The 56,987-nt window shown below is 69.5% G+C and carries 48 protein-coding genes (2 of these 48 running past the window's edge); 19 read left to right on the top strand and 29 right to left on the bottom strand.

The genetic code is table 11. From position 1 onward, the window contains the following. The 3 genes from FZN60_RS06215 to FZN60_RS06205 form a co-directional block, all read right to left on the bottom strand. Positions 1-352: the start of an ABC transporter substrate-binding protein gene (locus FZN60_RS06215; protein WP_158872215.1), read on the bottom strand. It extends 803 nt beyond the left edge of the window; only the first 352 of its 1,155 coding nucleotides appear in the window; it begins with the start codon at positions 350-352; its stop codon lies beyond the left edge, outside the window. Between the two features lie 123 nt (positions 353-475). Then, the gene (locus FZN60_RS06210) at positions 476-1,387 is read right to left on the bottom strand and encodes a LysR substrate-binding domain-containing protein (RefSeq protein ID WP_158872213.1); all 912 of its coding nucleotides are present in this window, start codon (positions 1,385-1,387) and stop codon (positions 476-478) included. 122 nt (positions 1,388-1,509) lie between these two features. After that, on the bottom strand, positions 1,510-2,445 hold the full coding sequence (locus FZN60_RS06205) for a LysR family transcriptional regulator (RefSeq protein WP_158872211.1): 936 nt from the start codon (positions 2,443-2,445) through the stop codon (positions 1,510-1,512). Positions 2,446-2,531: 86 nt separating this feature from the next. Between FZN60_RS06205 and FZN60_RS06200 the strand changes: the two genes are divergently transcribed. The 3 genes from FZN60_RS06200 (at position 2,532) to FZN60_RS06190 (ending at position 5,599) form a co-directional block, all read left to right on the top strand. Continuing rightward, positions 2,532-3,407, top strand: a complete 876-nt coding sequence (locus FZN60_RS06200; protein ID WP_158872209.1) for an oxidoreductase — start codon at positions 2,532-2,534, stop codon at positions 3,405-3,407. 154 nt (positions 3,408-3,561) lie between these two features. Further along, on the top strand, positions 3,562-4,035 hold the full coding sequence (locus tag FZN60_RS06195; protein ID WP_158872207.1) for a DUF2231 domain-containing protein: 474 nt from the start codon (positions 3,562-3,564) through the stop codon (positions 4,033-4,035). Then, the gene (locus tag FZN60_RS06190) at positions 4,028-5,599 is read left to right on the top strand and encodes a PQQ-dependent sugar dehydrogenase (protein ID WP_158872205.1); all 1,572 of its coding nucleotides are present in this window, start codon (positions 4,028-4,030) and stop codon (positions 5,597-5,599) included. The genes FZN60_RS06195 and FZN60_RS06190 overlap by 8 nt, the downstream gene beginning before the upstream one ends. Here the strand turns inward: FZN60_RS06190 and FZN60_RS06185 are convergent. The 11 genes from FZN60_RS06185 to FZN60_RS06135 form a co-directional block, all read right to left on the bottom strand. Next, complete coding sequence (locus FZN60_RS06185) at positions 5,573-7,396, bottom strand: glycosyltransferase family 2 protein (protein WP_158872203.1); 1,824 nt, start codon at positions 7,394-7,396, stop codon at positions 5,573-5,575. The genes FZN60_RS06190 and FZN60_RS06185 overlap by 27 nt on opposite strands. Before the next feature lie 19 nt (positions 7,397-7,415). Beyond that, positions 7,416-9,017, bottom strand: coding sequence for a hypothetical protein (locus tag FZN60_RS06180; protein ID WP_158872201.1), 1,602 nt, complete (start codon positions 9,015-9,017; stop codon positions 7,416-7,418). After that, positions 9,014-10,228: an NAD-dependent epimerase/dehydratase family protein gene (locus FZN60_RS06175; protein WP_158872199.1), complete on the bottom strand. Its 1,215-nt coding sequence runs from the start codon at positions 10,226-10,228 to the stop codon at positions 9,014-9,016. Before FZN60_RS06175 ends, FZN60_RS06180 begins: the two co-directional genes overlap by 4 nt. Before the next feature lie 87 nt (positions 10,229-10,315). Further along, positions 10,316-10,519 carry a hypothetical protein gene (locus tag FZN60_RS06170; protein ID WP_158872197.1) on the bottom strand — a complete coding sequence of 68 codons (204 nt, stop codon included), beginning with the start codon at positions 10,517-10,519 and terminating at the stop codon, positions 10,316-10,318. Positions 10,520-10,585: 66 nt separating this feature from the next. Then, complete coding sequence (locus tag FZN60_RS06165) at positions 10,586-11,491, bottom strand: peptidylprolyl isomerase (RefSeq protein WP_158872195.1); 906 nt, start codon at positions 11,489-11,491, stop codon at positions 10,586-10,588. After that, positions 11,488-12,261, bottom strand: a complete 774-nt coding sequence (gene narI, locus FZN60_RS06160; RefSeq protein ID WP_158872193.1) for a respiratory nitrate reductase subunit gamma — start codon at positions 12,259-12,261, stop codon at positions 11,488-11,490. Before narI ends, FZN60_RS06165 begins: the two co-directional genes overlap by 4 nt. 1 nt (position 12,262) lies before the next feature. Beyond that, positions 12,263-12,961, bottom strand: coding sequence for a nitrate reductase molybdenum cofactor assembly chaperone (gene narJ / locus FZN60_RS06155; protein WP_158872191.1), 699 nt, complete (start codon positions 12,959-12,961; stop codon positions 12,263-12,265). Continuing rightward, on the bottom strand, positions 12,958-14,484 hold the full coding sequence (narH, locus tag FZN60_RS06150) for a nitrate reductase subunit beta (RefSeq protein WP_158872189.1): 1,527 nt from the start codon (positions 14,482-14,484) through the stop codon (positions 12,958-12,960). Before narH ends, narJ begins: the two co-directional genes overlap by 4 nt. Continuing rightward, positions 14,481-18,248, bottom strand: a complete 3,768-nt coding sequence (locus FZN60_RS06145; RefSeq protein ID WP_158872187.1) for a nitrate reductase subunit alpha — start codon at positions 18,246-18,248, stop codon at positions 14,481-14,483. The genes narH and FZN60_RS06145 overlap by 4 nt, the downstream gene beginning before the upstream one ends. Then, positions 18,245-20,977, bottom strand: a complete 2,733-nt coding sequence (locus tag FZN60_RS06140; RefSeq protein ID WP_158872185.1) for a nitrate/nitrite transporter — start codon at positions 20,975-20,977, stop codon at positions 18,245-18,247. The genes FZN60_RS06145 and FZN60_RS06140 overlap by 4 nt, the downstream gene beginning before the upstream one ends. A 494-nt stretch (positions 20,978-21,471) precedes the next feature. Then, positions 21,472-22,365, bottom strand: a complete 894-nt coding sequence (locus FZN60_RS06135; RefSeq protein WP_158872183.1) for a hypothetical protein — start codon at positions 22,363-22,365, stop codon at positions 21,472-21,474. A 500-nt stretch (positions 22,366-22,865) separates the two neighbouring features. On the opposite strand from FZN60_RS06135, the gene FZN60_RS06130 reads away from it, so the two are divergent. From FZN60_RS06130 to FZN60_RS06100, 7 genes are all read left to right on the top strand, one after another. Then, a complete protein-coding gene (locus tag FZN60_RS06130; protein WP_158872181.1) occupies positions 22,866-23,309 on the top strand; it encodes a hypothetical protein in 444 nt (147 codons plus the stop codon). A 251-nt stretch (positions 23,310-23,560) separates the two neighbouring features. After that, positions 23,561-23,791, top strand: coding sequence for a K(+)-transporting ATPase subunit F (gene kdpF, locus FZN60_RS29260; RefSeq protein ID WP_199266496.1), 231 nt, complete (start codon positions 23,561-23,563; stop codon positions 23,789-23,791). 30 nt (positions 23,792-23,821) lie between these two features. Continuing rightward, the gene (gene kdpA / locus FZN60_RS06120) at positions 23,822-25,531 is read left to right on the top strand and encodes a potassium-transporting ATPase subunit KdpA (RefSeq protein ID WP_158872179.1); all 1,710 of its coding nucleotides are present in this window, start codon (positions 23,822-23,824) and stop codon (positions 25,529-25,531) included. A 55-nt stretch (positions 25,532-25,586) separates the two neighbouring features. Beyond that, entirely contained in the window at positions 25,587-27,644 is a 2,058-nt protein-coding gene (gene kdpB / locus FZN60_RS06115) for a potassium-transporting ATPase subunit KdpB (RefSeq protein WP_158872177.1), read from the top strand. Positions 27,645-27,667: 23 nt separating this feature from the next. Then, positions 27,668-28,288: a potassium-transporting ATPase subunit KdpC gene (gene kdpC, locus FZN60_RS06110; protein WP_158872175.1), complete on the top strand. Its 621-nt coding sequence runs from the start codon at positions 27,668-27,670 to the stop codon at positions 28,286-28,288. Positions 28,289-28,337: 49 nt separating this feature from the next. Continuing rightward, positions 28,338-31,013, top strand: coding sequence for a DUF4118 domain-containing protein (locus FZN60_RS06105; protein WP_158872173.1), 2,676 nt, complete (start codon positions 28,338-28,340; stop codon positions 31,011-31,013). Then, positions 31,010-31,687, top strand: a complete 678-nt coding sequence (locus FZN60_RS06100) for a response regulator (RefSeq protein ID WP_158872171.1) — start codon at positions 31,010-31,012, stop codon at positions 31,685-31,687. The genes FZN60_RS06105 and FZN60_RS06100 overlap by 4 nt, the downstream gene beginning before the upstream one ends. A gap of 78 nt (positions 31,688-31,765) precedes the next feature. Here the strand turns inward: FZN60_RS06100 and FZN60_RS06095 are convergent, their stop codons facing one another. The 4 genes from FZN60_RS06095 to FZN60_RS06080 form a co-directional block, all read right to left on the bottom strand. Continuing rightward, positions 31,766-33,097 carry an MFS transporter gene (locus FZN60_RS06095; protein ID WP_158872169.1) on the bottom strand — a complete coding sequence of 444 codons (1,332 nt, stop codon included), beginning with the start codon at positions 33,095-33,097 and terminating at the stop codon, positions 31,766-31,768. A gap of 75 nt (positions 33,098-33,172) precedes the next feature. After that, positions 33,173-33,952 (bottom strand): SDR family NAD(P)-dependent oxidoreductase, encoded by a 780-nt coding sequence (locus FZN60_RS06090; RefSeq protein WP_158872167.1) that lies wholly within the window; start codon positions 33,950-33,952, stop codon positions 33,173-33,175. After that, on the bottom strand, positions 33,949-34,809 hold the full coding sequence (locus tag FZN60_RS06085; protein WP_158872165.1) for a fumarylacetoacetate hydrolase family protein: 861 nt from the start codon (positions 34,807-34,809) through the stop codon (positions 33,949-33,951). Before FZN60_RS06085 ends, FZN60_RS06090 begins: the two co-directional genes overlap by 4 nt. A 22-nt stretch (positions 34,810-34,831) precedes the next feature. Continuing rightward, the gene (locus FZN60_RS06080) at positions 34,832-35,263 is read right to left on the bottom strand and encodes a cupin domain-containing protein (protein ID WP_158872163.1); all 432 of its coding nucleotides are present in this window, start codon (positions 35,261-35,263) and stop codon (positions 34,832-34,834) included. Between the two features lie 162 nt (positions 35,264-35,425). Between FZN60_RS06080 and FZN60_RS06075 the strand changes: the two genes are divergently transcribed. After that, on the top strand, positions 35,426-35,947 hold the full coding sequence (locus tag FZN60_RS06075) for a MarR family winged helix-turn-helix transcriptional regulator (protein WP_158872161.1): 522 nt from the start codon (positions 35,426-35,428) through the stop codon (positions 35,945-35,947). Here FZN60_RS06075 and FZN60_RS06070 read toward each other — a convergent pair. Genes FZN60_RS06070 through FZN60_RS06055 form a run of 4 tightly spaced genes read right to left on the bottom strand, consistent with a single transcriptional unit; the run spans position 35,928 to position 39,856 of the window. Next, positions 35,928-36,332, bottom strand: a complete 405-nt coding sequence (locus FZN60_RS06070; protein ID WP_158872159.1) for a RidA family protein — start codon at positions 36,330-36,332, stop codon at positions 35,928-35,930. The two genes, FZN60_RS06075 and FZN60_RS06070, sit on opposite strands and share 20 nt — an antisense overlap. Beyond that, positions 36,329-36,742, bottom strand: coding sequence for an acyl-CoA thioesterase (locus FZN60_RS06065; protein WP_158872157.1), 414 nt, complete (start codon positions 36,740-36,742; stop codon positions 36,329-36,331). Before FZN60_RS06065 ends, FZN60_RS06070 begins: the two co-directional genes overlap by 4 nt. Before the next feature lie 10 nt (positions 36,743-36,752). Beyond that, on the bottom strand, positions 36,753-37,550 hold the full coding sequence (locus FZN60_RS06060; protein WP_158872155.1) for an SDR family NAD(P)-dependent oxidoreductase: 798 nt from the start codon (positions 37,548-37,550) through the stop codon (positions 36,753-36,755). After that, positions 37,547-39,856: a bifunctional salicylyl-CoA 5-hydroxylase/oxidoreductase gene (locus FZN60_RS06055; RefSeq protein WP_158872153.1), complete on the bottom strand. Its 2,310-nt coding sequence runs from the start codon at positions 39,854-39,856 to the stop codon at positions 37,547-37,549. Before FZN60_RS06055 ends, FZN60_RS06060 begins: the two co-directional genes overlap by 4 nt. 335 nt (positions 39,857-40,191) lie before the next feature. On the opposite strand from FZN60_RS06055, the gene FZN60_RS06050 reads away from it, so the two are divergent. From FZN60_RS06050 to FZN60_RS06030, 5 genes are all read left to right on the top strand, one after another. Next, positions 40,192-40,971 (top strand): cyclase family protein, encoded by a 780-nt coding sequence (locus FZN60_RS06050; RefSeq protein WP_158872151.1) that lies wholly within the window; start codon positions 40,192-40,194, stop codon positions 40,969-40,971. A 20-nt stretch (positions 40,972-40,991) separates the two neighbouring features. Beyond that, entirely contained in the window at positions 40,992-42,575 is a 1,584-nt protein-coding gene (locus FZN60_RS06045; protein ID WP_158872149.1) for a phytoene desaturase family protein, read from the top strand. Between the two features lie 4 nt (positions 42,576-42,579). Further along, entirely contained in the window at positions 42,580-43,086 is a 507-nt protein-coding gene (locus tag FZN60_RS06040; RefSeq protein ID WP_158872147.1) for a MarR family winged helix-turn-helix transcriptional regulator, read from the top strand. Positions 43,087-43,476: 390 nt separating this feature from the next. Next, positions 43,477-45,627, top strand: a complete 2,151-nt coding sequence (locus FZN60_RS06035; RefSeq protein WP_158872145.1) for a ferredoxin family protein — start codon at positions 43,477-43,479, stop codon at positions 45,625-45,627. 11 nt (positions 45,628-45,638) lie between these two features. Further along, a complete protein-coding gene (locus tag FZN60_RS06030) occupies positions 45,639-47,213 on the top strand; it encodes an indolepyruvate oxidoreductase subunit beta family protein (protein WP_158872143.1) in 1,575 nt (524 codons plus the stop codon). Between the two features lie 75 nt (positions 47,214-47,288). On the opposite strand, the gene FZN60_RS06025 is transcribed toward FZN60_RS06030, so the two are convergent. From FZN60_RS06025 to FZN60_RS06015, 3 genes are all read right to left on the bottom strand, one after another. Next, positions 47,289-47,963, bottom strand: a complete 675-nt coding sequence (locus tag FZN60_RS06025; protein ID WP_158872141.1) for an amino acid ABC transporter permease — start codon at positions 47,961-47,963, stop codon at positions 47,289-47,291. A gap of 85 nt (positions 47,964-48,048) precedes the next feature. Continuing rightward, the gene (locus FZN60_RS06020; RefSeq protein WP_158872139.1) at positions 48,049-48,846 is read right to left on the bottom strand and encodes an ABC transporter substrate-binding protein; all 798 of its coding nucleotides are present in this window, start codon (positions 48,844-48,846) and stop codon (positions 48,049-48,051) included. Positions 48,847-48,901: 55 nt separating this feature from the next. Further along, positions 48,902-50,032: an aminotransferase class V-fold PLP-dependent enzyme gene (locus FZN60_RS06015; protein WP_158872137.1), complete on the bottom strand. Its 1,131-nt coding sequence runs from the start codon at positions 50,030-50,032 to the stop codon at positions 48,902-48,904. 298 nt (positions 50,033-50,330) lie between these two features. On the opposite strand from FZN60_RS06015, the gene FZN60_RS06010 reads away from it, so the two are divergent. Next, entirely contained in the window at positions 50,331-50,717 is a 387-nt protein-coding gene (locus FZN60_RS06010; RefSeq protein ID WP_158872135.1) for a Rid family hydrolase, read from the top strand. A gap of 32 nt (positions 50,718-50,749) precedes the next feature. Next, positions 50,750-51,919, top strand: coding sequence for a pyridoxal phosphate-dependent aminotransferase (locus tag FZN60_RS06005; RefSeq protein WP_158872133.1), 1,170 nt, complete (start codon positions 50,750-50,752; stop codon positions 51,917-51,919). Here FZN60_RS06005 and FZN60_RS06000 read toward each other — a convergent pair. Further along, on the bottom strand, positions 51,906-52,643 hold the full coding sequence (locus FZN60_RS06000) for a GntR family transcriptional regulator (protein ID WP_158872131.1): 738 nt from the start codon (positions 52,641-52,643) through the stop codon (positions 51,906-51,908). The two genes, FZN60_RS06005 and FZN60_RS06000, sit on opposite strands and share 14 nt — an antisense overlap. Positions 52,644-52,792: 149 nt before the next feature. Here FZN60_RS06000 and FZN60_RS05995 point away from each other — a divergent pair, with 149 nt between their 5' ends. Further along, complete coding sequence (locus FZN60_RS05995; protein ID WP_158872129.1) at positions 52,793-54,103, top strand: NAD(P)/FAD-dependent oxidoreductase; 1,311 nt, start codon at positions 52,793-52,795, stop codon at positions 54,101-54,103. Between the two features lie 208 nt (positions 54,104-54,311). On the opposite strand, the gene FZN60_RS05990 is transcribed toward FZN60_RS05995, so the two are convergent. The 3 genes in view from FZN60_RS05990 to FZN60_RS05980 are tightly spaced (at most 36 nt apart) and all read right to left on the bottom strand, a layout consistent with a single transcriptional unit that may run on beyond the window. Continuing rightward, the gene (locus FZN60_RS05990; protein ID WP_158872127.1) at positions 54,312-55,583 is read right to left on the bottom strand and encodes an ABC transporter substrate-binding protein; all 1,272 of its coding nucleotides are present in this window, start codon (positions 55,581-55,583) and stop codon (positions 54,312-54,314) included. A 36-nt stretch (positions 55,584-55,619) separates the two neighbouring features. After that, positions 55,620-56,045 (bottom strand): hypothetical protein, encoded by a 426-nt coding sequence (locus tag FZN60_RS05985; RefSeq protein WP_158872125.1) that lies wholly within the window; start codon positions 56,043-56,045, stop codon positions 55,620-55,622. A 5-nt stretch (positions 56,046-56,050) separates the two neighbouring features. Then, positions 56,051-56,987, bottom strand: partial view of an aldo/keto reductase gene (locus tag FZN60_RS05980; RefSeq protein ID WP_158872123.1) — the 3' portion only. The gene runs 113 nt beyond the window's last position; only the last 937 of its 1,050 coding nucleotides appear in the window; its start codon lies beyond the right edge, outside the window; the stop codon is at positions 56,051-56,053.

Here is a 56,987-nt window from a genome sequence, read left to right as displayed (position 1 = left end):
TGGGGATGAGCGCGGTGTTGATCGGCTGGACCTTCTTGCCCGCGACGAGCCGCAGCGAGGCGTCGCCCGAGGCGGTGACGAGGTCGAAGCCGCCGCCGTTCATCAGCGTCACCATCTCGTCGGAGGTGGCGGCGGTCTTGACGTTGACCTTGCAGCCGGTCTCAGCCTCGAAGCCCGTCACCCAGTCATAGGCCTTGTCGGTCTCGCCCCGCTCGATGTAGCCCGGCCAAGCGACGATGTTCACCTGGCCCTCGCCCTCGCCGACGCTCATCATCGCGCTCTGGGCGAGCGCGCCGCCGCACAGGAGGGCCGACGTGGCGGCCGCCGTGCAGGTCTTCAGCAAGGGCTTCATCTCGGCTCTCCGGGCTGGCGGCTGCCCATCGGGGCGCCATGGTGTCTGCATGGGCAGACTATCCGGCGGCCGGAGCGCCGCAATCTCATTCGCCCGATAGGTGAATTCGGAAAAACCGATAGCTCAGGACGGGCGCGCCGCACCCGCCGTCGATCCGGCCAGGGCGACGAAGTCGCGCGCCGTCCGGCTCATCGCCGAGCCGCGCCGCCAGACGACGCCGACCTCCACCATCGGCAGGTCGCCGGATACGGGGCGGCTCTCGATGCGGTCGCCTTCCAGCGACCAGCGGCGATAAACGAGGTCCGGCAGGAGCGCGAGACCGGCGCCCGTCGCGACCAGGCTGCGCACGGCCTCGACGGAACGGGTGCGGAAGGCGACGTTGGGCTTGGCGCCGAGCGCCGACAGGAGGCGACCGGTGTTCTCCTCGATCTCGTCGACGGTCAGCATGATCAGCGGCTCGGCGCCGATCCGCGCCGCGTCGACGGTCTCGGCTTCGGCGAGGCGGTGGCCGCTCGGCAGCCAGAGCCGGTAGCGCGAGCGCTCGAAGACCTGGGCCTGGAGGGCGACGCGGTCCTTGAGGTTGGAGATCACCATGACGGCGACGTCCAGCTCGCCGCCGACGAGGAGGTGTTCGAGGTAGTCGCCGTTGTCCTCGATCGCGCGCGTCTCGACGGCGGGAAAGGCGCGGCGGTAGCGGGCGAGGATGTCTGACAGGACGTAGCCCGCCACGAGCGAGGTGACGCCGAAGTTCAGCGTGCCCGGCTCGGAACGCGTCTCGTCCGTGAAGCTCTGGCGCGCATCCGCCACCGCGTCGAGGATGCGCAGCGCGTGGCGGAAGAACTGCTGGCCCTTGTAGGTGAGGTCGAGACCGCGCCGGTGGCGCTCGAAGAGCTGGACGCCGAGATCGGATTCGAGGTCCTTGATCGCCTCCGTCACGGCCGACTGCGAGACCGAGAGACCCTGCGCGGCGCCCGACACCGTTCCCCCTTCGGCCACGGCGACGAAGTAGCGGAGCTGGCGCAGCGTGAAGTTCATGATCTCCGGCGCGATCGGGACGGCACGTCCACTTCTACGCGGCCGTGGCACGGAACTGAAGGGTGCCTCGGCGCCGGGCCCGGCCAATGGAGCGTCGCGGCCGACGTGCGCGGGGCAGGCGATCAGAGCGGAAGCGCGGAACCGGCTGCGCCGCGGCCTTGCGCGACGATGTCGACGAAGGCGCGCAAGGGTTTGGGCATCAGGCGGCGGGAGAAGTAGAGGCGCGGACCGTCGTAGCGCTGCCACCAGTCCGGCAGGAGCGGCACGAGCGCGCCGCTGCGAAGATGCGGGTCGATCCAATTGCGGAACATGTAGAGGACGCCGCGCCCGGCAATCGCGTGGGCGATCGCTGCCATGGCCCCGGCCGAGCCGATCGTCAGCACCGCCGGCGGATCGACCAGGAGCACCTCCCCACCGCGCTCGAACTCCCACGGGGGAAGCGCCGCCCCCGACAAACGGATGCGGATGCAGTCGTGGCCGAGAAGCTCGCGCGGATGAGCGGGTGCGCCGCGGCGCTCCAGATAGGCGGGCGAGGCGGCGAGGGCCGTTTCCTGTCGGCGGGGACCGATCGGTATGGCGATCATGTCCTGTTCCAGGTGCTCGCCGTAGCGGATGCCGGCGTCGCAGTCGGCGGCGGTGATGTCGACCAGCCGGTCCTCCACCACGATCTCGACCCGCACCTGCGGATGGGCGGCCATGTAGCGGTCGATCAGCGGGGGCAGGATGTCCAGCATGACCGCGGCCGGCACGTTGAGCCGCAGGCGCCCCCGCACCGCCGCCTGCGAGCTCGCCGCCTCGTCGAGCGCCGCCCGCGCCTCCGACAGGACGGGCGCGACCCGCCCGGCGAGCTGCCGCCCGACCTCGGTCGGCATGACGCTGCGGGTGGTGCGGCCGAGAAGGGGCACGCCGAGCCGCGCTTCCAGGCGCGTCACCGTTTCGCTGACGGTGGAGACCGAAAGGCCGAGACTGCGCGCCGCCTTTCGGAAGCCGCCGGCCTCGCAGACGGCGAGGAAGATGCGCAGGTCGTCGAGCGAGGCTGCGCCGTCGGTGTTCGCCATGCCGAACAGGCTATTCGCCCCGGCCGGGATTATCAACGCGCCGCTCGCGCCCGATCTTGGGGCTCGAACCCCAAGGAGATCCCGCGATGACCGACCTCGACCAGACCGCTTCTCGTGCCGGCCGCTTCACCTTTCCCGGCACCGACCTTTCGGTGAACCGCATGGGCTACGGCGCGATGCAGCTCGCCGGCCCGCACGTCTTCGGCGAGCCGAGCGATCCCGAGGAAGCGCGGGCGGTCCTCAAGGAGGCCGTCGCGCTCGGCATCGACCACATCGACACGAGCGACTTCTACGGTCCGCACGTCACCAACCGCCTGATCCGCGAAGCGCTCTATCCTTACCCCGACGACCTCGTCCTCGTCACCAAGGTCGGCGCCTGGCGCGACGAGGCGGGGGCCTGGATCCTGGAGCGGGACGCGGGCTTCCTGCGCCGCTCGGTGGAAGGGAACCTGGAGCGGCTCGGCCTGTCGCGCATGCCGATCGTGAACCTTCGCATGGGCGGCCCGGAGGACGACGTCGCAGCGCCCATGGCGGCGATGCGGCGGATGCAGGAGGAGGGGCTTCTCGACCATATCGGCATCAGCACGGTGACCGAGCGGCAGCTCGGCCTTGCCCGACGCATCGCGCCCATCGTCTGCGTGCAGAACCACTACAACCTCGTCCACCGCGCCGACGACGCCATGATCGACGCCCTCGCGGCGGACGGCATCGCCTATGTCCCCTACTTCCCGCTCGGCGGCTTCACGCCGCTCCAGGCCGAGGGCCTTAAGACCCTGGCGGCCGAGCTGGGCCAGACGCCGCAGGCGGTGGCGCTCGCCTGGCTCCTCCAGCGCAGCCCGAACATCCTGGTCATTCCCGGCACGTCGAAGCGGGCGCACCTTCGCGCCAACGTCGCCGCCGCCGGCCTGGAGCTGACATCGGACCACCTCCGTCGCCTCGACGGGCTCGGCGGCGCGAGCTGACGGAAGCGCGGCGGCCGCTGAAGCACCGGCATGGCGGCCGCCGGCAGTCCATGTTTCCGTTCCCCGCGGGCACGCAATGCCGCAGGCGGGAACCCGGTGCCGGTGGCCGCCGTATCATCGGGATCCGCAATCGCCAGAGATCGAGATCCTCGCGATGGTCTACCCGCATCCCCGCTCCACGGCCGCGATCGCCGGGCATCCGGTTCATGCCGCCCTCGTGCCCTTTCCCATCGCCTGCTTCACCCTGGCGCTCGCGACCGATCTCGCCTTCTGGCAGACGGCGAACGTGATGTGGCAGAACTTCTCGGCCTGGCTGCTCTTCGCAGGCCTCGTCTTCGGCGGCCTCGCGGCTCTCGCCGGCATCGTCGACGTTCTTTCCAGCGCCCACGTGCGCGAGCAGAGGCCCGTCTGGCCGCACGCGATCGGCAACGTGATCGTTCTCGCGCTCGCCCTCCTCAACAGCTTCGTTCATGCCGGCGACGGCTGGACGGCCGTCGTGCCTTACGGTCTCGTTTTATCCGCGCTGACCGTGCTCGTCATGATGGTCACCGTGTGGCTCGGACGCTCGCTGGTCTACCGGCACGGCGTCGGGGTCAGCAACGAGGTGGGAGGGCGCCATCATGGCTGACCCCCGGATCACCCTTCGCGCGCTCCTCGCGGCCGGCGCTCTCCTGCCCCTCGCCGTGCTTGCCGGCTGCAGCGACGCCGGCGGCGAGTTCGACGTGGCGAGCCAGATCGGACCCGATCCGGTCCTGCCGGAGCCCGCCCAGGAGCTCTTTCCCGAGCTGAAGGTCGCCGCCGTCGTCGGCTGGCGCGAGAACGAGACGCCCACCGTGCCGGCGGACCTCGTCGTCACCGCCTATGCCCGGGATCTCGCCAATCCCCGCACGGTCCACACCCTGCCCAACGGCGACGTCCTCGTCGTCCAGTCGGAAGGACCGGCCGGCGAGCCCTTGTCGCGGCCCAAGGACTTCATCCGCGGCTGGATCATGTCGATCGCCCACGGCGACGGCGGCGATCAGCCGAAGAAGCCGAGCAACTTGATCACGCTCCTGCGCGACACCAATCGCGACGGAACCGTCGACGAGCGCCACGATCTTCTGAAGGACCTCCATTCGCCCTTCGGCGTCGCCTGGATCGACGACACGCTCTACGTTGCCGCGACCGACGCGATCCTCGCCTATCCCTACAAGCTCGGGGAAAACGCCATCGCGGCGGCCCCGCGCGTGCTCACCCCGCTGCCGGGCGGGCCGATCAACCACCACTGGACCAAGGACCTGGCGCTCAGTCCCGACGGGCGCTTCCTCTATGCCTCGGTCGGCTCCAACTCCAACATCGTGGAGAACGGTTTGGAGGCCGAGAAGGGGCGGGCGGCGATCTGGCAGGTGGACCGGCAGACGGGCGCCGCCCGCGTCTACGCGTCCGGCCTGCGCAACCCGAACGGCCTGACCTTCCATCCCGAGACTGGGGCTCTGTGGACCGTCGTCAACGAGCGCGACGAGCTCGGCCCCAACCTCGTGCCGGACTACATGACCTCGGTTGCCGAGAACGGCTTCTACGGCTGGCCCTGGAGCTACTACGGCGACCACGTCGACGCGCGGGTGCATCCGCCCCGACCCGACATGGTGGAGCGCGCCGTGGCTCCGGACTACGCGCTGTCGAGCCACGTCGCGGCGCTCGGCCTGACCTTTTCGCAGAACGCCGCCCTGCCGCCGGCCTATGCCGACGGCGCCTTCATCGGCGAGCACGGGAGCTGGAACCGCAGCTTCTTCAACGGCTACAAGGTCGTCTACGTGCCCTTCGAGAACGGCCGTCCGGCGGGCAAGGCGCAGGACGTCGTGACGGGTTTCATCGAAGGGGACGAGGCGCATGGCCGGCCCGTCGGGGTCGGCATCGACGGCACGGGCGCGCTGCTCGTCGCCGACGATGCCGGCAACACCGTCTGGCGCGTCGCGGCCAAGGACGGCACCATCCTGCCGCAGCCGATCGGCACCGATCAGGCGGCGCCCGGCCAGGGGCCCGCCGCCGAAGCGGCTGCGCCCGGCACGCCGGCCTCTCCGGTGCCGCAGGCGCCTGCACCCCGAGCGGCCGGCGCGGAGCCGCCTGCGGCCGGTGCACCTGTGCCGCCGCAGACCGCCATCGCGCCGGCGGTTCTGCCCGAGGGGTCATCGCAAGCCGGCTTGGGTCGCTGACTCCATGCCGACGTCGCGGCGCCCGGGAGGAGCCGCGGATGCGAGGCGGATCGACAGGATCGCCTCCAGCGTGAAGTAGGCGCGCAGGATCCTGAAGACGAAGTAGTCGCCCATCCCGCTCGCGGCCTTCGGATGTCTCGCGAGAAAGGTGGAGAGAAAGGCCATCACCACGGGTGCGCCGAGCACGGTCGCGAAGATCGCCGGCGTCGCGACCGGGCTTAGCGGATTGATCTCGGTCGCGTCGCAGAGCAGGCCGAAGATCAGGAGCGGGATCGTGACCGCCCGCCGGCCCGAATTCATCAGCATGAAGGGCAGGACGCACTTTCCGCGCACCGACCACGAGGAATCGTCCATGCAGGTCCGGTTGCGCGCCGCGACATGGTAGATCGACCGGAACCAGCGCAGCCGCTGTTCCCGCAGGTTCGCGAGGTTGGCGGGAACTTCGGAAACGTAGACGATCGCGGGATCCTCGATGATGCGGTAGCCGAGCTCGCCGATGCGCAGCGAGGCGTCGGTATCCTCGCCGTTGATGCCCGTGGCGAAGCCGCCCTGCCTCCGAAGGGCCTCCGTGCGATAAAGCGCGAACATTCCGGGGATGCCCACGATCGCCTCGAAGGAGTTGAAGCCCACCTGATGCACCCCCGAGCGCATCAGGACCTCGATGGCGCGCGCGCGGTCGAACGGCCCGTCTCCCGGAGGCATGCTGAGCCCGCCCACGATGCCGACCCGGTCCTCGACGAAATACGTCATCGCACGCGCGATGTTCGACGGTCCCACCAGCGTATCGGCATCGATGCGCAGCACAAAGTCCTTTTGGACCGCCGCGAGGCCGGTGTTCAAGGCCCTGGCCTTTCCGAGCCGCTTCTCGCTCAGAACCGTTCCGTTGCAGAAGCGAAGCCGGTCGATGCCGGCCTCGGCGAGGGCCGCCGTGTCGTCGGTCGACGCGTTGTCCACGACGATCAGCTTCACCGAGCCGCCGTACTGCGCGGCGGCCGCGTCGACGGCCTCGATCATGGCCGGAATGATGTGGCTCTCGTTGTGCGCGGCCGCCACCACCGTCACCGGCGGGGTGAAGGCTGCCCGGCGGCGGCGCCGAAGGCCGATCCGGCCCAGGGCGTAGAACAGGATCGCGCAGAGCGGGAGAAACAGGAAGATGCCGGGGCCCAAGCCGCCCAGGAGCGCAGTCGAGCGCATCCAGGCGACGAGGCTGAGGTCCAGGCCGCTGCACCAGAGCGTGATGGCTCCCGCCGCCGACAGGACGAGGATCAGGACGAACCACGATCGCGCGAGAAATCGCCGGGACAGGACCGGCACGTCCGCCCGCGCAGGCATGTTTCCCGACGACAGAACGGAAAGACCGAACATCAGCAATCCGAAGAGGCCGGACAGCATCTCCGCCGTGTAGACGTCGAGCGCCACCCCGAACATGCGATCGCAGAGGGCATCCGTCGCATCGAACAGGGCCGCGAACATCAGGAAGAAGACGATCGTCCGCAGCGCGAACGCCGCTTTCGCCGCGGCGTCCCCGTTGAAGAAGGGCGCGCCGGCGAGCGTGAAGCAGACGAGGAAGCATCTGAGCGGGATCGGGTTGTTGCCCTCGTATCGATAGAAGACGAAGTCGGGATGATAGGTGAGGCCCAGCCTGTTGTGGGCGAAGTCGAACGCCGCAAGCATCAGGGCGCTGATGCCGGCGAACAGGCACAGCATCATCGCGACCGTCAGCGGATGGGGCGTATCGGAAAGATGCGACGGCGCGCTGTCGACCGAGGCGTAGATCGGCTGTGCGGCCTCCCGCATCGCCGCTCCCTGCGGCATCTCAATAGCTCACGAGAAGGGCGCCGCGTGCCGCCGCCGGCGTGACGAGCGCGTCCTGCGCCACCTCGCCGATCCGATGGACCGCGATCCCGTCGACGCGATCCTCGGCATCGAACAGGACGACCATGGTCTGCGGCGCGTCGCGATGTTCGGCGACGCGGGTCGACAGCGCCGAACCCGACACCAGCTCGATCGCGATCCGTTGGGGAGACTGGAAGCTCGGCGGGATCCGCAAGGGCATGACATGGGCGAGAAGGTCGCCGAAGGCTTCCGTCGAGGAGGGTCCCGCGGCCGCGTCCGGCTGCTGGAGGCTGATGCCCCCCGCCGAGCCTAGGATCCGCACGAGCGCGAGCTTGGCCGCTTCCTCGTCGATGCCCCGCTCGAAGCTGCTTTCCGGCAGCAGCTGCGCCTCGAATTCGGGCCGCTCCGCGCAGATGTCGGGCTTGGGCGAAACGTCGACGATCGCGAGTTCGAGGACGTTGGAAAGGCCTTGATACTGCGCGGGAAGATCGACCCGCAGCTGCTGGTCGTTCGGCGCGTTGGACAGGCGCGCAGACGTCAGCAGGTTGCCGTTCAGCGTGACGCGGGCGATCAGGGCGTCGGCCTCGGCAAAGCCTCCCGTCCTGATCGAGAAGGTGATCGCGGACGGGGCTGCGCCGCCGGGCATGTCCGCGAGATAATACGGGATGCTCCAGCGCCGGCCGCCCCGGAAGGTGACGGCGAGCGTATCGTTCGTGAAGCGTTCGATCGCCACCGGCCAGGGCGCGTCTTCGAGAAGTCTCGGACGGGGCGTGCGCAGGGCGCCCAGATACTGCTGCCCGGACGGCGCCCCCAGCCCGATGGCCGCATCGACGTCCGAAAGGGCGGCCGCCCCCTCGGGCAGGAGGGCGAGCTGAGCCAGCGCCGAGTCCGTGACGAACTGACTGCCGAGCCCGAGCCGCTCGAGGTATGCCGAGGTCCAGGCGGCGATCGCCTGGCCCTGCGGATCGGCGGGATAGGCGATGGCGAAGGGTTCGCTCAACAAGGCCAGTCGGGCCGCGGGATCCCGGACGGGCTCGGCCAGGTCGAGCGCCAGACCGCTCGATGGGAGCACCTCGACCGAGCTTGCCGCGTTGACGGCCCCGACCGGGCAGATCTGTCCCCCGCCCGTCGAGCCGACCGAGCGCAGGCCCACCCTCACGAAGGGCCGCTGCAGGTCGGCCTGGTCGAGCGTCAGGACGAAATGCCGATCGTGCCGCCCGCGATCGAGCACGAACTCCTCGACGGTGCGATCGTTGATGCTGATGCTCAGCCGGCCGTCGCCGACCTGCGACAGCTGCGTTCTCAGGTCGAGATACAACGTGCCCGATCGGGCGGGCACGTTCGGCGGAAGCGGAAACCGGATCTCGGTCCGATCGGGAAAGCCGGCAAGTCCGGACCATCCGTTTCGATTGAAGCGCTGGATGAAGATGTCGGACGTCGTCGCGGTGGGCGGCGTGAAGCTCAGCTCGGTCCACTGCCGCCGCAAGGACGAGATGATGTTGGGATTGCTCAGGTAGATCGCGAAGGAGATGCAAAGGAAGGCGGCGAAGCCGAGAAGCAGCAGGCGACCGATTTCTCTCACGACCCGCTCCCCTTCAGGTGCTTCACGAGGCCGGGCCGATGCCCGGTGGTCCAGAGCGACTGCGCCGGGATCAGCTCGCGATCGATCCGGTCCTTGTAGGCCCCGACGATCTCGATCGTTTCGGTGAACAGTTGTTCTTCAAGAAGAATGGGCGCCAGTCCCAGATCCAGGAAGGATTGGTTCGACAGGGCGAGCTCGTTCTCCACCGCCTCCTTGCGCGGATTGTCCACGAAGGCGATCTGAGCGCCCGTCATTCCCGCGATCATCTCGGCGAGGTCGCGGACCCGCTTCGTCTCGGCGACCTGGTTGAAGATCCGGGGCTTCTCTCCGGCCGCGGGCGGGTTCTCAAGCGCCAGGGCGACGCATCGCACCGTGTCCTGGATGTTGATGAAGCCGCGCGTCTGCCCCCCGGTGCCGTGCACCGTCAGCGGATAGCCGATCGCGGCCTCGACGAGGAAGCGGTTGAGAACCGTTCCGTAATCGCCGTCGTAGTCGAAGCGGTTGACGAGGGCCGGGTGCCGGCGCGTTTCCGCCGTCTGCGTCCCCCAGACGATGCCCTGGTGAAGGTCGGTGATGCGCAGCCGGTCGTTCTGGGCATAGAACTGGAAGAGAAGCTGATCCAGCGACTTGGTCAGGTGGTAGATGCTGCCGGGCTGGGTCGGGTAGAGGATGGTGTCGCGGATGCTCCGCCCTTCCTCCAGCGGGATGATGACGTCGAGGTACCCTTCGGCGATCACCATGTCGACCGTGCTGTATCCGTAGACGCCCGTGGTGCCGAGGTGGACCAAGTGTGCGTCCAGGCCGAGCTCGACCATGGCCAGCAAGGTGTGGTGCGTGGTGCGGACGTTGTTGTCGATGGTGTAGTTCTTCTCGTTCACGCCTTTCATCGAATAGGGCGCCGAGCGCTGCTCCGCGAAGTGGACGATGGCGTCCGGCCGCCGCTGCGAAACGACGTTCCGGAAGCCGGAATAGTCCGCGGCGATGTCGATGCCCCAGAAGGGAATCTCCTTGCCGGTCACGCTCCGCCATGCCGCGAGGCGTTCGTCGATCGAGGCGATCGGGGTCAGGCTGGACGCGCCGAGCTGGTCGTCGATCGACCGCCGCGAGAGATTGTCGACGATCGCGACATCGTATCCTTGAGCGGACAGATGAAGCGCGGTCGGCCAGCCGCAGAAGCCGTCGCCGCCGAGTATCAGAACAGATCCGCTCATGGCGAGGCGCTCCCAGCCGTCATGTCCATCGTCGGCCGAATGCGCATCGAGGGGTGCGAACGATCGGCCGGGTGCTTGCTCGGCGGCTCATCCGAAGACGAGAACGAGAGAGACGAGAATGCAGGCGACGAGGACCGCCAGGCAGATCCAGGCCCAGTAGCCGCCGTGCGGCTTGCGGATGGAGATGCTTTCCAGGGGCGCGGCCGTGCGGCTCGTATCGGTCGTGCCGTCCGTCACCTTGCGCAGGGTCGGATTGAGGGGTGGGCCGTCGAGGCTGTGTCGATCGTTCACGAGGTGAGGCCTTTTCTCGCGTGCCGGCCGCGGTGCCGTCGGGCCCCGCGGCGGAGCACGGCCCGGTCAGGGCATGCTCGACAAGACGTCGGGATCGAGGGCGACGCCCTCGATGTCCGCTTCTTGTGCCAGGTGCAGGACGAAGGCGGCGGCACTCATCGTCCAGGCGCGGGCTTCCAGCATCTCGGCGATCTTCGCGGCCACCATCTCGAAGGACAGGGTCTTGCCGGGGATGCGGCGCTGGTGGCGCAGCACGTGCCAGCCGAAGCGCGAGCGGACCGGCTCGCGCCCCGTGGCGCCTTCGGCCAGATCCTCCAGCGCCGCCTGGACCTCCGGCACCAGCTCGCCGCGGCGCAACTGGCCGAGCGATCCGTTCTGGCGCGCCGTCGGACAGGCCGAGAAGGCCTGCGCCGCCGCGGCGAAGTCGTCGGGATCGTCGCCGAGTTCGGCGGCCAGGGTGCGGGCGGTCTCCTCCGCCTGCCGCCAGCCCGCGGCATCCTCGGAAGCCGGCTCGATGAGGATGTGCGACGCTTCGAAGAGATCCGGCATGCGGAAGCGGCGCAGGTTCGCCTCGTAGTAGCGTCGGCATTCGGCATCGCCCGGCCTCTGCGGCTCGGGAGCGCGGTCGAGGACGGCGCGGATGAGCGCCTCCTCGGCCAGTTCCAGGCGGCCGGCATCGTCCCGTTCCGGACTGGCCTCGAGGCCCGCCGCGCGGGCGGCCTGAAGCATCAGCTCGCGCACGACGAGCGCCTGCGCGGCCGCCCTCCAGGCCGCGGCGCCGTCGCTCGCGGGATGGTGCTGGATCTCGCGGGCGATCGCCTCGGCCCCGATCTCCACGCCGTTGACGCTGACCTTGCCGCCGTCGGGCAGCGGCGCGGCGGGCTTGGGCGTCGAGGCGCAGCCGCAGCCGCTGCCGCAGCCGCTCGGCATCGCCGGCTCCGGCCGGCGGTCGATAACGAGTGTGGAGGTCATTGCGCGCTCTCCGCTTGGGCCCGGCTGATCGAGGCGGCGCCGCTCACCGCGCCGGCGAAGGGATCGGCGACGGCCTGCGAGGGGCCGCGTCGCGAGCGCACCACCTGGTAGCCCGGCCGGAACAGGTACCAGACCGGCGCGCTGAAGACGTGGACGAGCCGGGTGAAGGGGGTGATCAGGAAGATCGTGAGGCCGATGACGATGTGCAGCCGATAAACGAAGGCCGTTTCCATGAGGAGGTCGGCCGCCGCCGGCTTGAAGGTCAGAAGGCCCTGGGCCCAGCCCATGAAGCGGATCATCTCGCTCCCGTCGAGCGCCTGGAACGACCAGTAGAAGCTGGCGATGCCGACGATCAGCTGCAGCCAGATCAGAACGAGCACCAGGATGTCGCCGTAGGAGGAGCTGCGGCGGATCCGTGCGTCGAACAGGCGGCGATGCAGCAGGAGCGAGGAGCCGATCAGGGCCGCGATTCCGGCAAGGCCGCCGACCGCGATGGCCATCATCTGCTTGGCCGTGTGGCTGATGCCGAACTGCTCGAACACCGCGACCGGGGTGAGCAGGCCGACGAAATGGCCGACCAGGATGACCAGGATCCCCAGGTGGAAGAGGTTCGATCCGAGCAGCATCTGCTTGCGTCGCAGGAACTGCGAGGATTCGGAGCGCCAGGAATACTGCGCTCGGTCGAAGCGCAGGATGCTTCCGAAGATCAGAACGGTCACGGCGAGGTAGGGGTACCAGCCGAACAGGAGATAGTTGACGGTCTCCCACATGTTAGCCTCCCTTTGCTTGGTGCCTGGCGTCGCGCTGGGCGGCGCGCAAGCGCGTCATCAGCCTGGACGGCTCGCTCGCTCCTTCGAGCGGAGCGCTGAAGTTGATGGGCGCATCCTCCCAGGCCCGGTCGATCTCGGCTGGCGTCGCCGGATCGCGGTAGTCGGGCAGGGTCGGCGCCTCGTCGGGCGAGGGCCTGCGCTTCGACAGATGCGAAAGGCCGTGCAGCACGGCCACGTAGTGGGTTCCGCGTTCCCTCAGCCGCTGTTCCAGCGCGGCGAGGACGTGCGCCGGCTGGGCCAGCCACTCCTCCGCTTCCCGCTTGGGAAGAACCGACAGGAACTCCAGGAACATCGGCAGGTAGTCGGGAAGCTCGGACTCGCGCATCATGAAGCCGCGGGCGAGATAGGCCTGGCCGAGGTCGATCATGGCTTGGCCGCGCTGGCGCCCGTCGCCGTGGACGTGCTCGAAGAGATGCAGCGAGAGCGCCCGCGAGCTGTCGAAGAGCTCGCAGTAATGCGCCTGCAGGTCGAAGAGGTCCTGGCTCGCGAGAGCGTCGAGGAGCGGCTCGAGAAGGGCGAGCGCCTCGGGCGGCAGTTCCGCTTCCCGGTGCAGGGCATCGCGGACCGAGCCGACATGGGCCTGGAGGTCCTCGCTCGGATAGGTGATGAGGGCCGACAGGGCGCGCAGCGTGTACTTCATAGCGGCACGTCCATGTAGGGCTTGCGGGGCGTGCGCTTGGCGCCGCCGAAGAGGTTCGCCCGCGTGGCGCCGTTGGTGGGCTCGTCGAAGGAGAAGCCGGTCGAGCCGCGAAGGTGATAGGCGTTCTCGTCGGCCTCGCGGTGGCTTGTCGGGATGACGTAGCGGTCCTCATAGGCCGCGAGCGCCATATAGCGGTACATCTCCTCGACCTGCTGCACCGTCAGTCCGACCTCGCGCGCGATCTCCTCGTCGATATGCCCGTCGACCGTCTTGGCGCGCATGAAGGCGCGCATGGCCAGCATCCGCCGGAGCGCCGAGACGATCGGGGCTTCCTCGCCCGCGGTCAGCATGTTGGCGAGATAGCGCATCGGGATGCGCAGGCTCTCGACGTCCGGCATGCCGTTCCTGGCCGAGATCTTGCCGGCCTCGGCCGCCGACTGGATCGGCGACAGCGGCGGCACGTACCAGACCATGGGCAGGGTTCGGTATTCCGGATGGAGCGGGAAGGCGACCTTCCATTCCATCGCCATCTTGTAGACGGGGGAGAGGATGGCCGCGTCGAGCCATTCCTCCGGCACGCCGTCGAGCAGCGCCTGTCGCCGGACGTCCGGGTCATTGGGATCGAGGAAGATCGAGAGCTGCGACTCGTAGAGGGACTTCGGGTTCTCGACCGAAGCCGCTTCCTCGATGCGGTCCGCGTCGTAGAGCACAACGCCGAGATAGCGGATGCGCCCGACGCAGGTTTCCGAGCAGACCGTGGGCTGCCCAGCCTCGATGCGGGGAAAGCAGAAGATGCACTTCTCCGATTTTCCCGACGACCAGTTGTAGTAGATCTTCTTGTAGGGGCAGCCCGAGACGCACATGCGCCAGCCGCGGCACTTCTCCTGATCGATCAGGACGATCCCGTCCTCTTCCCGCTTGTAGATCGCGCCCGACGGGCAGGACGCCACGCAGGCCGGATTGAGGCAGTGCTCGCACAGGCGCGGCAGGTACATCAGGAAGGTCTTCTCGAACTGGCCGTAGATCTCCTTCTCGATGCCGTCGAAGTTGTAGTCCTGCGAGCGGCGGGAGAACTCGCCGCCGAGGTCGTCCTCCCAGTTGCCCGACCATTCGATCTTGTTCATCACCTCGCCGGTGATGAGGGAGCGCGGCTTGGCCGAGGGCTGCGCCTGGAGCTCGGGGGCCTGCTGCAGCCAGCCGTATTCGAACGTGTAGGGCTCGTAGAAGTCGTCGATCTCCGGCAGGTCGGGATTGGCGAAGATCTTCGAGAGAACGCGCCATTTCGCGCCGATCTTCGGCTCGATGCGGCCGTTGGACTTCCTGGTCCACCCGCCCTTCCAGCGTTGCTGGTTCTCCCAATCCTTGGGATAGCCGATGCCGGGCTTCGACTCGACGTTGTTGAACCAGGCGTATTCGACGCCTTCGCGGTTGGTCCAGACGTTCTTGCAGGTGATCGAGCAAGTGTGGCAGCCGATGCACTTGTCGAGATTGAGCACCATGCCGATTTGGGCGCGAATCTTCATGCCGCCGTCTCCTTCGACTTGGCCTCGTGACCACCCCAGTCGGCGGTGGCGTCCGTGTTGAACGTGTCGTCGACGACTTTGTCGAACCAGTTGACGTGGTTCATCTTGCGGAGGATGACGAACTCGTCGCGATTGGCGCCGACGGTGCCGTAATAGTTGAAGCCGTAGGCGAACTGGACGTAGCCGCCGATCATGTGCGTCGGCTTCATGTTGATGCGCGTGATGGAGTTGTGCACGCCGCCGCGCTGGTTCGTGATCTCGGAGCCGACCGTGTTCACGAGCTTTTCCTGCGCGTGATACATGATCGCCGATCCTTCCATGATCCGCTGCGAGACGATCGCGCGGGCGGTCACGGCGCCGTTGACGTTGAAGGCCTCGATCCAGTCGTTGTCCTCGATGCCGGCCTTTCCGGCATCCACCTCGCTGATCCAGATCGTCGGTCCGCCGCGATTGAGGCTGAGAAGCAGGAGGTTCTCGGTATAGCTGGAGTGGATGCCCCACTTCTGGTGCGGGGTCAGGATGTTGAGCTGGATCTCGGGGTTGCCGTTCGGCAGCTTGCCGGCGACCTGCGCCACCGTCCGCGTGTCGATCGGGGGGCGCCAGGTCGCGAAGCCCTCGCCGAAGGCCAGCATCCACTGGTGGTCGAGGAAGAGCTGCTGTCGTCCCGTCAGGGTGCGCCAGGGAATGAGCTCGTGAACGTTGGTGTAGCCGGCGCTGTAGCAGACCTTCTCGCTCTCCAGTCCCGACCAGATCGGCGAGGAGATGATCTTGCGCGGCTGCGCCACGACGTCCCGGAACCGGATCTTCTCGTCTTCCTTGCCGGCCGCGAGATGGCCGTGGTCGCGGCCGGTCGCCTTGCCCAGCGCCTCCCAGGCCTTGACCGCGATCTGCCCGTTGGTTTCCGGAGCGAGCATGAGGATCGTCTCGCAGGCGTCGATGTCGGTCAGGACCCGTGGCCGGCCGGCGGCCGGTCCGGTCTCGACGCGCCCGTTCAGGGCGCCGAGAAGGTCGATCTCGTGGCGGGTGTCCCAGGTCAGGCCCTTGCCGCCATTGCCCAGCGTGTCGAGCTTCGGGCCGATGGCGGTGAAGCGCTCGTAGGTCGCGGGATAGTCGCGCTCGACGACGGCGATGGTCGCCATGGTCCGTCCCGGAACCGGGTCGGTCTCGCCGCGGCCCCAGTCGAGCGGGGCATAGGGCTGGGCGAGCTCGGCCGCGCTGTCGTGCTGAATCGGATTGAGGACGATGTCGGTTTCCACGCCGAGCTCGCCCTCGCACAGGCGCGAAAAGGTCTGGGCGATGGCGCGGAAGATGTCCCAGTCGCTGCGCGCCTCCCAGACCGGATCCACCGCCGCCGTGAGGGGGTGGATGAAGGGATGCATGTCCGACGTGTTGAGGTCGTGTTTCTCGTACCAGGTCGCGGTCGGCAGCACGATGTCGGAGTAGAGGCTCGTCGTGGACATCCGGAAGTCGATGTTCACCATCAGGTCGAGCTTGCCCTTGGGCGCGTCCTCCCGCCACGCGACCTCGTCCGGCCGGATCCCGTCCTCGGTGCCCACGACGCCGTGCGAGGAGCCGACGAGGTGCTTGAGGAAGTATTCGTGCCCCTTGCCGCTGGCGCCGAGGACGTTGGAGCGCCAGAAGAACATGTTGCGCGGCCAGTTCTGCGGCGCGTCCGGGTCGGCCATGGCGAACTGGACGGCTTTCGACGCGAGCAGGCCGGGCAGGGCCTCGACCGGGTCCTCGCCCCGCTCCTTCAGGGTCCGCGCCAGCGCCAGGGGGTTGGTGTCGAGCTGGGGGGCGGAGGGCAGCCACCCCATGCGCACCGCGCGCAGATTGTAGTCGAACATGGAGCCCGACCAGTCGCCGGGAGGGGCCGTCGGCGAAAGGATGTCCGAGACGTCGAGCGTCTCGTAGCGCCATTGATCGGAATGCGCGTAGAAGAACGACGTCCCGTTCACTTGGCGCGGCGGCCGGGTCCAGTCGAGCGCGAAGGCGAGCGGCAGCCAGCCCGTCTGCGGGCGGAGCTTTTCCTGCCCGACGTAATGCGCCCAGCCGCCGCCCGATTGCCCGACGCAGCCGCACAGGACGAGCAGCGCGATGATGCCGCGATAGCTCATGTCCATGTGGTACCAATGGTTGAGCCCGGCGCCGACGATGGCCATGGCGCGGCCGTCCGTCTTCTCGGCGGTCTGCGCGAATTCGCGCGCCGTCTGGAGGATCGCCGCCCGCGGCACGCCGCAGACCCGCTCCGCCCAGGCCGGGCTGAACGGCACGTCGTCGTCGTAGGTCGAGGCGACGTCGCCTCCGCCGAAACCGCGGTCGACGCCGTAATTGGCGCAGAGGAGATCGAACACGGTTGCGACCAGCGCCTCGCCGTCCTTGAGCTCCACGCGGCGCAGCGGCACGATGCGGCTCAGGACCTCGGAATGGTCGGTGGCGACGAAGCTTCCCGGTGCCGTGCCGCCGAAATACGGGAAGGAGACCGGCGCCAGCCGATCCTCCATGCCGGCGAGCGAGAGCTGCAGCGATGCCGGCAGGCCGGCCCCATCCACCTCCTCGAGGTTCCACTTGCCGGGATCGCCCCAGCGAAAGCCGGCCGAGCCGCGGGGACACACGACGCGCCCGGTTTGGTCCAGGGCGACGGTCTTCCAGTCCGGGTTCGCCTCTTCCCCGAGACCGCCTGCGAAGTCGGCCGCGCGCAGGAAGCGCTCGGGCAGGAGGTGTCCGTCCCGCTCGACCAGCTTCACCAGGAAGGGCATGTCGCTGTAGCGCCGGGCGTAGTCCTGGAAGTAGGGGACCTGCCGGTCGATGTAGAATTCCTTGAGGACGACGTGGCCGAGGGCGAGCGCCAGCGCCGCGTCGGTGCCTTGCTTTGGATGCAGCCAAAGATCGGCGAACTTGCAGGCCTCGCTGTAATCGGGCGAGACGACGACGCTCTTGGTGCCCTTGTAGCGGGCCTCCGTGTAGAAGTGGGCGTCCGGCGAGCGGGTCTGCGGGATGTTGGACCCCCAGACCAGAAGAAACCCCGCATTGTACCAGTCGGCGCTTTCCGGAACGTCGGTCTGCTCGCCCCAGGTCTGCGGCGAGGAGGGCGGCAGGTCGCAATACCAGTCGTAGAAGCTCAGGCAGCCGGCGCCGATCAGCGACAGGTAGCGCGTGCCGGCCGCGTAGGAGACCATCGACATGGCGGGAATGGGCGAGAAGCCGATGATCCGGTCGGGCCCGTAATCCTTGATCGTGTAGATGTTGGCCGCGGCGATGATCTCGCAGACCTCGTCCCAGGTCGCGCGCACGAAGCCGCCGCGCCCGCGGCGCGTCACCCAGCTCGCCCGCGCCTCCGCGTCCGTGACGATCCGGCGCCAGGCCTCGACGGGTCCGAGCGAGGCGCGGGCCTCGCGCCAGGCCTTCAGCATCCGGGCGCGGACCAGCGGATACTTGATGCGCGTTCCCGAATACAGGTACCAGCTGTAGCTCGCCCCGCGCGGGCAGCCGCGCGGCTCGTGGTTGGGCAGATCGGGCCGCGTGCGGGGATAGTCGGTCTGCTGCGTTTCCCAGGTGACGATCCCGCCCTTGACGTAGATCTTCCAGGAGCAGGAGCCGGTGCAGTTCACGCCGTGGGTGGAGCGGACGATCTTGTCCGACGCCCAGCGCTTGCGATAGGCGTTCTCCCAGGCGCGCGGCTCGTTCGTCGCCACGCCCCAGCCGTCGGCGAAGGTTTCGCGGTGCTGACGGAAGAAGGTCAGGCGATCGAGAAAGTGGCTCATGCGCGTCGCTCCGTCGTCCGGAAGAGCCCGCGCGGCCCGGTATAGAAGAACCAGGTGGCCAGGGCGCAGGTGATGAAGAAGGCGGCAAATCCGTAGAGCGCGCCGTTCGCGCTTCCGGACACGTCGATCGAGGTTCCCAGGGCCTTGGGGATGAAGAAGCCGCCATAGGCCGCGATGGCGGAGATGAAGCCGGTGACGGCCGCGCTTTCCCATTCCGCCTTGTGCCGGCGCTCCTCGGCGCTCGCCTGGGGCTCCTGCGCGTCGACGACCCGCGTCATGATCCCGGGCACCATCTGGAAGGTCGAGGCGTTGCCGATGCCGCTCGCGAAGAAGAGCAGGAGCGTCATGGCGAAGAAGGCCGGGAAGCTCTGGATCTCGAGCGACCAGACGAGGAGAACGGCGAAGACGATCATCGAGACGAAGACCCAGAAGGTCACGCGCTCGCCCCCGAGCCGGTCCGACAGGCCTCCCGAGAAGGCGCGCGACAGGGCGCCGACCAGGGGGCCGATAAAGGCGTAGTGGAGGGCGTCGACCTGGGGAAAGACGAGCCGCGTCAGGAGCGGGAACGCGGCCGACATGCCGATGAAGGTGCCGAAGGTGCCCGTGTAGAGCCAGCACATCACCCAGGTGTGGAGGTGCCGCACGATCACCAGCTGCTCGGTGAAGGAGGCCTTGGCCGAGGCGATGTTGTTCATGCCGAACCAGGCGGCGCCGACGCCGACCAGGATCAGCGGCACCCAGACGAAGCCGGCATTCTGCAGCCAGACCGAGGCGCCGTCGGGCGTCGTCTGCGGGTTTCCGGCGAGGGTGCCGAAGATCCCCATCGATATGACGATGGGAACCAGGAGCTGCACGACGCTGACGCCGAGATTGCCGATCCCCGAATTGATCGCCAGGGCGCGGCCCTTCTCCGTCTTCGGGAAGAAGAAGGAGATGTTGGACACCGACGAGGCGAAGTTGCCGCCGCCGAAGCCGCAGAGGAGCGCGAGCGTCAGGAAGATGAGATAGGGCGTCTGCGGGTCCTGGACGGCATAGCCGATGCCGAAGGCCGGGATCAGGAGCGTGCCGGTCGACAGGGCCGTCCACAGCCGTCCGCCGAAGACGGGAACGAGGAACGAATAGAAGATGCGCAGCGTCGCGCCCGAGATGCCCGGCGCCGCCGCCAGCCAGAAGAGCTGGTTGGAGGTGAACTGGAAACCGGCAGCCGGGAGCCAGGCGACGACGATGCTCCAGAGCTGCCAGACGGCGAAGGCGAGCGCGAGGCAGTAGGTCGAGATCCAGAGGTTCCGCCGGGCGATGGCCCGGCCCGTCTTCTCCCAGAACACCGGATCGTCCGGACGCCAGTCGGTCAGGAGGTGCGAATCCGCCGCCCCTTGCGCGGGCGCGAGCCGTTCGTCCGGCGCGGCCGGGATCGGCGCGCTGCCGGTCGCGGCGACCGGGCGCGCCGGGGCGCCGCCCGCCTCCCGGCGGCTCGCCGCGTCGCGGTCGAGCTTCTGCACCGAGACGTGCATCCAGACGAGCGATGCCACGGCGACGAGGAAGAGCAGCGCGAAGCAGGCGGTCCGCACGCCCGTCAGGTCCTCCAGGACGCCGAAGGCGATCGGCAGAAGGAAGCCGCCGAGCCCGCCGATCATTCCGACGAGTCCGCTGACCGCGCCGACCTCGCGCGGGTAGTAGATCGGCACGTGCTTGAAGACCGCGGCCTTGCCGAGGCTCATGAAGAAGCCGAGCACGAACATGATGACGAGGAAGGGGGTGAGGCCCATGCTCGTCGAGAAGCGGATCGGCCCTTGGATCCCTTCGATGATGTAGGTCGTCGGCGGATAGGACAGCATGAAGGTCGCCACGATCCCGACGGCGAAGGTCCAGTACAGCACGGCGCGCGCGCCGTAGCGGTCGGACAGGACGCCGCCATAGATGCGGAACAGGCTGGCCGGCACCGAGTAGAAGGCCGCCAGCATGCCGGCCGAGGTCAGCGACAGTCCGTAGGTCGTGACGAGGTAGTGCGGGAGCCACAGCGACAGAGCGACGAAGGCGCCGAAGGCGAAGAAGTAGTAGAGCGAGAAGCGCCAGACCTGGGCGTGGACGAGAACCTTGAACTGGGCCGTGAACGGCTCACGCGCGGCCGCCTCGTCGCCGGCCCGGCGCGGTTCATCCTTGGTGAGGATGAGGAAGACGACGGCGGTCACGACGAGGCCCACCGCCCAGACCTGCGCGACGCCCCGCCAGCCCATCGCCACCATCACGAAGGGGGCGAGGAACTTAGTGACGGCCGCGCCGACATTGCCGGCTCCGAAGATCCCGAGCGCGGTGCCCTGTCGCTCCGGGGAGAAGAAGCGCGACACGTAAGGCACGCCCACGGAAAAGGTGCCGCCCGCCAGTCCAACGACGAGGCCCGCCAGGAGCATCGTCGGGTAGCTGTCGGCCCAGATCAGCGCCCAGGTCGCCGCCGCCGAGACGAACATCAGCGCCGCGAAGATCTTCCGGCCGCCGTAGCGGTCGGACCACATGCCGAGAACGAGCCGGGACAAGGAGCCGGACAGGATCGGCGTGCCGACGAGAAGGCCGAACTGGGACTCGGAGAGGCCGAGCTCGTCCTTGATGCCGATGCCGATGATCGCGAAGATCGTCCAGACCGCGAAACTCGCCGTGAACGCGACGGTGCTCGTCCAGAGAACCTGGTCGGCCTTGTCGGCCGTGCTGTCCGGCGAAGTGACCGATGCTGCCACGAGCTCTTCTCCGGTCCGGTGGTTGCCGATGGGCGCGTGACGCAGACGTCTCGATGGGCTCGCCGCATGGATCGCCGCAGGCGTGAGGGCTCAGCCCTCCCGTTTCAGGGAGCGGCCCGCACGATGATCTATCCGCAGATGAAGCTGCACGACGTCAGTATAGTCGATGCAGAGTGTGTAACTAACGGGAATGGTATGTCGTGCAGGGATGGTTGCATAGAGAGAATGCCGGCTAAAAACACTGCGGCGGCAAATTACTGCGGGATGGATCTTTAGATCTTTACCGGAAGGGCGGCAGTCATCGCCTTCGCTGTTGAAGACGATGCTCGGCTGCGATGGCCCGCAGTGCGCCGGGCCATTGCCGGATCTTCGGCGAGACGGGATCGAGGCGGCGCCGATCCGGGAGCGGCGTCACGCTGGACGCGCCCTGGGTCGTCGTTAACGCCTCCTGGAGGATGTCCGGCGAGTTGCGATCCGCCTCGCTTGGCGATGCTCTAGAATCCTTGCGTCAGCGCGATGCCGACGACGGGGCCTCCGTAGTCGGCATCCTCGCGGGTCGACCAGTTGCGCTCATAGCCGGCAAAGGCGCCGATCGTGGTCTTCTCCCGGACATCCCAGTCCGAGCCGACCGTGACGCGCAGGCGATCATCCTCGCGCAGGCCATTGTCGTAATCGCGGGCGAAGGTGTTGGCCCGCAGGACGAGGCTCACCTTTTCATCGAGATTGTGCCGGCCGATGAACCGGAACCCGAACTCGTCATAGCTGTACTTGCTGGCTTCGGCATCCCGGCGCTCGTAGTAGGGGATCGCCGTGATGCGGTTGACCGAGTCTTCGGAGCGCCAGTTGTAGGTTCCGTCCAGCAGGAATTCGCCCTGGTCGTAGCCGCGGAACGTGTCCGCGTCGTTCTGCTCGCGGTATCCGCCTCTGACGCGTAGCTGAAGCGTGTTGCGGGGGGCGAGCTGGAGGCGAAGCGCGGATCCCGCGCGCCCTCGGCTGAACACCCAGTCGTGGTCGTCGAGCGCGTGGGTGGCCTCTCCGAAGAAGCGCAGCTCCCGCAGCATGCCGTGATCGAGCTTGATCGCCAGGTATGGATCGGCGTCGAACAACAGCCGGTTGGATTCGGGCGCGTCGTAGAACCGCTCCGCGCTCGTCCCGAACGAGAGGCCGAGAACCCTGTCCTCGTCCAATTCGAAGGTCCGGCTCGCGCTGATGCCGCCGCCGTAGCTCGGCTCGAGACCGCGATTGCTGCCGTCGTCATCGTCGGAACTGGCGGACCGGATGTCGGTATAGGCGGTGCCGACGAACTGCCATGGGTCGGCAGGTGCCGCCTCCAGGGTCCCCACCAAAAGTCCCGCAGTTGCAAGAAACAGAACGGAAGCCGTTCCCATGATGCCTTCCTTTCCATGAAGACAAGGAAGTTGCAGGTGTTTTTGGCGTGATGAACACTGCATGCCGCGCAGAACGTGTCAACCCGATCGCTTCCGGAGTGCAGCCTGGTTTCTAGCTCCCAACCCCTTAGACGGTATAAAAGCTTAGGACGGGAACAATGATGTTAGCCGCTGTATGAGTGGTTTGCTTCGGATCTTGGGTTTCCACCGGCGCGGACGGCAAGTCCTGTGCTCGATGCACCGTCGGCGCAGCCGTGATCCGCGCTCGTGCGGGAAGCCGCCGCGGCCCTTTCCGCATCGAAGCGGCGGGGCGCTGCCGGAGCTGGCCGCGTCCTGGAGGGAGAAGCTGCGAACCGCCTGATGGATCGCGGGCTCCGGCAAGGGGTGAGGCTCTCAACACGCGATGGCGTTCTTGTCATGCCGACGTGATGGTTCGGACAGGCAACCTTTCACGGCTGAACCACTTTGGGGTGCACGAACGCAAACGAAAGTTGACTCCCATGAAGCTCTCCACCCTCCTCGCCGCCACCGTCATCGCCTCCGCGGGTTTCGGCGGCGCCGCTTTCGCTCAGCAGACCTCGGTCAGCCCGACCAACCAAGCCGTTCCGGGATCGGTGAGCCAGGAGAACAATGCCGAGGCGCTGGAGCGCGCCGCCGTGGCCGCGTCGCCGGGCGCACCGGGCGACGCCACGGACCGTCGTCCCGGCTGCTCCAACCCGATCGGCTCGAACGACAGCGGCCTTCAGGCCTGCGAGGAAGCCGAGCGCGCCGCCGTCGCGGCCGGCACGTCGGCTCAGCGCGGCTCGGCCAATCCCGGCGTCGACGCCTCCACCACCAGCTCGACCGGCGGCTACAACCAGAACCCGGTCTCGCTCGACGTGCCGGGATCCTCGACCCTCGAGAACCGCGCCGAGGAGCTGGAGCGCCAGCAGGTCGCCGAGTAAGATCGGCGGTCGCTCCGCAATCCACCTGATGGATCGACAACAGAAGAAGTCCCGGACGGTGTCCGGGACTTTTGCATGTCCGGATCCCGGTATCGTTCGGGATTGGTGACCCGGTCGCCGGCCTCCGAGTATCGCGTCCGGCCTCGCGCCTTGAGCATGCAGACTGAGGCGCGTGACGAAACGGAGCCAGGGCCTCCGGTGCAGTCCGCCCATCGACCGCGCGCCCGCGGGTTCCCTCCGGCGAAATTCGTATGGATCCTTTATGCCGATCGGGTCCACTTGAACGGCGATCCCGAAAGGAGGGCTCGCATGTTCGATTTTCTGTACCTGGCCACGGGGCTGGGCTTCTTCGCCCTGATGGGCGCCTATGCGCGCTGGGCGGGCCGAGCCTGACGATGTTCGATCTCGTTCTCGGCGGCGCCGTCGCGCTCGCTCTCGCCGCATACCTCGTCTTCGCGCTCGTTCGACCCGAGCGGTTCTGACCCATCCGACACTCTGGAAAGGCTCGTGCCATGACCCTTGTCGGCTGGCTGCAAATCCTCGTCATCCTGGCGGCCGTGGTCGCCTTCGCCGTCCCGCTCGGAGCCTACATGTCCAAGGTCTTCGCGGGCGAGCGCACCATCTTGGCGCCCGTTCTCGGACCCGTGGAGCGCGGCGTCCACCGCCTCGCCGGGGTCGACCCCGCGCGGGAGCAGACCTGGCTCGGCTACACGCTGGGCATGCTGGCCTTCAACGCCGGCGGCTTCCTGCTCCTTTATCTCCTCCTGCGCCTGCAGGGCGTCCTGCCGCTGAACCCGCAGGGCTTCCCCGGCCTTTCGCCGCACCTCGCCTTCAACACCGCCGTGTCCTTCGTGACCAACACGAACTGGCAGTCCTACGGCGGCGAGACGACGATGAGCCATCTCAGCCAAATGGCCGGGCTGACGGTCCAGAACTTCCTGTCCGCGGCCACCGGCATGGCCCTCGCCGTCGCGCTGGTGCGGGCCTTCGCCCGATCGGCCGCGCCAACCGTCGGCAACTTCTTCGCCGACATGATCCGGGCGACGCTCTACGTCCTCCTGCCGCTCGCGATCGTGACGGGTCTCTGGCAGGTCGCCATGGGCACGCCGCAGACCCTCGACGCCTCGGTGAGCGTCGAGACCCTCGAAGGGGGCGAGCAGACCCTGGCGCTCGGGCCCGTCGCCTCGCAGCTCGCCATCAAGCAGCTCGGCACCAACGGCGGCGGCTTCTTCAACGCCAATTCCGCCCACCCCTTCGAGAATCCCTCGCCGCTCTCCAACGCCCTGACGATCTGGCAGATGCTCGTCGTTTCGACGGCGCTGGTCTTCGCCTTCGGGCGCCTGATCGGAGACAAGCGGCAGGCGCGTGCCATCCTCGCCACCATGGGGCTCCTGCTCCTTGCCGGCATCGGCCTCTGCTACTGGGCGGAGAGCGCGGGCACGCCCGTTCTCGCGGCCGCCGGGCTCGATCCCGCCGGCGGCAACATGGAGGGCAAGGAGGTCCGCTTCGGCCTCGCCGCCTCGGCCCTCTTCGCGGCGGTCACCACGGGCCTGTCCGACGGTGCGGTGAATGCCATGCACGGCTCGTTCACCCCGATCGGCGGCATGGTGCCGATGGTGCTGATGATGCTCGGCGAGATCCTGCCCGGCGGCGTCGGATCGGGCCTCTACGGCATCCTCGTGATCGCCGTCGTCGCGGTCTTTGTGGCGGGGCTGATGGTCGGGCGCACCCCCGAATATCTCGGCAAGAAGATCGAGGCCAAGGAGATGAAGATGGCCGTTCTCGCCATCCTGATCCTGCCGACCGCGATCCTCGGCTTCTCGGCCCTGTCCGCCGTCCTGCCCGTCGCCCTGTCGGGCCTCGGCAATGCCGGACCGCACGGCCTCTCCGAGATCTACTACGCCTACACCTCGGCGGCGGGAAACAACGGCTCGGCCTTCGGCGGCCTGTCGGCGAACGCGCCCTGGTGGAACACGACGCTCGGGCTCGCCATGCTGCTCGGCCGCTTCGCCTACATCGTGCCGATGATGGCGATCGCCGGCTCGCTCGTCGCCAAGACAAGGCTCGCGCCCTCGGCCGGCACCTTCCCGACCCACGGGCCGCTCTTCGTCGGGCTTCTCGCCGGCATCATCCTGGTCCTCGGCGGCCTCCAGTTCTTCCCCGCGCTGGCCCTCGGCCCCATCGCCGAGCAGGTGCAGATGCTGGCCGGCAAGACCTTCTGAAGGCGCGCCACCCGCGCCTTCCATCTCCCATCCCGCCATCCAGGAACCCATCGCCATGGCTGCAAAAGCCGCCTCCTCGTCCATCGTCCGGCCGGACCTTCTCGGCCGCGCCGCCCTGGACGCCTTCGCCAAGCTCAATCCCGCCGCCCTCATGCGCAATCCGGTGATCTTCGTCACCGAGGTCGTGGCCGCGGTCGTGACCGTCCTCTTCCTGCGCGACCTCCTCGCCGGCAACCCGCTCCTCTTCACCGGCCAGATCACCGCCTGGCTCTGGTTCACCGTGCTCTTCGCCAACTTCGCCGAAGCGATCGCCGAGGGGCGCGGCCGGGCGCAGGCAGACAGCTTGCGCAAGGCGCGCACCGACACGGTGGCCAAGCGGCTGTCCGATCGGGCGAACCGCGCGCAATGGAAGCCGGTCTCCGCCCTCGACCTCAAGGTCGGCGACCACGTGCTGGTGGAAACGGGCGACTTCGTCCCCGGCGACGGCGAGATCGTCGAGGGCATCGCTTCGGTCAACGAAGCCGCCGTCACCGGCGAATCGGCGCCCGTCATCCGCGAGGCCGGCGGCGACCGCTCGGCCGTCACCGGCGGCACGACCGTCGTGTCCGACTGGCTGGTGGTGCGCATCACGGCCGCGCCCGGTTCCTCCTTTCTCGACCGCATGATCGCCCTCGTGGAAGGCGCCGAACGGCAGAAGACGCCCAACGAGCTGGCGCTCACCATCCTCCTCGTCGGCATGACGCTGATCTTCCTCGTCGCCGTCGTCACGCTGACGGGCTTCTCGGCCTATGCCGGCGCGGCGATCTCGGTGCCCGTCCTCGTCGCGCTGCTCGTGACGCTCATCCCGACCACGATCGGCGGCCTCCTGTCGGCGATCGGCATCGCCGGCATGGACCGCCTCATCCGCCACAACGTGCTCGCCATGTCGGGCCGGGCCGTGGAGGCGGCGGGCGACGTCGACACGCTGCTTCTCGACAAGACCGGCACGATCACCTTCGGCAACCGCATGGCCGCCGAGATCGTCGCGGTCCAGGGCGTCACCGACGTCGAGGCCGCGCAGATCGCGGTCCAGGCCTCGCTCGCCGACGAAACGGCGGAAGGGCGCTCGATCCTCGTGCTCGCCCGGGACGCCTACGGCATCGCCGTGCCGGACGCGCAGCCGGCGGGGGTGACCTTCATCCCCTTCTCGGCCGCCACGCGCCTGTCGGGCGTCGATATGGACGGCCGCCGCATCCGCAAGGGCGCGGTGGACGCCGTGCGCCGCTTCGTCCGGGAGAGCGCGGGGCGCGAGGTCGCCGAGCCGGCCGCCTTCACGGCCGCCGTCGAGCGCATCGCCAAGTCCGGCGGCACCCCGCTCGGGCTCGCCGAGAACGGCCGCTTCATCGGCGTCATCCACCTCAAGGACGTGGTGAAGCCCGACATCAAGGAACGCTTCGCGGAGCTCCGCCGCATGGGCATCCGCACCGTCATGGTCACCGGCGACAACCCGGTCACCGCCGCGGCCATCGCGGGGGAGGCCGGCGTCGACGACTTCATCGCGGAGGCGACGCCCCAGGACAAGCTGAACTACATCCGCAACGAGCAGCGCCAGGGCCGGCTGGTCGCCATGTGCGGCGACGGCACCAACGACGCGCCGGCGCTTGCCCAGGCCGATGTCGGCGTCGCCATGCAGACGGGCACGCAGGCCGCGCGCGAGGCCGGCAACATGGTCGACCTCGACAGCGACCCGACCAAGCTCATCGAGATCGTCGGCATCGGCAAGCAGCTCCTGATGACGCGCGGGAGCCTCACGACCTTCTCCATCGCCAACGACGTCGCCAAGTACTTCGCGATCATCCCCGCGCTCTTCATCGCGGCGATCCCCGAACTCGGCGTCCTCAACGTCATGGGGCTGGCGACGCCCGAAAGCGCCATCCTCTCGGCGGTGATCTTCAACGCGCTCGTGATCGTCGCGCTGATCCCGCTGGCGCTCAAGGGCGTGCCCTACCGCGCGATGGGCGCGGCCGCCGTCCTGCGGCGCAACCTCCTCGTCTACGGCCTCGGCGGCATCCTCGTGCCGTTCCTCGGCATCAAGCTCATCGACCTCGCCGTCTCGGCGTTCGGCCTCGCCTGACAGTGGCTTCAAGGACCAGCATCATGCTCTCACAGCTCCGCGCCGCGGCGACGCTCCTCGGCATCCTCACCCTCGTCCTCGGCCTCCTTTATCCGCTGGCCATGACCGCCGTCGCGGGCGCCCTCTGGCCCGCTCAGGCCGGCGGCAGCATCGTGACGCGCGAGGGCCGGCCCGTCGGCTCGGCCCTGATCGGGCAGTCCTTCGCGCAGGCGGGCCACCTCCAGCCGCGTCCCTCCGCGGCCGGGGAGGGCTACGACGCCTCGGCATCGTCCGGCACCAACCTCGCGCCCACCAGCGCCAAGCTCGCCGAGCGCTTGGCCGCGGACGGCGCGGCCCTGAAGACGGCGACGGGCGCGGCCATCCTGCCCGCCGACGCGATCACCACCTCGGGAAGCGGCCTCGACCCGCACGTCTCGCCCGCCTATGCCGAGCTTCAGGTCCCGCGCATCGCGCAGGCGAGAGGCCTTAGCCTGGAGGAGGTCCGGCGCTTGATCGAGGCGAACACGGCCGGGCGCACGCTCGGCATCCTGGGCGAGCCGCGCGTCGACGTTCTGGCCGTCAATCTCGACCTCGACGCGCTCGCGCCGCCCGTCGCCGCCCCGGACGTCTCGACCCCGACGGCCTGGGCGGCGCCGCCGAACTGATCCCCGCCGGGGCGGACATGATGCCTCGGCTCGCCAAGCAGGACGTTGCATGATCAAGGACGATGCGCCCCGCGCTTCACCGGACGCCCTTCTCGGCCAGGCCGAGCGCGAGGGCCGGGGCAAGCTGCGCCTGTTCCTGGGCGCAGCTCCCGGCGTCGGCAAGACCTATGCGATGCTCCAGGCGGCCCGGGCCGCCAAGGCGGGCGGGCGCGACACCCTCGTCGGCATCGTCGAGACGCACGGGCGCGCCGACACGCAGGCCATGCTGGCCGACCTGGAGGTGCTGCCGCGCCGCCTCGTTCCTTACAAGAACCGCCTCATCGCCGAGTTCGACCTCGACGCGGCGCTGAGCCGGGCCCCCTCGCTCCTTCTCGTCGACGAATACGCCCATTCCAACGTCGAGGGCTCGCGCCATCCCAAGCGCTGGCAGGACGTCGCCGAATGCCTGAAGGCCGGGATCGACGTCTGGACGACCATGAACGTGCAGCACGTCGAGAGCCTCAACGACGTGGTGCAGCGCATCACGGGCGTCAGGGTGCGCGAAACGGTGCCCGACACGACGCTGGAGGCGGCCGACGAGATCGTGCTGGTGGACCTGCCCTCGGACGAGCTGATCCGCCGCCTCGCCGAGGGCAAGGTCTATGTCGAGGACATGGCGACCCGCGCCACGCAGAACTTCTTCAAACCCTCCAACCTCACGGCCCTGCGCGAGCTCGCCCTGCGCCAGGTGGCCGCCCAGGTCGATTCCGACCTCGTCGAGCGCATGCAGGGCGGCGCCATCGAGGGTCCGTGGGCGGCCGGCGAGCGGCTTCTCGTCTGCGTCGGCCCGGACGCGCAGGCCGAGCGGCTGGTGCGCGAGGGCAAGCGCCTCGCCGACCTCCTGGACGCGCCCTGGTTCGTGGTCACGATCGAACGCCCGGGCGCGACGCTGGACCAGGCCGCCGCGTCCCGGCTCGACGCGTCCCTGCAGCTGGCCAAGAGCCTGGGGGCGGAGCCGCAGAGCCTCGTCGCCACCGACATTCCGGCGGAGATCCTGCGCTTCTCGCGCTTCGAGAACGTGACCCAGATCGTGGTCGGCAAGGCGCGGTCGCGCCGCTGGCGCGCGCCCTGGACCGAGGGCAACCTCGCCGACGCGCTGGTGCGGCGGGCGAGGGGCGTTTCGGTTCTGGTTCTCACGGAAGGCGAGCCGGCGCCCGCCCCCGCATGGCGCTTGCCCGAGCCCGGCGGCTGGGCCGGCTACGCGGCGGCGGCGGCGAGCGTCGTCCTCGCGACGGCGCTGGGCACCCAGCTCGTCCGCTTCGTGCCGCTGCCCAACGTGTCGATGCTCTACCTCCTCGCCGTTCTCGCGCCCGCCCTTCTCTACGGCGTCTGGGCGGCGATCCTCGCATCCTTCCTGTCGTTCGCGGCCTACAACTTCTTCTTCATCGATCCGGTCGAAACCTTCACCGTCGCCCGGCCGCACGAGCTCCTGGCGCTTGCCGTCTTCCTGATCATCGCCGTCACCATCTCGGCCGTGGCGGGCCAAGCCCGCGAGCAGATGCGCGCCTCGGCGCGGCGCACCCGCGCCGCCCGGCGGCTCTACGCGTTCACGCGCACCCTCTCGGCCCTGCCGGATGCCGGCGCCGTGGCGGATGCCGCCGCGAGCGAGATCAACGCCGCGACCGGGCGGGCGGTGACGATCCTGCGGCCGGACGGAAGCGACCTCGCGATCGCGGCCGCCTGGCCCCCGGACGACCGCCTCGACGTGCCCGCGCGCACCGCCGCGCGATGGGCGCACGAGCACGGCGAGGCCGCCGGCGCGGGCACGCAGACCCTGCCCTCGAGCGGCTGGACCTTTCTGCCGCTCCGCGTGCAGGACAGCCGGGTCGGGGTGCTCGGCATCGAGCGCGCGCCCGGCGCCGACCCGCTCGACGCCGAGGTGCGCACGCTCGCCGCCGCGCTGGCCGAGCAGACCGCCGTCGCCCTGCACCGCGCGCTCCTGTCGACCGAGGTGCGCAGCGCGCGCACGGCGGCCGAGACCGAGCGGGTGCGCAACATCCTCCTCGCCTCGATCAGCCACGACTTCCGCACGCCGCTCGCCTCGATCCTCGGCTCGGCCACGGCGCTCATCGAGTACCGCGACCGCTTGGACGAGGCCTCGCGCGAGGACCTTCTCGCCCAGGTCCGCGACGAGGCCCGCCATCTCGACCAGATGGTCCGAAACCTCCTGTCGATGACGCGCCTCGAAGCCGGCGCGCTCGAAATCAGCCGCACCTGGGTCGACGTCCGCGAGATGCTGGACCGCCTCGTCGACCAGGCGCGCCGACGCGGCGCCACGCAGCGCTTCGTCCTGGATCTGCCCGCGGACCCCGTGCTCGCCTTCGCGGATGGCACGCTTCTCGACCAGGCGGTCGGCAACGTCGTGAACAACGCGGTGAAGCACGCGGGCGCAGGCGCGAGCGTGACGCTGGTGGCTCGCGCGCAGGCCGGGGGCGTGACGATCGAGATCGCCGACGACGGGCCGGGAATTCCGGAGGAGCTGCGCGCCCAGGTCTTCGAGAAGTTCGCAAGGCTTCGGACATCGAGCGCCGACGGCGGCGACAGCGCCGGCCTCGGCCTCGCGATCAGCAAGGGCATCGTGGAGGCGCATGGCGGCACGGTGGAGCTGCTGCCGCCCGACGCGACGCGTCCGCACGGCGCCGCCTTCCGCATCCGCCTGCCGTCCGAACCCGGAACAAGCGCATGACCCAACAGACCGTCCTCGTCGTCGACGACGAGCTCGCCATCCATCGCTTCCTCAAGCCGGCGCTGACCGCGGAAGGCTACCGCGTCGTCCAGGCGATGACGGGGGCGGAAGCCCTGCGGCTCGCGGCGGAGGCGCGCCCGGACGCCGTCGTCCTCGATCTCGGCCTGCCCGATCTCGACGGCAAGGAGGTCATCCAGCGCCTGCGCCGCACCTCGCAGGTGCCGATCGTCGTCCTGTCCGCGCGCGACCGCGAGTTCGAAAAGGTGCGCGCGCTGGATCTCGGCGCCGACGACTACGTCGAGAAGCCGTTCGGGGTCGGCGAGCTGATGGCGCGGCTGCGGGTCGCCCTGCGGCATGCCAAGCCCTCGCCGGACGACGGGATGCTGAGATCGGGACGCGTCGAGGTCGATCTCGGCGCGCACATCGTGCGGAAGGCCGGCCGCGAGGTGCGCCTGACACGGCGCGAGTTCGACGTCCTCGTCGCCCTGATGCGCCACGTCGGCAAGGTGGTGACCCATTCGCAGCTTCTGCGCGAGGTCTGGGGAGCGGCCACCGACGGCAACACGCAGTACCTGCGCGTCTATGTCGGCCAGCTCCGGCAGAAGCTCGAGGACGATCCGGCGGCCCCCCGGCTGATCCTCACCGAGCCCGGCATCGGCTACCGCCTGGTCTGAGAATGGAGGGTCGGCGAGGCGCTATGCGGCGAGGCGGCTCTGCCGGCCCGCCGCATCGTTCTTTGGGAGCCGCCGCGGTCAGCCTGCCTTTCGGGAGAGAGCCAAAGGCCTGGTCGGGATCGCCGCCGTGGCCAGCGCGGCGACGAGGCCGACGAGGGCGAAGGCGTAGAAGTTCCAGTTCGGATGGACGCCCAGAGCCGCGACGGTGCCCCCGAGCAGGGGCCCGCAGAAGGCGCCGATCCGCGCGAAGGACAAGGCCCAGCCGGTGCCGCCCGCCCGGACCCGCGGATCGAGGTAGCCCGCGAGGTAGCCGGTCAGGATGAGCGAGCTCGACACGCTGCCGAAGCCGGCGACCGCGACGAACAGGTAGTTCAGCCAGATCGAGCCCTTCAGCGACAGGGCCGCGATGCCCGCGGCGCCGAGAACATAGGCCAGGAACACGGTGAGACGAACGCCGAAGCGGTCGGCGAGGCGGCCGAGCAGGATTCCGCCGATCGCCGAGGTGAACGAGAAGACCGCGAGGAACAGCAGGCTGTCGCCGAGCTCGTAGCCGCTGCGGCGCATGATCTGCGGCAGCCATTGACCGAGGCCGTAGACGAGGAGCAGACCCATGAACAGGGCGATCCAGAAGGCGATCGTGGCGCGGGCGTTGCGGGGCGCGAAGATCTCCGCCAGCACGCCTCGCCAACCGACGGCCTCGGCGCCGCGGCTGCGGACCGGCGGCACCGGCAGCCCGAGCTTCGCCGCGAGCTCCCGCGCCTTGAGCGTGCGGCCCTTCTCCACCAGGAATTCCAGCGACTCCGGGAGCCGCCAGATCATCAGCGGCACCGCGAGAACGGGAAGGGCTCCGATGAGCACCACCCAGCGCCAGCCATGCTCTTCCAGGATGCTCCGGCCGACCAGCGCCGCGGCGAGGATGCCGAGCGAATAGCCCGAATACATCAGGCCGTAGTTGAGGCTGCGCCGATGCGGGGGCGAGTACTCGATCGTCAGGGCCGCGGCGATCGGGATGATGCCCCCGAGCCCGAGGCCTGCGACGAAGCGCGAGATGCCGAAGGCGAGGGGCGTGGGCGCGAGCGACGTCGCGGCCATGCAGAGCGTGAACAGCGACAGGCAGGCGACGAACAGCGGCTTGCGGCCGTAGATGTCGCTGAGCGTGCCGATGAGCAGCCCGCCGATCAGCATGCCGAGAACGGTGTAGCTGCCGAGCGCGCCGAGCTCGATGGGCGACAGGTCCCAGCCCGGTTCGGCCGCGAGCGCCGGCAGCACGGCGCCGAGGACGCCGACATCGTAGCCTTCGGCGAAGATCGCGAACCAGCACAGGATCAGGACGACGGTGCTGGTGCGTCGGGCTGGGCCGGGCCAAGCGGTTGCGGGCGCCTCGGTCGCGTCGGACGGGGAGGATGCCATGGCGGCCTTTCCTGCGCTGGCTGGAACTGGGGAGCGGCGCCCGACGCCGAAATGCCGCCGGGCGCGACTGGCGCTTCAGTAGATGCCGGTCTCGGTCGCGACGCGGCGGTAGGCGGCGCCGGCGGTGAAGCCGCCGTCGATCACGAAGTCCTCGCCGGTGATGAAGCTCGACGCGTCGCTCACGAGGAAGAGGACGAGCTCGGCGATCTCCTCCGGGGTGCCCGCGCGCTTCATCGGGGTGATGCCGATCATCGGCCGGAGGTGCGGGCTGTCCTTGTTGAGGCCGGTCACGACGAGGCCGGGGCAGACCGCGTTGACGCGGATGTTCTTCTCCGCGAACTCCATCGCCGACGAGCGCGTGAGGCCGCGAAGGCCCCATTTCGAGGCGGTGTAGGCCGGATCGTAATGGCCGGAAAAGGCGCTGTTCGAGGAGATGTTGACGATCGAGCCGCCGCCCGTCTCGGCCATCAGCGCCACGCTCGCGCGGATGCCGAGGAAGGCGCCGGTGAGGTTGACGTCGATCACCCGGCGCCAGGCCTCTGCTTCCGTCGAGGCGACCGTCGAGCGGTTGATGATGCCGGCATTGTTGACGAGGACGTCGAGCCGACCGGTCCATTCGCGGCAGGCCTCGACGGCCGCCGACCAGTGCGCCGGATCGGTCACGTCGAGCGCCATGAAGCGGGCCTGCAGCCCTTCGGCCACCAGGGCCGCGGCGTGGGCCTCGCCTTCGGCTTCGAGCACGTCGCCGATCAGCACCGATGCGCCCTCGCGGGCCAGCAGCGCCGCTTCCGCGGCCCCCTGGCCGCGCCCGCCGCCGGTGACGATGGCGGTGCGCCCTTCGAGGCGGCGGCTCATGCGGGCCTCCGCTCGCGCGCTTCGACCGTGCGCTGGCGCTGCTCGCCGAGCCCTTCGATGCCGAGGCGCATCTCCTGGCCGGGTTTGAGGAAGACCGGCGGCTTCATTCCCATGCCGACGCCCGGCGGGGTCCCCGTCGCGATGACGTCGCCCGGCTCCAGCGTCATGAACTGCGACAGGTAGGAGACGAGGTGCGCGACGCCGAAGATCATGGTGCGCGTGTTGCCGGTCTGGCGCCGTGACCCGTCGACGTCGAGCCAGAGGTCGAGCGCCTGCGGGTCCGCCACCTCGTCCGCCGTGACCAGCCAGGGGCCGGTCGGCCCGAAGGTGTCGTGGCTCTTGCCCTTGGTCCACTGTCCGCCGCGCTCGGACTGGAAGGCGCGCTCGGACACGTCGTTGATCACGCAGTAGCCGGCGACGTGGTTGAGGGCGTCGGCCTCCGGGACGTACTTGGCGACGCTCCCGATGACGACGCCGAGCTCGACCTCCCAGTCGGTCTTCGCCGAGCCGCGCGGGATCTCGACGTCGTCGTTCGGGCCGCAGAAGGCGCTCGTCGCCTTCATGAAGATGATCGGCTCGGGCGGGGGCTCCTTGCCGGTCTCGCGGGCGTGGTCGGCGTAGTTGAGGCCGATGCAGATGAACTTGCCCGGCCGGGGCACGCAAGGGCCGATCCGCGCATCCGCGGGTGCGAGCGGCAGGCTCGCCGGGTCGATGGCGGCGAGGCGCGCCAGCGAGGCGGGCGACAGCGCGGCGCCGTCGAAGTCGGTGACCACCGAGGACAGGTCGCGCACCGCACCGTGGGCGTCGAGGAGGCCGGGCCGCTCGCGGCCGGGCTCGCCGAAACGAAGAAGCTTCATGGGGTTCTGGCTCCCGTTCGTCTCAGCGGGCGGGCGGCACGTAGCCGACGAGGGTCTCGTCCGGCACGTCCTCGAGGTTGACGACGATGTTGTCGGGCGTCCGGCAGGTCATCCAGACCAGCTCGTCCGTGGTCGACATGTTGACCTCGACATGCGGCATAAAGGGCGGCACGAAGACGAAGTCGCCCTCGACCATGTCGATGAACTCCTCGTAGTTCTCGCCCCAGTAGATGCGCCCCTTGCCCTTCAGGACGTAGCCGCCGGTCTCCGCCTCGCCGTGGTGGTGGGGCAGCGAGCGGTAGCCCGGCTCGTTCGACACCTTGCCGAACCAGATCTTGGTGGCCGGCGTGTGCTGCGGGCTGACGCCGGAGATGCGCTTGGCGCCGCCGGACTGGCCGGTGCCGGCGTGCTCCTGGTCCTTGCGCGTGACGATGGGCTTGACCGATGCGGGCATGAGCGGGTCCTCCGGGAGATCGTGCGGCGCGTTCAGCCGCCTGGCGGGGAAGGCTTCCCCAGATTAGTTTAAGTGTCAAGTAATGGCGGGCGGACCCGCCGGCTTGGCGGGCCGGCCGCTTGCTGGCATGAGGGACGGGCACAAGCGGAAGGCGATGCGGGAATGAGCGGCGCGAAGGTCTGGATCGACGCGGAAACCAAGATCGCCGACGCGCAGGGCGACGAGCACGACCAGCTCCGTCTCTGGCTGCGGCTGTTCAGCGTGGCGCGGCTGATCGAGAACGAGGTGCGCCGGCGCCTCCTCCAGGAGTTCGATACGACCTTTCCGCGCTTCGACATCCTGTCGCAGATCGAGCGCGTGCCGGACGGGCTGAACCTCGGCGAGCTGTCGCAGCGCCTCATGGTCTCGCCGGGCAACATCACCTCCGTGATCAAGCGCCTCGCCGAGGACGGCTGGATCGTGCGCGAGCAGAACCCGGCCGACCGCCGCGAGAGCTTCATCCGCATGACGCCGAAAGGGCGCGCGAGCTTCGCGAAGATGGCGACGGCCCACGAGGGCTGGATCCGCTCGCTGACCGCCGGCCTCGATCCGGCCGAGACGCGCCAGATGCTCGGCCTCCTGCGCAAGATGAAGGGCTCGGCGCGCGGCGCCCTCGATGGCGCGCCTACGCCGCCTCCGGAATGACGGCGAGCGCCACGATCTCGACCTTGGCGCGGTCCTCCATCAGCGCCACGACCTGGACGGCGGCCATGGGCGGGAAGTGACGGCCGATCACGTCGCGATAGACCCGGCCGATCTCCCGCAAGCTGCCGCGATAGGCGTCGCGGTCGGTGAAGTACCAGGTGATCTGGACGATGTGCTCCGGCTTCGCGCCGCCTGTCGCGAGAACGGCGACGACGTTTCGCAGCGCCTGTTCGACCTGGCGGACGAAGTCGTCGGTCTGGAAGGTGCAGGTCTCGTCCCAGCCGACCTGACCGCCGACCTGAAGAACGGTTCCCTTGGCGAGGATGCCGTTGGAATAGCCGATTGGCTTGGCCCAGCCATCGGGCTGGAGGATCTGGTGGGTCATGCCGCGGGCTCCAGGTAGCGGTTGAGGCCTTCGCGCACGTCGTCCGGCCAGGGCGTCGACTTGTGATCTTCGAGGGACGTCGCGACGATGCGCTGGCGGATCGTCCAGATGGTCTCGCCGCGCACCGTCACCACCGTTTCGAGGTCGAGCGAGGCGCGGCCGACATTGCGCACGTGCACCGCGAAGTCGAGAACATCGCCGTAGGTCGAGGGGCGCTTGAACTCGACGTTCATCGTCACCGTCGGCAGGCCGATGCGGCGCTCGAACATCAACTCCTTCCAGGTGACGCCGAGGCTCGCGAACATCGCCTCGTTCACGTCGACCAGCATGGAGAAGTAGGCCGGGTGATAGGCGATGCCGGTGAGGTCGCAGTCCCCGAAGCGCAGGGGCTTGGATTGAGTGAAGGGCATGGACGATCCTTTATCCGGCCATGACCTCGCCGCCGGAGACGGCGATGGCCTGGCCCGTGACGGCGGAGGATGAGGGAAGCGCGAGCCAGAGCACGGCGTCGGCCACCTCCTGCGGGGTGACCAGCCGGCCTTGCGGGTTGGCGCGGGTGAACTCGGCCAGGGCCTGCTCGGGGCTGCGGCCGGTCTTGGCGACGATCGTCTCGATGGCCTCGGCGATGATCGGCGTGTCGGTGAAGCCGGGGCAGACGGCGTTGACGGTGACGCCGGTCTTCGCCAGCTCCAGGGCGAGCGCCCGCGTCAGCCCGACGACGCCGTGCTTGGCGGCGCAATAGGCGGAGACGTAGGCGTAGCCGGTGAGGCCGGCGGTCGAGGCGACGTTGACGACGCGCCCGCCGGGCGCGGAGGCCCTGATGTCGGGCAGCGCCCCTTGCGTGACGTTGAAGACGCCGGTGAGGTCGACCGCCAGGACGCGCGACCAGGTCTCGAAGCTCGTCTTCTCGAAGGGGGCGCTCGGCGCCTCGCCGGCATTGTTGACGAGGATCGCGACCGGGCCGAAGGCGGCCCGGGCGGCGGCGAGGCCCGCCTCGATGGCGGCGCGGTCGGTGACGTCGAAGCCGGGTGCGACGAACGCGCGTCCCTCGCCGATCCGCTCCGCCACGACGCGCAGCGGCGCCTCCCGGCGGCCGGCCAGGGTCACGCGCGCGCCGGCCGCCGCCAGCGCTTGCGCGATCGCCGCGCCGATGCCGGAGCCGGCGCCCGTGACGAGCGCGTGGCGGCCCGCGAGGGGGCCTGTCGCCTCCGCGCTCACTGCGCGGCCGCCCGTTCGAGGTTGGTCTCGTACTGGCGCTTGGCCGAGGCGTACTGCCTGGGCCAGGCGACCTCGCGGATGCCGATCTTGGCCGCCTCGTGCAGCGCCCAGGCGGGGTTGGCGAGGTGGGGCCGCGCGACGGCGCAAAGGTCGGCCCGGCCCGCCGCGATGATCGAGTTGGCGTGGTCGGCCTCCGAGATCGCGCCGACCGCGATGGTCGGGATGCCGATCTCGTTGCGGATCTTGTCGGAGAAGGGCGTCTGGAAGAGGCGCCCGTAGACCGGCTTCTCCTCCTTCCACACCTGGCCCGAGGAGCAGTCGATCATGTCGGCGCCGGCGTCCTTGAACATCGCCGCGAAGATGGCCGCGTCGTCCGGCGTGTTGCCGCCCTCCGTCCAGTCATGGGCCGACAGGCGCACCGAGATCGGCCGGTCCGCCGGCCAGGCTTCGCGCACCGCGCGGAACACTTCGAGCGGATAGCGCGCCCGGTTCTCGTGCCCGCCGCCGTATTCGTCCTCGCGCTTGTTGGTCAGCGGCGACAGGAAGGAGGAGAGAAGGTAGCCGTGGGCGCAGTGCAGCTCCAGCCAGTCGACGCCGGCCTCGGCCGCCCGGCGCGTCGCCGCGACGAAATCGGCGAGCACCCGGTCCATGTCGGCCCGGTCCATGGCCTTCGGCACGGCGGAATGCTTGAGGTAGGGCAGGGCCGAGGCCGAGAACAGCGGCCAGTGGCCCTCTTCCAGCGGCTCGTCGATGCCCTCCCAGGCGAGGCGCGTCGCGCCCTTGCGGCCGGCATGGCCGAGCTGGATGCCGAGCTTGGCGTCGGTGTTCTCGTGGACGAAGGCGGCGAGGCGGCGCCAGGACGCCGCCTGGGTCTCGTTCCATAGGCCGAGGCAGCCCGGCGTGATGCGCGCGTCGGGCGAGACGCAGGTCATCTCGGCGAAGACCAGGGCCGCGCCGCCCATGGCGCGCGAGCCCAGATGCACGAGGTGGAAGTCGTCGATGAGCCCGTCCTTCGCCGAATACATCGCCATCGGCGAGACGACGATGCGGTTCTTCAAGGTCACGCCGCGGATGGAATAGGGGGTGAGCATCGGCGGGAGCGGCCGCTCGCCTGGCTTTGCCGGCACGCCCGCCTGCGCGGCGAACCAGCGCTCGTAGCCTTCCAGCCATTGCGGATCGCGCAGGCGCAGGTTCTCGTGGCTGATGCGCTGCGAGCGCGTCAGCATGGAGTACATGAACTGCTCGGGGGGCAGGGTGTCGGCATAGCGCTCGCCCACCACCTCGAACCATTCCATGGCGTTGCGCGCCGCGTTCTGGATGCGCGCGACGTCGACGCGGCGGATCGCCTCGTAGTCGGACAGCACCGCTGGAATCGCATCGGCCGAGTGGCCGTGGGCGTCGAACTGGCGCGTCAGCTCGATCGCGTCCTCCAGGGCGAGCTTGGTGCCCGAACCGATGGCGAAGTGGGCGGTGTGCGCGGCATCGCCCATCAGGACGACGTGGGAGCGGCCGTTGAAGTGGCTCCAATGACCGCAGATGAGGCGCGAGAAGTTCAGCCAGGCCGAACCGCGGAGGTGGCGCGCATTCGTCATCAGCGGCGCGCCCTCCAGCGTCTCGGCGAAGAGGGTCTGGCAGAAGTCGATCGACTCGTCCTGGCTCATCGCGTCGAGGCCGTGCGCCTTGTAGGCGGACTCGGTCGTCTCGACGATGAAGGTCGAGGTCGTCTCGTCGAACTTGTAGACGTGGGCCTGGAACCAGCCGTGCTCGGTCTTGCGGAAGTCGAAGGTGAAGGCGTCGAAGAGCTTGTTGGTGCCCAGCCACACGAAGCGGTTCGGCCGCACGGCGAGATCGGGCTCGAAGACGTCCGCGTACTTGTTGCGGATCTTCGAGTTGAAGCCGTCCGAGGCGATCACGAGATCGGCGTCGGGGAACTCCTCGTCGCTGCCGACCTCGGTCTCGAAGCGCAGCTCGACGCCGAGCGCCTCGCAGCGCGCCTGGAGGATGTTGAGGAGCTTGCGGCGGCCGATGCCGACGAAGCCGTGGCCGGTGGTGCGCTGGCGCGTGCCCTTGAAGACGAGCTCGATGTCGTCCCAATGGTTGAAGGCGTCCTCGATCTCAGCCGCGGTCTCCGGGTCCCATTTGCGCATGGCGACCATGGTCGCGTCGGAGAAGACGACGCCCCAGCCGAACGTGTCGTAGGGCCGATTGCGCTCGACCACGGTCACGACGTGCTCCGGATGGCTCTTCTTCATCAGGAGGGCGAAGTAGAGGCCCGCCGGACCTCCGCCGATGCAGACGATGCGCATGGACAGCCCCTTCATGGGCGGCGGCGAGCCGGCGCCTCGATATGATTTAGGTCTAAACTAATATGCCGCGGACGCCGCGGTCAAGCCCGCCCGCTGCACGCTCCGATATCGGCATCTGCATGAGGCCGGATGTGCCCGGATCCGCCCGCCGCCGCGACCTGCGCCGGATTTTCGGCACGCTGCGCCGGAAAGCGGCAGCGCCCGCCGCGAAGATCGGCAATCCGCCCCCTCGCGGATGCTTGCATTTTCATTGATCGCTGGTCATCCTCCCTCCCATGCGGCGATGCCGGGACCCCTGCGGCCGCTCGTTCCCCAAAGGGTTGAAGGACCGCTCCATGCCTGCCGCCGAAAGCTTGTCCGCCGTCGCCTCCGCCATCGCCTCGGGCGCCATCGAGGTCGTCGACCTCACCGCCCCGCTCGGCCCCGACACGCCGGTCCTCTACCTGCCGCCGGAGTTCGGCCGGAACACGCCGCGCTTCAAGATGAACGAGATCTCCGCCTACGACGCCAACGGGCCCTGGTGGGCCTGGGGCTGGATGGAGCTCGGCGAGCACACCGGCACCCACTTCGACGCGCCCGCCCATTGGATCTCCGGCCGCGACCGGCCCGACAACACCACGGACAAGCTGCCGGCCAAGGACTTCGTCGCGCCGGTCTACGTGATCGACTGCTCGAAGGAGGTCGCCGCCGATCCCGACTTCGTCCTGACCAAGGAAGGCGTCCAGGCCTGGGAGGTCGAGCATGGCGAAATTCCCGCCGGCGCCTGGGTCTTCATGCGCTCCGACTGGTATCCGCGCAATTCGTCGAGCGAGACCTTCCTGAACGGCGGCCACACGCCCGGCCCGAGCGTCGACTGCATCCGCTATCTCGTCGAGAAGAACGTCCTCGGCTGGGGCAACGAGTGCGTGGGCACCGATGCCGGCATGGCTCATTCCTTCGACCCGCCCTTCCCGGCCCATCACCTCCTCCTGGAGCAGGGCCGCTACGGCCTTGCCAGCCTCGTCAACCTCGACAAGCTGCCGGCGACCGGCGCGCTCGTCGTCGCGACGCCGCTGAAGATCGTCGGCGGCACGGGCAGCCCCGTGCGCGTCATCGCGCTCGTTCCGAAGACCTGACGGTCGGGCGGGTGGCGCCCATGGCGGGTGAGGCGGACTACGTCGTCGTCGGCAGCGGCATCAACGGGCTGGTGGCGGCGAGCCTCCTCGCCAGGCGCGGCCGCAAGGTGATCCTTCTGGAGCGGAACGACCGTCTGGGCGGCTGCATCCGCACCGAGGCGATCACCGAGCCCGGCTTCGTCCACGACGTGATGGCGACGACTTTCGTCCTCTTCACCACCTCGCCCGCCTATGCGCTGCTCAAGGACGATCTGGCGGCGCGGGGTCTCTCCTTCGCCGACAGCTTTTATCCGACCGGCGTCCTCCTGCCGGACGGGCGCCACGCGATCCTGTCGCGCGAGCGGAGCGAGAACCGTTCGCGCCTGGAAGCGCTGGCGGCTGGGGACGGCGCCGCCTTCGGCGCCGACATGGACGCCTTCGCCGGCAATGCCGGCTTCGTCTTCGCGCTGCTCGGCGGCGCGCTCTGGACGCGCGCGACCCTGAAGACGGTCGGGCGCGAGATCCTGCGCCGAGGGCCGCGGGGGCTCGCGGCCTTCTTCGGCGAGTCGATGGTCAACGCCCGGGCGCATCTGGAGACGACCTACGCCTCCGAGGAAGCCCGCGCGCTCTTCGCGCCCTGGGTCCTTCATGCCGGGCTCGGGCCGGAAGCGGCCTTTTCCGGCGAGATGGTCCGGGTCATCGGCTTCGCGCTGGAGGCGGCGGGCGCGCCGGTCGTCAAGGGCGGCGCGGAGGCGATCCTCACCGCCTTCCGCCGGCTGATCGAGGATCATGGCGGCGAGATCCGCACGAACGCCGACGTGGAGGCGGTGACGCGCGACACCAAGGGCGCGGCAAACGGCGTGCGCCTGGCCGGCGGCGAGGCGATCCGCGCCCGCGTCGGTGTCATCTGCTCGCTCGCGCCCGACCAGCTTTATCGCCGCCTCCTGCCGGAGGCGGAGCTGCCGGCGGATCTCGCGCGCAGCCTCAAGCGCTACCGCCACGGCAAGGGCAACATGCAGGTCCACTACGCCCTGTCGCGACCGCCGCGCTGGCCGAGCGAAGAGCTGGGACAGGTCGCGCTCCTGCACCTGACGCCCGGCCTCGACGGCGTTTCGCGCGCGGTCAACGAGGCCGAGCGGGGCCTGCTCCCGGCCGAGCCGACGATCTGCGTCGGGCAGCCGGCCATGCTCGACCCGAGCCGGGCGCCCGACGGCGCCTCGATCCTCTGGCTGCAGCTGCCCGAAACGCCGCGCCGGGTGAAGGGCGACGCTGCCGGCACCATTCCCGTGCCGGCCGACGGGCGCTGGACGCCGGCGCTTCGCGAGGCTTATGCCGACCGGATCGAAGCGATCCTCGCGTCCCATATCGAGGATTTCCGCGACAGCGTTCTGAAGCGCGTCAGCTACGCGCCGGCGGACCTCGAGGCGATGAACGTCAACCTCGTCGGCGGCGATCCCTACGGGGGCTCCTGCGGCATCGACCAGTTTTTCCTCTGGCGGCCCTTCAAGACCTCGGTTAATCACCGCACCCACGTGCCCAAGCTCTACCATATCGGAGCCTCCACCCATCCCGGGCCGGGGCTCGGCGCAGGCTCGGGCTTCGCTCTGGCGCAAACCCTGAGGTAGCCGCATGGTGGGACGATACGGCCGCGGCGTCCTCGGCAGCGCGGACGAGCGCGAGGGTGCCGTCCCGTCCATGGGCGAGCTCGGGCTGAACCACTTCGCGCCCTACCTCCTCAACCGCATCGCCGCCCGCTGGAACGCCGACCTGTCGGAGGAGCTCAAGGCCTTCGACATGACGACGGCCAAGATGCGGGTGCTCGCCATCCTCAGCGTCTCCAACGGCCTCGCGATCAACGAGCTCAGCGTCTACGCCGTCACCGAGCAGTCCACCATGAGCCGCACCCTCGACGCCATGGAGGAGCAGGGCCTCGTGCGCCGCAGTCCCCGCGCCGAGGATGCGCGCGTGCGCGAGACCCACATCACCGAAAAGGGCGCCGCGGCCTTCGCGGCGATCTGGCCGATGATGGTCGGGCGCTTCCGCCACATGTTCGAGGGCGTCTCGGAGACCGAGTACCAGGCCTTCGTCGCCACCCTCCACCGCATCCTCGCCAACATCCGCCGCAACGACATCTGAGCGGCGGGCCCGACCGCAGGCCGGCCTGCGACCGAGCCGCGGAGCCCCGAAATTCCGCTCGCCCGCCTCCCGCTTCGTCATCCCGGGTCAAGCCCGGGATGACGAAGCGGAGAGTGTGGACGGTGATGTGAGGGGGCGGGGATGGCGGGAACTGGGTGACGGAGCGGGTCGGGAGCGGCGAGGGCAAGGAGGAGACAGGATGCGCCTCTCGGGCGCCTTGCTTCTGTCTTATGCATTTGCCTCTTTTTTGATGCGGGCCTGACTGGAAGCGCAGGCAACTTGCACAGGTCGGCAAATTGACATGGTTCCAAAAAGCATGAAGATGCATGGATATCGGCGGGCGCGGACAGGCGGCGCCCGCATGCCTCCATCCAGACATGTGAGCGCTCCATGGCCGAGAGATCCTTTGTTCGCGAAGTCGAGGAACTGAAGCTCGGCGAGGGCGAGATCTTCCGCGGCGAGGGCATCCTCGCCATCACCAAGGCGCTGCTCCAGTCCGGCGTCTCCTATGTCGGCGGCTATCAGGGCTCGCCGATCTCGCACCTCATGGACGTCCTCGCCGACGCCCGCGGCGTCATGGACGAGCTCGGCGTGCACTTCGAATCCTCGGCCTCCGAGGCCGCGGCCGCGGCCATGCTCTCGGCCTCGGTGATGTATCCCGTGCGCGGCGCCGTCACCTGGAAGTCGACGGCCGGCACCAACGTCGCCTCCGACGCGCTGTCGAACCTGTCCTCCGGCGGCGTCACCGGCGGCGCGCTGGTGATCGTCGGCGAGGACTACGGCGAAGGCTCCTCGATCATGCAGGAGCGCACCCACGCCTTCGCGATGAAGTCGCAGATGTGGCTGCTGACGCCCCGGCCGAACCTGCCCTCGATCGTCGAGGCGGTGGAGGCGGGATTCGAACTCTCGGAAGCCTCCAACACGCCCGTCATCCTCCAGGTCGGCATCCGCTCCTGCCACGTCCACGGCCAATTCGTGGCGAAAGACAACAAGCGTCCCGCCTTCACTCTCAGGCAAGCGGTCGAGAACCCGCGGCGCGACGTCAACCGCATCGTTCTGCCGCCCGCGGCCTACATCCACGAGAAGGAGAAGCTCGAGAGCCGCTGGCCGAAAGCGATCGACTTCGTGCGCGACCGCAGGCTCAACGAGCGCTTCGGGCCGGAGGAGGGGCGGATCGGCCTGATCCTCCAGGGCGGGCTCTACAACGGCGTGATGCGCGCGCTCCAGCACCTCGGCCTCGCCGACGTCTACGGCGCCTGCGCGCTGCCGCTCTTCGTCCTCAACGTGTCCTATCCGCTGATCGACGACGAGCTCGTCGCCTTCTGCGCCGGCAAGGACGCCGTCCTGATGATCGAGGAGGGCCAGCCCGAATATATCGAGCAGGCGCTGAGCCTCATCCTGCGCCGCCACGACGTGCAGACGAAGCTCGCCGGCAAGGACGTCCTGCCGCGCGGCGGCGAATACACCTCGCAGGTGCTGGGCCGCGGCATCGGCGCCTTTCTCGACAAGCACGCCCCCGAGCTTCTCGGCAACCGCCCGCCGGTGCCGAGCGCCGACGCCATCCTCGCCACGCCCGAGGTCAAGGCGCTCGCCGGCGTCGTGCCGGCGCGGCCCGCCGGCTTCTGCGTCGGCTGTCCGGAGCGGCCGATCTTCGCGGCGATGAAGCTCGTGGAAAAGGAGCTCGGCCCCCACCACGTCTCCGCCGATATCGGCTGCCACCTCTTCTCGATCCTGCCGCCCTTCAACATCGGCGCGACGACCATGGGCTACGGCCTCGGGCCGGCCTCGGCCTCCGCCTTCAACGTCGAGGCGGACAAGCGCCCGATCTCGATCATGGGCGACGGCGGGTTCTGGCACAACGGCCTCAACACCAGCGTCGGAAACGCCGTCTTCAACCGCCAAGACGGCGTGATCATGGTGGTGGACAACTACTATGCCGCCGCCACCGGCGGGCAGGACATCCTGTCGTCCCGCGCCGAGAACGCCGAGCGCTCCACCAACAACTCGATCGTTGCCGCCGTGAAGGGCGTCGGCGCCAAATGGGTGCGCCACGTCGACCGGACCTACAGCGTCGCCAAGATGCGCGACACGCTGAAGGAAGCTCTGACGACGCCCGAGAAGGGGCCGAAGGTCATCGTCGCTTCCTCCGAATGCTCGCTCAACAAGCAGCGCCGGGTGAAGCCGATCTTCGCCAAGGCCGTGAAGAACGGCGAGCGGGTCGTGAAGGAGCGCTTCGGCGTCGACGAGGACGTCTGCACGGGCGATCACGCCTGCATCCGCCTGTCCGGCTGCCCCTCGCTCTCGGTCAAGCACACGGCGGACCCGCTCAAGGACGATCCGGTGGCGGCGATCGACAACGGCTGCGTGGGCTGCGGCAATTGCGGCGAAGTGTCGGAGGCCGCGATCCTCTGCCCCTCCTTCTACAAGGCCGACATCGTCTTCAACCCGACGAAGACCGACCGCTGGCTGGCGCGCCTGCGAGACCGCGTCATCGGCTTCCTGCAGCGCCGGCGCGACGCGCGCCGCGTGTCCTTCGCCTGAGGCCCGACGCGATGACCGTCCACCCGAACTTCCCCGCCGCCGATCAACCCTCGCGCCTGTCCACCGACAAGCCGCTCTCCGTCGCGATCCTCGCCATGGGCGGGCAGGGCGGCGGGGTGCTGGCCGACTGGATCGTGGCGGCCGCGGAGGGCGCCGGCTGGATGGCGCAGTCGACCTCCGTGCCGGGCGTCGCCCAGCGCACGGGCGCCACGATCTACTACATCGAGCTCCTGCCCGAGCGGGACGGCGTCGCGCCGATCCTGTCGCTGATGCCGACGCCGGGCGACGTCGACGTGGTGCTCGCCGCCGAGTTCATGGAGGCCGGCCGCTCCATGCTGCGCGGCCTCGTCACGCCGGACCGGACGACGCTTCTCACCTCCTCGCACCGCTCCTACGCGGTCGGCGAGAAGGAGGTGCCGGGCGACGGGATCGGCGATCCGGACAGCGTGGTGGAAGCCGCCGGCATCGCCGCCAAGCGCATCGTCGCCTTCGACATGCAGACGCTGGCGGAAAAGAACGGCAGCGTCATCTCGGCGACGATGTTCGGGGCGCTGGCGGGTTCCGGCGTCCTGCCCTTCGCCCGCGAGCACTTCGAGGCGGCGATCCGGGCCGGCGGCAAGGGCGTCGAGCCGAGCCTCAAGGCCTTCGCCGCCGGCTTCGACAAGGTCGCCGGCAACGACCGCCAGGAGATCGTGCCCAAGGCGCCGGGCAAGGACCTGCCCGAGCCGCCGGTAACCGTCGGCGTGCCCGCCCTCGACGCGCTGCTCGCGCGCATCGCGGCGCTGCCCGAGAGCGTCAGGCCGATGGCCTATGCCGGCGCGAGGCGCCTCGTCGACTACCAGGACCCGAACTATGCCGCGGAATACCTCACCGCGCTCGAAGAGCTCCGCGCCGAGGACGAGCGGGCGGGCGGCGCCGCCAAGGACTGGCGCTTCACCGAGAACGCGGCGAAGTACCTCGCGGTCGCCATGGCCTATGACGACGTCGTGCGCGTCGCCGACCTCAAGACGCGGTCGGCCCGCCTGCCGCGCATCCGCCGCGAGGTCGGCGCGAAGGACGACCAGATCCTCGGCCTCACCGAATACATGCATCCGCGCATGGAGGAGGTGGCCGGCACGCTGCCGGCCCGTCTCGGCCACGCGATCGAGAACCGCCCGAAGCTCTTCGCCGCGCTCGACAGGATCGTCAATCGCGGCCGGCGCGTGCGCACCGACCGCATCCATTGGTTCCTGGCGCTCTATGCCGTCGCCGGCCTCAAGCGCTTCCGCCGCGGCTCTCTGCGCCACGAGCGCGAGGCCGAGCACTGGACGCGCTGGCTGGCGCTGGCGCGCCGGACGCTGCCCGCGAACTACGACCTCGCCGTCGCGATCCTCTCGGCGCGCCGCCTGGTGAAGGGCTATTCCGACACCCATGCGCGGGGCAATTCCAAGTTCGACCGCGTGCTGAGCGCCGTGCCGACGCTTCTGCCGCAGGCCGAGGGCGGCGCCTGGATGGAGCGCCTGATCAAGGCGGCCCTTCTCGACGAGGAGGGCAAGGCCCTCGACGGCGCCCTCCTCACCGTCGCCTCGGCCTACGAGACGACCTGATCCGCCGATCGGGACCCGCACATGAAAAGGCCGCGGAGCGATCCGCGGCCTTTTTGGTTTTCCGGAGCGGAGCCTTCAGCGCGCGGTCTTGGCGCGGCTGCGCATCTCCAGGAAGGAGACGAGGCGCACCATCGGCCAAAGGATGGCGAGGTAGATCAGCGCCGCGCCGATCAGCGGCGTCGGGTTCGCCATCATCGCCTGCGCGTCGTTCGCCTGCTTCAGAAGGTCGGGCATGGCGACGACCGAGGCGAGCGCCGTGTCCTTGAGCACCGAGACGCAGTTGCTGGTCTGCGGCGGGATCATGACCTTCACCGCCTGGGGCAGGATCACCTTCCGCATGGTGAGGCCGAAAGGCAGGCCCAGCGCCGAGGCCGCCTCGAACTGCCCGCGCGGCACCGTCTCGATGCCGGCCCGGCAGACCTCCGCCGTGAAGGCCGACAGAACGAGGATCAGGGCGATCGCGGCCGAGGCGAAGGAGGACAGGCGGATGCCGACGAAGGGCAGGGCGTAGTAGAGGAGGATCAGGACGACGAGAACGGGAAGCGCCCGGAAGATGTCGATGTAGCCGACGGCCAGCAGCCGGACGGGCTTCGGCGCGTAGAGCCGCAAGAGGCACACGACGAGGCCGAGGATGCAGCCGAAGACGATCGCCGTCGCCCCGAGAAGAAGCGTGTTCCAGAGCCCCCGCAGGAGGATCGGAAAGGCGCGCGCCATGACCTCGGCGTTGAAGAAGGTATCGATCAGCCCCATGGCAGGCCCCCGAGAAATGCGCGGCGCGCCGGACGGCCGGGCGATCGGAGCCCGTGCCGTCCGGCGCGCCGGTGGTGGTTCTTCGTTACTGCGCGGTCGGGATGTCCGAGGCGACGACGGTGCTGGTGCCCTCGCTGGGGGCGACGCCGAACCACTTCTCGTGGATCTTGGCGAGCGTGCCGTCCGCCTTCATCGCCGAGATCGCCTCGTTGATCTCGGGCAGGATCGCCGAGTCCTTCGGGGCCATCATGGCGAAGCGCTCGCCGGTCGGGATGCGGATCAGGATCTTCAGGCCCGGGATCTTGGTCATCGCGTACTGGAAGCCGGCGATCTCGCCCGCGCCGCCGTCGATGCGCCCGTTCTGGATGTCCAGCATGAGGTCCTGCTGGGCGTTGTAGCCCTTAACCTCGGCGATGCCGTACGTCTCGGCGTTCTCGTTCGCCCACTTCTCGCCGGTCGTGCCCGAGACGACGCCGATGACCTTGCCGTCAAGATCCTCGAACTTGGCGATCTGCGAGCCCTCGCGGCCGAGGATCGTGCCGTCGCTGTCGTAGTAGGGCTGGGTGAAGGCCTGGTTCTGCAGGCGGTCGTTGGTGATCGAGATCGAAGAGACCGCGAAATCGATGCGGTGCGAGGCGGTGGCGGCGAAGAGCGCCTGGAAGCCGAGGTCCTGGAACTCAACCGGTCGGCCGACGCGCTTGGCGGCTTCCGTGGCGACGTCGACCTCGAAGCCCTCGAAGGTGCCCGCGTCGTTCTTGAACTCCCAGGGCGGGTTCGACGGATAGGCGCCGACGACGATCGGGTCGGCGGCGAAGGCGGGAAGCGCCGGCGCGAGGGCCGCGGCGGCGAGAACGAGGCCGAAGAGGCGGCGCCGGTCGAGCATGGACGAAACTCCTTGGGGCTGTGGCCGCCGGTCGAGGCGGCCGGGATGGACGCGATCAGGCGGCGGCGGAGCGCCGGACGCCGAATTCTGCGAGGGTGGCGAAGAGGCGGGTAATCTCCGCTTCCTCCGTGACGAGGCCGGGCGACAGGCGCATCACGGAGCCGCGCGCGTCGCAGTAGAGGCCGCGCTCGCGCAACGGGCCGACGAGGGCGGCGGCCTCCTCGCCGAGGTTCAGCATGACGCTGCCGCCGCGCTTCTCCGCTTCGCGAGGCGAGGCGAGGGGAAGGCCCGCCTCGTCCGCCGCCTCGACGACGCGGTCGGTCAGCCGGGCATTGTGGGCGGCAACCGCGTCGAGGCCGGTGCGCTGGAGGAATTCGAGGCCGGGCAGCGAGCCCGCGGCCGGCAGGATCGAGGGCGTGCCCTGGTCGAAGCGCCGCGCGTCGGGGGCGTAGCGGAAGGCGTCTAGGGCCCAGGAGAAGGGGTTCTCCTGGCTGAACCAGCCGCGGAACTCCGGCTCGCAGGTTTTCAGGAGGTCCGGGCGCACCTGGAGAATGCCCGCGCCGGAGACGCCGCAGAGCCATTTGAGCGAGGTCGAGACCACCGCGTCGACCTCCGCCGTCGCCACCGAGAAGGGGCGGATGCCGACGCCTTGCGTGATGTCGGCGACGACGAGGCTGCCCATCGCCCGGCCGTGCGCGGCGAGCGCGGAAACGTCGCAGCGATGCGAGGCGGTGGAGGTGACGAAGGTGAGCAGCGCCAGGCCGACGTCCGGCCCCCAGGCCGCGATCATGTCCTCGTCGCGCACCCAGCGCTCGCCGGCGCGCAACGGCACGGTGTCGAGCGTGAAGCCGAAGCGGGGGCCGAGGGCCGAGAGGAGGAAGTGGAGGCTCGGGAAGCAGTCGGCGGCGACGAGCACGCGCTTGCCCGCCAGATGCTGTGCGGGGAGGGCGCCGATCAGGCTGTAGAGGCCGGCGGTGACGCTCTCGGTCGTCGTCAGCGATCCGGCCGGCGCGTCGATGACCCGCGCCCAGGCCTCGATGAAGCCGGCGCGCAGGCTCAGCATGGTCGGCCACTGCGCGTCGTTCTCGGCCGACCAGTCGTCGGCGAAGCGCCCGAGCGCCTCGCGCAGCGCTTCGGCCTTGCCGGGGAAGGTGCCGATGGAATGGTAGAGGAAGTAGCCGCTCACCCGCCTGTCCGCCCGGTCGAGGAAGGTAGTTTAGGTTTGAAATTCATAGGCGAGATTCCGACGGATGCAAACGGCGGATGATCAGTCCGACGAATTTTTTGAAGGCTCGGCTGGTTCGATCGCAAGGCCGTTCCAGGCACCCGCGACCGATTGTCGGATACGACGCTACCAGCGTTCGATCGTTTGATCAAACAGCTTTACACGGTATGTGGGGCGGCGTTATCCCAGGCCGTTCCCGTCGGTCGCGACGGGCACGGGTGACAACCCTATCGTCCCGCCAAGCCTTTGGAATCCCGCCATGACGCGACGCTCGATCTATTCGGGTTCGAAGTTCGAGGAGATCGCCGGTTACGCCCGCGCCGTGGTCGACGGCGAGTGGGTGCTCGTTTCCGGCACGGCCGGCTACGACCCGGCGACCATGTCCTTTCCGGACGGCGCCGCGGCCCAGGCGCGTCAGGCGCTGACAACGATCGCGGCGGCGTTGGCGCAGGCCGATGCGACCCTCGCCGACGTCGTCCAGGTGCGCGTCTACCTCTCGGCGCGCGAGCACGTGATGCCGGTCTCGGAGATCCTGGGCCAGACCTTCTCCGACCCGCGCCCGACCAACACCACCATCATCTGCGGCTTTCCCGCCGAGGAGATCCTCGTCGAGATCGAGGTCGCGGCGCTGCGCCGCCGGCCCTGACCCGCCCTTTTGCCTGAACAGGACCCAAGCCCGTGAAACGCGTCGCGCAGCGGATTTCCGCCACCGCCAAGAAGAGCTTCGGCATGTATGCCAAGGCGGCTGCCCTCGAAGGGGAGGGCCGCGACCTCGTTCATCTCGAGCTCGGCAAGCCCCATGCCGACACGCCCGCCCACATCAAGGAGGCGACGATCCGGGCGCTCCGGGCCGGCGACGTCCACTACAGCGACCTCCAGGGCGTGCCGAGCCTGCGACGGGCGCTGGCGGACAAGCTGCGCGAGGCGAACGGGCTCGACGTCGAGCCATCCGACATCCTCGTCACCAACGGCCTGACCCACGCCTCCTTCGCCGCCTTCATGGCGCTGCTCGATCCTGGCGACGAGGCGATCCTGCTCGAGCCCTACTATCCCCAGCACGTCGGCAAGATCGAGCTGGCGGGCGCAAGGGTGGTGACGGCCAAGCTCGACGCCTCGCGCGGCTTCGCGATCGACCCGGCCGCGATCGAGGCCAAGATCACGCCTCGCACCCGGATGATCGTCCTCGTCAACCCGGTAAACCCGACGGGCCGCGTCTACACCCGGGGCGAACTCCAGGCGCTCGCCGACCTCGCGGTGCGCCACGACCTCCTCGTGGTCTCCGACGAGGTCTACGAGGAGATCGTCTTCGACGGGAATGCCCACGTCTCGATCGCCTCGCTGCCCGGCATGGCCGAGCGGACGGTGTCGATGTTCGCCTTCACCAAGTCCTTCGCCATGGACGGCTGGCGGCTCGGCTACCTCGCCGCGCCCCGCTGGGCGATGCCGGGGCTCCTCAAGATCACCGCCAACGACGCCACCCACGTCAACACCTTCATCCAGGCCGGCGCGCTCGCGGCCGTCACCGGCCCGCGCGAGGCGCTGGAAGGCCTCGTGTCCGAGGATCGGGCCAAGCGCGACCTCGTGGTGCAGCGGCTGAACCAGATGCCGGGCGTCACCTGCGCTCTGCCGGAGGGCACGATCTACGCCTTCCCCGACGTGTCGGGCACGGGCCTGCCGGCGCAGGTGCTGGCCGACCGCCTGCTGGACGAGGCCGGCGTGGTGGTCGAGGCGGGCAGCTTCTACGGCGAGGCGGGCGAAGGGTTCCTGCGCGTCTGCTTCGGCTCGGAATCGACCGAGCGGCTGGAGGAGGGCTTGGCGCGGATCGGCACCTTCCTCAATCAACTGTGAGGGAGGCGGGCGCGCTCTCGCTCGGGCAGAGCGGCTGGAGGAGGTGCTGCGTCGAGCGGATGTCGGCGCGCAGGTGCCGGCCCGCCGCCTCGGCGTCTCCGGCCTTCAGGGCTTCGAGGATGTCGACGTGGTGGCGCGTATAGGTCTCGATCTCGCCCGCCCCGAGCAGCGGCTCCATCTGCTTGGTCAGCATGCGCAGGTATGGCCCGAAGCGCAGCCAGAGCGATCCGGCGAGCTGGTCGAGGACGGCAGAGCCCGACGCGGCGTAGATGGCGAAGTGAAACTCCTGGTTTCGCGCCAGCATCGCCGCCGCATCCTTCTCGCGGCCCGCTTCCGCGTGCTCGCGGGCGAGGTGCTCCAGCCGGCGCAGGACCGCCGTCGTCATCGTGCCCGCCGCCCGCTCGGCCGCCGCGCCCTCCACCACGAGGCGCGCGTCGCACAGGTCGTCGAGACGCTCGCGGCTGACGGCGGGAACCACAACGGTGCCGCTCGACGAGACCTCCAGCGCGTTCTCGGCGGCGAGCCGCCGCAGCGCTTCGCGCACCGGCATGTGGCTCGTGCCGAACTGATCCGCGAGCGCCGCGATGGTCAGCGTCTGGCCGGGATCGAAGCGGCCGGCCATCAGGGCCTGGGCGAGGCCCCGATGCACCTCGTCCTGGAGCGTGCGGCGCGCCGAGACGGGCTGGAGCGCGCCCTCGAAGGGGGCGGACACAAGTCGCGGCATCGCGCCGTCTCCCGGAAGACCGTTCCCGGCGCGAAGCGGGGAAGGAGCGAGGATCCTTTGATCCCGGTGCTTTACGGTCGCGAGGACGAAGGTGCAAGGACGAGCGCGGCGAGCCGGATCACGGCGAGCCGCCGGGCCGGGAGGACGAGGTGACGGAATCGCGCGAGGCGGAGCACCGCCGAACCCTCTGGTGGCGCACGGCCGCGGTGCCGGCCGCAGGGCCCGCCGCGCCCCCGGTGGACGGGCTCGCGGTCGACGTCGCGGTGATCGGCGGCGGCTTTCTCGGCCTGACCGCCGCCTGGCACCTCGCCCGCCGCGGACGAGACGTCTCGGTGCTGGAGGCGGGCGAGGTCGGCAGCGGCGCGAGCGGCGTCAATGCCGGTTTCGTGGTGCCGAACTTCGCCAAGGCCGATCCGGCCGCCGTCGTGAAGCGCTTCGGGACCCGGCGCGGCGAGGCGCTGCTGCGCATGGTCGGGGCGGGAGCTTCCCGCGTCTTCGAAACGGTTCGGCAGGGCGGCATCGCCTGCGACGCCGAGCAGACCGGCTGGCTCCACATCGCCCATTCGCGAGACGCGCTGGAAGTCTTGCGCGCGCGCGCGTCCGCCTGGGCCGCGCTCGGCCGGCCGGTGCGCATCCTGGAGCGCGAGGAGGCGCGGGCGCTGTCCGGCGCCCGGCTCTGCGCCGGCGCGCTTCTCGACGAGAGCGGCGGCATGCTGAACCCGCTTGGGCTTGCCCGCGGCCTGGCGCGACTGGCGGCCGACGCCGGTGCCGCGATCCACGAGGGCGTCGCGGTGGAGGCGGTGGAGCCGGAGGGCGGCGTCTGGCGGCTGCGCCATGCCGGCGGGAGCATCAGCGCGCGGCGCGTGCTGCTGTGCACCAACGCCTTTCGGACCGGAGTCGCCGAGCGCCTCGCGGGCACGGTCGTGCCGCTCCAGGTCTATCAGGCCGCGACCGCGCCCTTGCCCGAGGCCGAGGCCCGGCGCCTCGCGCCCGGCCGCCACCCGGCCGCCGACACGCGCGCCAACCTCTTCACCTATCGCCTCGACGCGCAGAACCGCCTGATCAGCGGCGGCATGTCGATGCTGCCGGTCGGCGCGCACGGCCGCATGGGACGGATGATCGTGAGCCGGCTCGCCGAAGAGCTGCGCCTGTCCTCCGTGCCGCCGCTGGAGCGCGTCTGGACGGGGCGGGCGGCGATGACGACGGACTTCCTTCCGCGCATCACCGAATTCGGCCCCGGCTTCCTCGGCGGCATCGGCTGCAACGGGCGGGGCATCGCGCTCACCGCCATGCTCGGCGAGGTCTTGGCGGACGCCGCCTGCGGCGCGCCGCTGGCGAGCCTGCCGGTGCCGAGCGGCCCGCCCCGCCGCCTGCCCCTCGCCCCGCTCGCCCGCCTCGCCCCCTCCTTCGCCATCGCGCAGGCGCGCTGGCAGGACCGGACGCTCGGGCGGGAGATCTAGCCGGAGGACCGCTCCCAACGGATGGAGCGGCCTCGCGTCTGCACAGTCAGAGGCCGCAGCATGTCGGCTGCTTTCCGTCTCCCGCTGACGAGAGAAGGTAGCGTTAGCCGCTTGCGCGGCCGACACCCTCGCCCGCTTGCGGGCGAGGGTGTCGGCGTTCTTTTCGGAATGGCAGTGGCCGGGGAGGGCGGGCTGCGGCCGCCTGCCCTCAGTTCCCGCCGCTCTTGATCTTGGCGACGTCCTCCGCCGACATCTCGCCGACGGTGGTCACCTCGCCGTTCTGGATGCGCCAGAGGCGGAAGGGGCCGGTGATGTCGCCGTTCGCGTCGAACTCGACCGGGCCGATGACGCCCTCGTAGCGGATCGGCTTGCCTTCGGCGATCAGGCCGAGCGCGCGTCTGAACTCCTCCGGGCCGGCATAGATCGGCTCGCCGGCGGGGTCGACGACCTGCCGCATGGCGTCCTTGATGGCGGCGGCCTCGGGCTTGCCGGCCTTGGCGATGGCGAGGCCGACGATGGCGCCCGCGTCGTAGGAGCGGTCGGCGGCTGGAGCCGCGGGATCGATGCCGCCGGAGAATTCCTTGTAGTTGCCGTTGAAGTACTCGGTCGACTTGGTGGGGCTGGTGCCGGACGAGGTGCCGTAGGCGTTGTCGAGGTAGCGCGCGCCGACGGCCTGGACGAAGTCGGCCGAGTTCATGCCGTCGTTGAGGAGAAAGGTCGGCGCGCCGCCCTGGCTGATCCAGGCGCGCGCGATGGTCGCGCCGTCGACGGGATAGCTGATGAGGTAGAGCCCTTCCGGGTCGCCCTCCATGGCGGCGGTGGCTTCCGAGGTGTAGCTCGCCTGCTTCTCGTTGTAGGGCGTCACCGAGGTGATCGTGCCGCCGAGCGCCTTGTAGGCGGTCTCGAACTCGCGGACCATGTTGACGCCGAAGTCGTTGTTGACGTGGACGACGGCGAGCTTGGTCATGCCCTGGTCGATCGCGTACTTCGCCGCCGCCGTGCCCTGGAGGGCGTCGGAGGTGATGGTGCGGAAGAAGACGCCGTTCGTCTTGCCCTCCTGCGCCAGATTGGTGAGCGTCGGCGAGGAGGAGGCGGGCGAGACCTGGACGACGCCGGCCGGGGCCGTCACCGAGGTCAGGATCGGGATCGAGACGGAGGAGATGATGCCGCCGATCAGCACCGGGACTTTCCGGATGTTGACGAGCTGCGTCGCCTGGTCGACGGCGACGTTGCCCTGGCTCTGGCTGTCGCGCGTGTCGGTGGCGAGCGTGCAGCCGGCAGCGCCGCCGGCCTCGTTGATGTCGCGGAAGGCCATCTCGACGGACTTGGCGCCGGCCTGGCCGTAGGCGCCGGCGGGGCCGGTCAGCTCCATCACCACGCCGACCGTGATCGTGCAGGGGCTCGTCTGCGCCGCAGCGGGCAGGACGGCCGAGGACAGGAGAAGCGCCGTCAGCGCCGCGCCGGAGAGAAGGTGCTTCATGGCATGCGTCTCCTTGAGGATTGGCGGCCGGCGCATTCAGGCGCCGCCGGTCTGGATGGTGGTTTCCTGGACGTGCCGCCAGCGGGGTGCTCCCCCGCTTGGCGGCGCGACGAAGAGGGCGGTGGAGCGGCGGCGATGCCGCTCGGGGGCGGCGAGGGAGCCCTGGACCTCGACGTAGCCCGCGAGAACCGCGTCGCCGGCGTCCCAAAGGACGGCGAGGTCCTCGACGGCGATCGAGACCGGGTCGGCCGCGCGCGAGCCGCGCCGGGCGCTGAGCGAGGCGGCGAGCGCTTCGAAGCCCGCTTCCCGGCCCGCCGGATCGATGCGGCGGAAGGCGGGGTCGAAGCGCTCGAGGCTGACGCTCAACGCGTCCTCGTCCCCGAGCCCGTTGAACCAGCGCTCGAAGAAGGCGTGGCGCTCCGCGATCTCGGCGAGGACGAGGGAAGCGAGGGCGCCGGCCATCCCGGTCAGGCCGCCGTCTTGTTGAGGCCGTACTTCATGATCGAGCCGTGGCGCCCGGTGCGGTCGCGCTCCAGCTCGTAGACGTCGCCCGGCACGGGGTTCGCGTCCGCGAGCACGGCGTCGATCGCCGCCGCATCCTCCGCGGTGAAGAGCATGTCCGAGATCGCGAGGTTGGCCGGCAGGTGCGCGCGGTTGCGGGCGCCGACGATCACGGCCGATACGCCTGGCCGCTCCAGGACCGCGCGGCTCGCGACGGTGGCGATGTCGGTGCCGCGCCGGTCGGCGATTCCGCGAAGGGCCGAGAGCAGCGCCTGGAACAGCTCCCAGCCGCCGACCTCGTCGATGATCAGCTTGTATTTCGTGAGCGAGCGGTTCTCCAGCGGCTCGCGCGGCTCGGGCACGCCCAGCCACTTGTCAGACAGGAAGCCGCCGGCGACCGTGCCGTAGCACAGGATCGCCATGCCGCTCGACGCGGCCTCGGCGAGGAGCTTTCTCTCCGGCCGGCGGTCGAGCAGCGAATACTGGACCTGCATGGAGAAGAGCGGCAGGCCGGCCGCGCGCAGTTCGGCGGCGCGGGGCGTGTCGAAGTTGGTGCCGCCGACATGGGCGATCTTGCCGGCGCGGCGCAGCTCGTCGAGCCAGCCCGCCACCTCGACGTAGCGCGGCACGGCATAGTCCCACCAGTGGAACTGCACGAGGTCGAGCCGCTCGGTGCGCAGGCGCTTCAGCGAGGTGTCGATCGCGGCCTCGACATCGACGCGGGTGATCGTGCCCAGCGCGTCGAGGTCGGGCACGAACTTGGTGTGGACGCGGATGGCATCGGCGGCCTGCGCGCCCCGCTCCGCAAGGGTGCGCTCGCGGAACAGGCCGATGATCTCCTCGACGCCGGTGTAGATGTCGGCGCAGTCGAAGGTGGTGATGCCGGCATCCGCGAAGGCGAAG

Origin of the sequence: Antarcticirhabdus aurantiaca (genome assembly GCF_009765365.1) — a bacterium.
GTDB lineage: Bacteria > Pseudomonadota > Alphaproteobacteria > Rhizobiales > Rhizobiaceae > Antarcticirhabdus > Antarcticirhabdus aurantiaca.
Note: the sequence above shows the minus strand (reverse complement) of the source record. Positions and strands in the feature narration are given on the sequence as shown.

Bases quoted from the DNA above. Each gene is read 5' to 3' on its own strand.
- FZN60_RS06050 (WP_158872151.1), top strand. From the start codon at position 40,192: ATGCCTGCCGCCGAAAGCTTGTCCGCCGTCGCCTCCGCCATCGCCTCG.
- FZN60_RS06070 (WP_158872159.1), bottom strand. From the start codon at position 36,332: ATGACCCACCAGATCCTCCAGCCCGATGGCTGGGCCAAGCCAATCGGC.
- kdpB (WP_158872177.1), top strand. From the start codon at position 25,587: ATGGCTGCAAAAGCCGCCTCCTCGTCCATCGTCCGGCCGGACCTTCTC.
- kdpA (WP_158872179.1), top strand. From the start codon at position 23,822: ATGACCCTTGTCGGCTGGCTGCAAATCCTCGTCATCCTGGCGGCCGTG.
- FZN60_RS06190 (WP_158872205.1), top strand. From the start codon at position 4,028: ATGGCTGACCCCCGGATCACCCTTCGCGCGCTCCTCGCGGCCGGCGCT.
- FZN60_RS06095 (WP_158872169.1), bottom strand. From the start codon at position 33,097: ATGGCATCCTCCCCGTCCGACGCGACCGAGGCGCCCGCAACCGCTTGG.
- FZN60_RS06055 (WP_158872153.1), bottom strand. From the start codon at position 39,856: ATGCGCATCGTCTGCATCGGCGGAGGTCCGGCGGGCCTCTACTTCGCC.
- narJ (WP_158872191.1), bottom strand. From the start codon at position 12,961: ATGAAGTACACGCTGCGCGCCCTGTCGGCCCTCATCACCTATCCGAGC.
- FZN60_RS05985 (WP_158872125.1), bottom strand. From the start codon at position 56,045: ATGGCCGGCGCCCTCGCTTCCCTCGTCCTCGCCGAGATCGCGGAGCGC.
- kdpC (WP_158872175.1), top strand. From the start codon at position 27,668: ATGCTCTCACAGCTCCGCGCCGCGGCGACGCTCCTCGGCATCCTCACC.
- FZN60_RS06100 (WP_158872171.1), top strand. From the start codon at position 31,010: ATGACCCAACAGACCGTCCTCGTCGTCGACGACGAGCTCGCCATCCAT.
- FZN60_RS06030 (WP_158872143.1), top strand. From the start codon at position 45,639: ATGACCGTCCACCCGAACTTCCCCGCCGCCGATCAACCCTCGCGCCTG.
- FZN60_RS06065 (WP_158872157.1), bottom strand. From the start codon at position 36,742: ATGCCCTTCACTCAATCCAAGCCCCTGCGCTTCGGGGACTGCGACCTC.
- kdpF (WP_199266496.1), top strand. From the start codon at position 23,561: ATGGATCCTTTATGCCGATCGGGTCCACTTGAACGGCGATCCCGAAAG.
- FZN60_RS06195 (WP_158872207.1), top strand. From the start codon at position 3,562: ATGGTCTACCCGCATCCCCGCTCCACGGCCGCGATCGCCGGGCATCCG.
- FZN60_RS06105 (WP_158872173.1), top strand. From the start codon at position 28,338: ATGATCAAGGACGATGCGCCCCGCGCTTCACCGGACGCCCTTCTCGGC.
- narH (WP_158872189.1), bottom strand. From the start codon at position 14,484: ATGAAGATTCGCGCCCAAATCGGCATGGTGCTCAATCTCGACAAGTGC.
- FZN60_RS06165 (WP_158872195.1), bottom strand. From the start codon at position 11,491: ATGACCTCCACACTCGTTATCGACCGCCGGCCGGAGCCGGCGATGCCG.
- FZN60_RS06185 (WP_158872203.1), bottom strand. From the start codon at position 7,396: ATGCGGGAGGCCGCACAGCCGATCTACGCCTCGGTCGACAGCGCGCCG.
- FZN60_RS06090 (WP_158872167.1), bottom strand. From the start codon at position 33,952: ATGAGCCGCCGCCTCGAAGGGCGCACCGCCATCGTCACCGGCGGCGGG.
- FZN60_RS06035 (WP_158872145.1), top strand. From the start codon at position 43,477: ATGGCCGAGAGATCCTTTGTTCGCGAAGTCGAGGAACTGAAGCTCGGC.
- FZN60_RS06200 (WP_158872209.1), top strand. From the start codon at position 2,532: ATGACCGACCTCGACCAGACCGCTTCTCGTGCCGGCCGCTTCACCTTT.
- FZN60_RS06025 (WP_158872141.1), bottom strand. From the start codon at position 47,963: ATGGGGCTGATCGATACCTTCTTCAACGCCGAGGTCATGGCGCGCGCC.
- FZN60_RS06085 (WP_158872165.1), bottom strand. From the start codon at position 34,809: ATGAAGCTTCTTCGTTTCGGCGAGCCCGGCCGCGAGCGGCCCGGCCTC.
- FZN60_RS06000 (WP_158872131.1), bottom strand. From the start codon at position 52,643: ATGCCGCGACTTGTGTCCGCCCCCTTCGAGGGCGCGCTCCAGCCCGTC.
- FZN60_RS06075 (WP_158872161.1), top strand. From the start codon at position 35,426: ATGAGCGGCGCGAAGGTCTGGATCGACGCGGAAACCAAGATCGCCGAC.
- FZN60_RS06205 (WP_158872211.1), bottom strand. From the start codon at position 2,445: ATGGCGAACACCGACGGCGCAGCCTCGCTCGACGACCTGCGCATCTTC.
- FZN60_RS06175 (WP_158872199.1), bottom strand. From the start codon at position 10,228: ATGAGCGGATCTGTTCTGATACTCGGCGGCGACGGCTTCTGCGGCTGG.
- narI (WP_158872193.1), bottom strand. From the start codon at position 12,261: ATGTGGGAGACCGTCAACTATCTCCTGTTCGGCTGGTACCCCTACCTC.
- FZN60_RS05990 (WP_158872127.1), bottom strand. From the start codon at position 55,583: ATGAAGCACCTTCTCTCCGGCGCGGCGCTGACGGCGCTTCTCCTGTCC.
- FZN60_RS06145 (WP_158872187.1), bottom strand. From the start codon at position 18,248: ATGAGCCACTTTCTCGATCGCCTGACCTTCTTCCGTCAGCACCGCGAA.
- FZN60_RS06020 (WP_158872139.1), bottom strand. From the start codon at position 48,846: ATGCTCGACCGGCGCCGCCTCTTCGGCCTCGTTCTCGCCGCCGCGGCC.
- FZN60_RS06040 (WP_158872147.1), top strand. From the start codon at position 42,580: ATGGTGGGACGATACGGCCGCGGCGTCCTCGGCAGCGCGGACGAGCGC.
- FZN60_RS06045 (WP_158872149.1), top strand. From the start codon at position 40,992: ATGGCGGGTGAGGCGGACTACGTCGTCGTCGGCAGCGGCATCAACGGG.
- FZN60_RS06010 (WP_158872135.1), top strand. From the start codon at position 50,331: ATGACGCGACGCTCGATCTATTCGGGTTCGAAGTTCGAGGAGATCGCC.
- FZN60_RS06135 (WP_158872183.1), bottom strand. From the start codon at position 22,365: ATGGGAACGGCTTCCGTTCTGTTTCTTGCAACTGCGGGACTTTTGGTG.
- FZN60_RS06210 (WP_158872213.1), bottom strand. From the start codon at position 1,387: ATGAACTTCACGCTGCGCCAGCTCCGCTACTTCGTCGCCGTGGCCGAA.
- FZN60_RS06130 (WP_158872181.1), top strand. From the start codon at position 22,866: ATGAAGCTCTCCACCCTCCTCGCCGCCACCGTCATCGCCTCCGCGGGT.
- FZN60_RS06080 (WP_158872163.1), bottom strand. From the start codon at position 35,263: ATGCCCGCATCGGTCAAGCCCATCGTCACGCGCAAGGACCAGGAGCAC.